This is a genomic window from Aggregatibacter actinomycetemcomitans DSM 8324, from assembly GCF_000372365.1.
Classification (GTDB): domain Bacteria; phylum Pseudomonadota; class Gammaproteobacteria; order Enterobacterales; family Pasteurellaceae; genus Aggregatibacter; species Aggregatibacter actinomycetemcomitans.
In genome coordinates this window covers 55,898-112,051 of sequence record NZ_AQUU01000002.1, presented here as the reverse complement: position 1 = coordinate 112,051, position 56,154 = coordinate 55,898, and the positions used below count along the sequence as shown (strand labels likewise).

Annotated in this window: 61 protein-coding genes and 1 pseudogene (2 of these 62 only partly in view); 38 read left to right on the top strand and 24 right to left on the bottom strand. The window is 45.4% G+C overall.

Going from position 1 to position 56,154, the window contains the following annotated elements; genetic code table 11:
- The 4 genes from A3CS_RS0101725 to A3CS_RS0101715 form a co-directional block, all read left to right on the top strand.
- Positions 1-186 carry the end of a glycosyltransferase family 25 protein gene (locus A3CS_RS0101725; RefSeq protein ID WP_005544941.1) on the top strand. Its footprint begins 507 nt before the window's first position, so the window shows 186 of its 693 coding nt (coding positions 508-693); its start codon lies off the left edge, out of view; its stop codon occupies positions 184-186.
- Entirely contained in the window at positions 187-681 is a 495-nt protein-coding gene (locus tag A3CS_RS1000000112165) for a glycosyltransferase family 9 protein (RefSeq protein WP_019518177.1), read from the top strand. It begins immediately after the preceding gene.
- Positions 682-849: 168 nt separating this feature from the next.
- Entirely contained in the window at positions 850-1,209 is a 360-nt protein-coding gene (locus A3CS_RS1000000112160) for a glycosyltransferase family 9 protein (protein ID WP_019518176.1), read from the top strand.
- A gap of 9 nt (positions 1,210-1,218) precedes the next feature.
- Positions 1,219-2,271 (top strand): glycosyltransferase family 9 protein, encoded by a 1,053-nt coding sequence (locus A3CS_RS0101715; RefSeq protein WP_005544945.1) that lies wholly within the window; start codon positions 1,219-1,221, stop codon positions 2,269-2,271.
- 2 nt (positions 2,272-2,273) lie between these two features.
- Here A3CS_RS0101715 and mutM read toward each other — a convergent pair whose 3' ends face one another.
- From mutM to radC, 4 genes are all read right to left on the bottom strand, one after another.
- A complete protein-coding gene (gene mutM, locus A3CS_RS0101710; RefSeq protein ID WP_005544946.1) occupies positions 2,274-3,089 on the bottom strand; it encodes a bifunctional DNA-formamidopyrimidine glycosylase/DNA-(apurinic or apyrimidinic site) lyase in 816 nt (271 codons plus the stop codon).
- Between the two features lie 81 nt (positions 3,090-3,170).
- The gene (gene rpmG / locus A3CS_RS0101705) at positions 3,171-3,341 is read right to left on the bottom strand and encodes a 50S ribosomal protein L33 (protein ID WP_005544948.1); all 171 of its coding nucleotides are present in this window, start codon (positions 3,339-3,341) and stop codon (positions 3,171-3,173) included.
- Between the two features lie 11 nt (positions 3,342-3,352).
- Entirely contained in the window at positions 3,353-3,589 is a 237-nt protein-coding gene (gene rpmB / locus A3CS_RS0101700) for a 50S ribosomal protein L28 (protein ID WP_012820861.1), read from the bottom strand.
- A gap of 208 nt (positions 3,590-3,797) precedes the next feature.
- A complete protein-coding gene (gene radC, locus A3CS_RS0101695) occupies positions 3,798-4,457 on the bottom strand; it encodes a RadC family protein (RefSeq protein WP_005544952.1) in 660 nt (219 codons plus the stop codon).
- A 177-nt stretch (positions 4,458-4,634) separates the two neighbouring features.
- Here radC and coaBC point away from each other — a divergent pair, with 177 nt between their 5' ends.
- The 5 genes from coaBC to crp all read left to right on the top strand — a co-directional run bounded on the left by coaBC (position 4,635) and on the right by crp (position 7,877).
- Positions 4,635-5,834: a bifunctional phosphopantothenoylcysteine decarboxylase/phosphopantothenate--cysteine ligase CoaBC gene (coaBC, locus tag A3CS_RS0101690; protein ID WP_005544954.1), complete on the top strand. Its 1,200-nt coding sequence runs from the start codon at positions 4,635-4,637 to the stop codon at positions 5,832-5,834.
- A gap of 68 nt (positions 5,835-5,902) precedes the next feature.
- Complete coding sequence (dut, locus tag A3CS_RS0101685) at positions 5,903-6,358, top strand: dUTP diphosphatase (protein WP_005544956.1); 456 nt, start codon at positions 5,903-5,905, stop codon at positions 6,356-6,358.
- Positions 6,358-6,957 (top strand): nucleoid occlusion factor SlmA, encoded by a 600-nt coding sequence (gene slmA, locus A3CS_RS0101680; RefSeq protein WP_005540234.1) that lies wholly within the window; start codon positions 6,358-6,360, stop codon positions 6,955-6,957. The genes dut and slmA overlap by 1 nt, the downstream gene beginning before the upstream one ends.
- A gap of 19 nt (positions 6,958-6,976) precedes the next feature.
- On the top strand, positions 6,977-7,195 hold the full coding sequence (locus A3CS_RS0101675) for a YheU family protein (protein ID WP_005544960.1): 219 nt from the start codon (positions 6,977-6,979) through the stop codon (positions 7,193-7,195).
- Between the two features lie 37 nt (positions 7,196-7,232).
- Entirely contained in the window at positions 7,233-7,877 is a 645-nt protein-coding gene (crp, locus tag A3CS_RS0101670; protein ID WP_005544961.1) for a cAMP-activated global transcriptional regulator CRP, read from the top strand.
- A 132-nt stretch (positions 7,878-8,009) separates the two neighbouring features.
- Here crp and gorA read toward each other — a convergent pair whose 3' ends face one another.
- The 3 genes from gorA to A3CS_RS0101655 all read right to left on the bottom strand — a co-directional run bounded on the left by gorA (position 8,010) and on the right by A3CS_RS0101655 (position 12,982).
- On the bottom strand, positions 8,010-9,380 hold the full coding sequence (gorA, locus tag A3CS_RS0101665) for a glutathione-disulfide reductase (RefSeq protein WP_005544964.1): 1,371 nt from the start codon (positions 9,378-9,380) through the stop codon (positions 8,010-8,012).
- 94 nt (positions 9,381-9,474) lie between these two features.
- Positions 9,475-10,320 carry a 23S rRNA (adenine(2030)-N(6))-methyltransferase RlmJ gene (locus A3CS_RS0101660; RefSeq protein ID WP_005544967.1) on the bottom strand — a complete coding sequence of 282 codons (846 nt, stop codon included), beginning with the start codon at positions 10,318-10,320 and terminating at the stop codon, positions 9,475-9,477.
- 94 nt (positions 10,321-10,414) lie between these two features.
- Positions 10,415-12,982 carry a penicillin-binding protein 1A gene (locus A3CS_RS0101655; protein WP_019518175.1) on the bottom strand — a complete coding sequence of 856 codons (2,568 nt, stop codon included), beginning with the start codon at positions 12,980-12,982 and terminating at the stop codon, positions 10,415-10,417.
- Between the two features lie 133 nt (positions 12,983-13,115).
- On the opposite strand from A3CS_RS0101655, the gene A3CS_RS0101650 reads away from it, so the two are divergent.
- From A3CS_RS0101650 to A3CS_RS0101615, 8 genes are all read left to right on the top strand, one after another.
- Complete coding sequence (locus tag A3CS_RS0101650; protein ID WP_005544971.1) at positions 13,116-13,925, top strand: type IV pilus biogenesis protein PilM; 810 nt, start codon at positions 13,116-13,118, stop codon at positions 13,923-13,925.
- Positions 13,926-13,935: 10 nt separating this feature from the next.
- Positions 13,936-14,454, top strand: coding sequence for a PilN domain-containing protein (locus A3CS_RS0101645; RefSeq protein ID WP_005544973.1), 519 nt, complete (start codon positions 13,936-13,938; stop codon positions 14,452-14,454).
- Positions 14,451-14,975, top strand: a complete 525-nt coding sequence (locus tag A3CS_RS0101640; protein WP_019518174.1) for a hypothetical protein — start codon at positions 14,451-14,453, stop codon at positions 14,973-14,975. The genes A3CS_RS0101645 and A3CS_RS0101640 overlap by 4 nt, the downstream gene beginning before the upstream one ends.
- Complete coding sequence (locus A3CS_RS0101635; RefSeq protein WP_005544975.1) at positions 14,975-15,367, top strand: hypothetical protein; 393 nt, start codon at positions 14,975-14,977, stop codon at positions 15,365-15,367. Before A3CS_RS0101640 ends, A3CS_RS0101635 begins: the two co-directional genes overlap by 1 nt.
- Positions 15,368-15,386: 19 nt before the next feature.
- Entirely contained in the window at positions 15,387-16,796 is a 1,410-nt protein-coding gene (locus A3CS_RS0101630; RefSeq protein WP_019518173.1) for a type IV pilus secretin PilQ, read from the top strand.
- A gap of 213 nt (positions 16,797-17,009) precedes the next feature.
- Positions 17,010-17,537, top strand: a complete 528-nt coding sequence (gene aroK / locus A3CS_RS0101625) for a shikimate kinase AroK (RefSeq protein WP_005555432.1) — start codon at positions 17,010-17,012, stop codon at positions 17,535-17,537.
- A gap of 23 nt (positions 17,538-17,560) precedes the next feature.
- On the top strand, positions 17,561-18,649 hold the full coding sequence (gene aroB, locus A3CS_RS0101620; RefSeq protein WP_005544982.1) for a 3-dehydroquinate synthase: 1,089 nt from the start codon (positions 17,561-17,563) through the stop codon (positions 18,647-18,649).
- A gap of 2 nt (positions 18,650-18,651) precedes the next feature.
- Positions 18,652-19,506 (top strand): Dam family site-specific DNA-(adenine-N6)-methyltransferase, encoded by an 855-nt coding sequence (locus A3CS_RS0101615; RefSeq protein WP_005544984.1) that lies wholly within the window; start codon positions 18,652-18,654, stop codon positions 19,504-19,506.
- A gap of 105 nt (positions 19,507-19,611) precedes the next feature.
- Here the strand turns inward: A3CS_RS0101615 and A3CS_RS0101610 are convergent, their stop codons facing one another.
- The gene (locus tag A3CS_RS0101610; RefSeq protein WP_005544986.1) at positions 19,612-20,091 is read right to left on the bottom strand and encodes a single-stranded DNA-binding protein; all 480 of its coding nucleotides are present in this window, start codon (positions 20,089-20,091) and stop codon (positions 19,612-19,614) included.
- Positions 20,092-20,261: 170 nt separating this feature from the next.
- Here A3CS_RS0101610 and uvrA point away from each other — a divergent pair, with 170 nt between their 5' ends.
- Complete coding sequence (uvrA, locus tag A3CS_RS0101605; protein ID WP_005544988.1) at positions 20,262-23,093, top strand: excinuclease ABC subunit UvrA; 2,832 nt, start codon at positions 20,262-20,264, stop codon at positions 23,091-23,093.
- 68 nt (positions 23,094-23,161) lie between these two features.
- Here uvrA and A3CS_RS0101600 read toward each other — a convergent pair whose 3' ends face one another.
- Positions 23,162-23,572, bottom strand: a complete 411-nt coding sequence (locus A3CS_RS0101600) for a MerR family transcriptional regulator (protein ID WP_005544990.1) — start codon at positions 23,570-23,572, stop codon at positions 23,162-23,164.
- Between the two features lie 108 nt (positions 23,573-23,680).
- On the bottom strand, positions 23,681-23,992 hold the full coding sequence (locus A3CS_RS0101595; RefSeq protein WP_005544992.1) for a DciA family protein: 312 nt from the start codon (positions 23,990-23,992) through the stop codon (positions 23,681-23,683).
- Between the two features lie 91 nt (positions 23,993-24,083).
- Between A3CS_RS0101595 and secM the strand changes: the two genes are divergently transcribed.
- The 3 genes from secM to mutT all read left to right on the top strand — a co-directional run bounded on the left by secM (position 24,084) and on the right by mutT (position 27,654).
- A complete protein-coding gene (gene secM, locus A3CS_RS0101590; RefSeq protein WP_005544997.1) occupies positions 24,084-24,401 on the top strand; it encodes a secA translation cis-regulator SecM in 318 nt (105 codons plus the stop codon).
- 72 nt (positions 24,402-24,473) lie between these two features.
- Positions 24,474-27,173, top strand: coding sequence for a preprotein translocase subunit SecA (gene secA, locus A3CS_RS0101585; RefSeq protein ID WP_005544999.1), 2,700 nt, complete (start codon positions 24,474-24,476; stop codon positions 27,171-27,173).
- 76 nt (positions 27,174-27,249) lie between these two features.
- The gene (mutT, locus tag A3CS_RS0101580) at positions 27,250-27,654 is read left to right on the top strand and encodes an 8-oxo-dGTP diphosphatase MutT (protein WP_005545001.1); all 405 of its coding nucleotides are present in this window, start codon (positions 27,250-27,252) and stop codon (positions 27,652-27,654) included.
- 491 nt (positions 27,655-28,145) lie between these two features.
- Here mutT and holA read toward each other — a convergent pair whose 3' ends face one another.
- The 11 genes from holA to A3CS_RS0101525 all read right to left on the bottom strand — a co-directional run bounded on the left by holA (position 28,146) and on the right by A3CS_RS0101525 (position 37,838).
- Positions 28,146-29,180, bottom strand: a complete 1,035-nt coding sequence (gene holA / locus A3CS_RS0101575; RefSeq protein ID WP_005545003.1) for a DNA polymerase III subunit delta — start codon at positions 29,178-29,180, stop codon at positions 28,146-28,148.
- The gene (lptE, locus tag A3CS_RS0101570) at positions 29,180-29,683 is read right to left on the bottom strand and encodes an LPS assembly lipoprotein LptE (protein WP_005545005.1); all 504 of its coding nucleotides are present in this window, start codon (positions 29,681-29,683) and stop codon (positions 29,180-29,182) included. The genes holA and lptE overlap by 1 nt, the downstream gene beginning before the upstream one ends.
- Positions 29,684-29,824: 141 nt before the next feature.
- Positions 29,825-32,413, bottom strand: a complete 2,589-nt coding sequence (leuS, locus tag A3CS_RS0101565) for a leucine--tRNA ligase (protein ID WP_019518172.1) — start codon at positions 32,411-32,413, stop codon at positions 29,825-29,827.
- A gap of 120 nt (positions 32,414-32,533) precedes the next feature.
- Entirely contained in the window at positions 32,534-33,175 is a 642-nt protein-coding gene (locus A3CS_RS0101560) for an HI_0552 family protein (protein WP_005545009.1), read from the bottom strand.
- 18 nt (positions 33,176-33,193) lie between these two features.
- Positions 33,194-33,487, bottom strand: a complete 294-nt coding sequence (locus tag A3CS_RS0101555) for a nucleotidyltransferase family protein (protein WP_005545011.1) — start codon at positions 33,485-33,487, stop codon at positions 33,194-33,196.
- A complete protein-coding gene (locus A3CS_RS0101550; RefSeq protein ID WP_005545013.1) occupies positions 33,471-33,878 on the bottom strand; it encodes a nucleotidyltransferase substrate binding protein in 408 nt (135 codons plus the stop codon). Before A3CS_RS0101550 ends, A3CS_RS0101555 begins: the two co-directional genes overlap by 17 nt.
- Positions 33,879-33,968: 90 nt before the next feature.
- A complete protein-coding gene (apaH, locus tag A3CS_RS0101545; RefSeq protein ID WP_005545015.1) occupies positions 33,969-34,796 on the bottom strand; it encodes a bis(5'-nucleosyl)-tetraphosphatase (symmetrical) ApaH in 828 nt (275 codons plus the stop codon).
- Positions 34,797-34,811: 15 nt separating this feature from the next.
- A complete protein-coding gene (rsmA, locus tag A3CS_RS0101540; protein ID WP_019518171.1) occupies positions 34,812-35,675 on the bottom strand; it encodes a 16S rRNA (adenine(1518)-N(6)/adenine(1519)-N(6))-dimethyltransferase RsmA in 864 nt (287 codons plus the stop codon).
- A gap of 78 nt (positions 35,676-35,753) precedes the next feature.
- Positions 35,754-36,680, bottom strand: coding sequence for a peptidylprolyl isomerase (locus tag A3CS_RS0101535; protein WP_005545018.1), 927 nt, complete (start codon positions 36,678-36,680; stop codon positions 35,754-35,756).
- A 72-nt stretch (positions 36,681-36,752) separates the two neighbouring features.
- The gene (gene pyrR, locus A3CS_RS0101530) at positions 36,753-37,289 is read right to left on the bottom strand and encodes a bifunctional pyr operon transcriptional regulator/uracil phosphoribosyltransferase PyrR (protein ID WP_005539986.1); all 537 of its coding nucleotides are present in this window, start codon (positions 37,287-37,289) and stop codon (positions 36,753-36,755) included.
- Positions 37,290-37,427: 138 nt separating this feature from the next.
- Entirely contained in the window at positions 37,428-37,838 is a 411-nt protein-coding gene (locus tag A3CS_RS0101525; RefSeq protein WP_005545022.1) for a copper chaperone PCu(A)C, read from the bottom strand.
- Between the two features lie 112 nt (positions 37,839-37,950).
- On the opposite strand from A3CS_RS0101525, the gene hflD reads away from it, so the two are divergent.
- Genes hflD through A3CS_RS0101510 form a run of 4 tightly spaced genes read left to right on the top strand, consistent with a single transcriptional unit; the run spans position 37,951 to position 40,924 of the window.
- On the top strand, positions 37,951-38,562 hold the full coding sequence (gene hflD, locus A3CS_RS0101520) for a high frequency lysogenization protein HflD (protein ID WP_019518170.1): 612 nt from the start codon (positions 37,951-37,953) through the stop codon (positions 38,560-38,562).
- Positions 38,563-38,585: 23 nt separating this feature from the next.
- Positions 38,586-39,953, top strand: coding sequence for an adenylosuccinate lyase (gene purB, locus A3CS_RS0101515; RefSeq protein WP_005545025.1), 1,368 nt, complete (start codon positions 38,586-38,588; stop codon positions 39,951-39,953).
- Positions 39,922-40,194, top strand: coding sequence for a hypothetical protein (locus tag A3CS_RS1000000111275; RefSeq protein WP_080630340.1), 273 nt, complete (start codon positions 39,922-39,924; stop codon positions 40,192-40,194). The genes purB and A3CS_RS1000000111275 overlap by 32 nt, the downstream gene beginning before the upstream one ends.
- The gene (locus tag A3CS_RS0101510; RefSeq protein WP_005545027.1) at positions 40,175-40,924 is read left to right on the top strand and encodes an SDR family oxidoreductase; all 750 of its coding nucleotides are present in this window, start codon (positions 40,175-40,177) and stop codon (positions 40,922-40,924) included. The genes A3CS_RS1000000111275 and A3CS_RS0101510 overlap by 20 nt, the downstream gene beginning before the upstream one ends.
- A 113-nt stretch (positions 40,925-41,037) precedes the next feature.
- Here the strand turns inward: A3CS_RS0101510 and A3CS_RS0101505 are convergent, their stop codons facing one another.
- Positions 41,038-41,445 (bottom strand): MerR family transcriptional regulator, encoded by a 408-nt coding sequence (locus A3CS_RS0101505; protein ID WP_005545029.1) that lies wholly within the window; start codon positions 41,443-41,445, stop codon positions 41,038-41,040.
- A 138-nt stretch (positions 41,446-41,583) separates the two neighbouring features.
- Here A3CS_RS0101505 and A3CS_RS0101500 point away from each other — a divergent pair, with 138 nt between their 5' ends.
- From A3CS_RS0101500 to A3CS_RS01000000110770, 3 genes are all read left to right on the top strand, one after another.
- Positions 41,584-42,708 (top strand): S-(hydroxymethyl)glutathione dehydrogenase/class III alcohol dehydrogenase, encoded by a 1,125-nt coding sequence (locus tag A3CS_RS0101500; protein ID WP_005545031.1) that lies wholly within the window; start codon positions 41,584-41,586, stop codon positions 42,706-42,708.
- Positions 42,709-42,722: 14 nt separating this feature from the next.
- Positions 42,723-43,553 carry an S-formylglutathione hydrolase gene (gene fghA / locus A3CS_RS0101495; protein ID WP_005545034.1) on the top strand — a complete coding sequence of 277 codons (831 nt, stop codon included), beginning with the start codon at positions 42,723-42,725 and terminating at the stop codon, positions 43,551-43,553.
- 236 nt (positions 43,554-43,789) lie between these two features.
- Positions 43,790-44,023, top strand: coding sequence for a hypothetical protein (locus tag A3CS_RS01000000110770; protein ID WP_005575064.1), 234 nt, complete (start codon positions 43,790-43,792; stop codon positions 44,021-44,023).
- A 150-nt stretch (positions 44,024-44,173) separates the two neighbouring features.
- Here the strand turns inward: A3CS_RS01000000110770 and ffh are convergent, their stop codons facing one another.
- Positions 44,174-45,553: a signal recognition particle protein gene (gene ffh, locus A3CS_RS0101485; RefSeq protein ID WP_005545039.1), complete on the bottom strand. Its 1,380-nt coding sequence runs from the start codon at positions 45,551-45,553 to the stop codon at positions 44,174-44,176.
- A 153-nt stretch (positions 45,554-45,706) separates the two neighbouring features.
- Between ffh and A3CS_RS0101480 the strand changes: the two genes are divergently transcribed.
- The 7 genes from A3CS_RS0101480 (at position 45,707) to A3CS_RS0101445 (ending at position 51,381) form a co-directional block, all read left to right on the top strand.
- Positions 45,707-46,501, top strand: a complete 795-nt coding sequence (locus tag A3CS_RS0101480) for a cytochrome C assembly family protein (protein WP_005545041.1) — start codon at positions 45,707-45,709, stop codon at positions 46,499-46,501.
- A 74-nt stretch (positions 46,502-46,575) separates the two neighbouring features.
- A complete protein-coding gene (locus tag A3CS_RS0101475) occupies positions 46,576-47,838 on the top strand; it encodes an HlyC/CorC family transporter (protein ID WP_005545044.1) in 1,263 nt (420 codons plus the stop codon).
- Between the two features lie 174 nt (positions 47,839-48,012).
- Positions 48,013-48,483 (top strand): TonB-system energizer ExbB, encoded by a 471-nt coding sequence (exbB, locus tag A3CS_RS0101470; RefSeq protein ID WP_005538526.1) that lies wholly within the window; start codon positions 48,013-48,015, stop codon positions 48,481-48,483.
- 3 nt (positions 48,484-48,486) lie between these two features.
- Entirely contained in the window at positions 48,487-48,933 is a 447-nt protein-coding gene (gene exbD / locus A3CS_RS0101465; protein ID WP_005545047.1) for a TonB system transport protein ExbD, read from the top strand.
- 9 nt (positions 48,934-48,942) lie between these two features.
- Positions 48,943-49,701, top strand: a complete 759-nt coding sequence (locus A3CS_RS0101460; RefSeq protein WP_019518169.1) for an energy transducer TonB — start codon at positions 48,943-48,945, stop codon at positions 49,699-49,701.
- 1,253 nt (positions 49,702-50,954) lie between these two features.
- Positions 50,955-51,209 carry a hypothetical protein gene (locus A3CS_RS0101450; RefSeq protein ID WP_005566968.1) on the top strand — a complete coding sequence of 85 codons (255 nt, stop codon included), beginning with the start codon at positions 50,955-50,957 and terminating at the stop codon, positions 51,207-51,209.
- Complete coding sequence (locus A3CS_RS0101445; RefSeq protein WP_019518167.1) at positions 51,202-51,381, top strand: hypothetical protein; 180 nt, start codon at positions 51,202-51,204, stop codon at positions 51,379-51,381. Before A3CS_RS0101450 ends, A3CS_RS0101445 begins: the two co-directional genes overlap by 8 nt.
- An 89-nt stretch (positions 51,382-51,470) precedes the next feature.
- On the opposite strand, the gene A3CS_RS1000000111270 is transcribed toward A3CS_RS0101445, so the two are convergent.
- Positions 51,471-51,680, bottom strand: coding sequence for a recombinase family protein (locus A3CS_RS1000000111270; protein WP_080630339.1), 210 nt, complete (start codon positions 51,678-51,680; stop codon positions 51,471-51,473).
- 611 nt (positions 51,681-52,291) lie between these two features.
- Between A3CS_RS1000000111270 and A3CS_RS01000000110765 the strand changes: the two are divergent.
- The 3 genes and pseudogenes from A3CS_RS01000000110765 to A3CS_RS0101430 form a co-directional block, all read left to right on the top strand.
- Positions 52,292-54,712 (top strand): annotated as a pseudogene (locus A3CS_RS01000000110765) (DMSO/selenate family reductase complex A subunit).
- Between the two features lie 10 nt (positions 54,713-54,722).
- A complete protein-coding gene (locus A3CS_RS0101435; protein WP_005545058.1) occupies positions 54,723-55,346 on the top strand; it encodes a DMSO/selenate family reductase complex B subunit in 624 nt (207 codons plus the stop codon).
- 1 nt (position 55,347) lies between these two features.
- A protein-coding gene (locus A3CS_RS0101430; protein ID WP_005545061.1) for a DmsC/YnfH family molybdoenzyme membrane anchor subunit crosses the window boundary here: on the top strand, positions 55,348-56,154 show its 5' portion. Its footprint extends 33 nt past the window's final position; only the first 807 of its 840 coding nucleotides appear in the window; the start codon lies at positions 55,348-55,350; its stop codon lies beyond the right edge, outside the window.

Below are 56,154 nucleotides of genomic sequence, written 5' to 3'. Positions count from 1 at the left end.
AATCTGGCGGGTGTAGAAAAACTCTTAAAATACGCTTATCCTTTGCGTATGCCGGCGGACTTCGTTACGGGTTTTATTCAAAAAACACGTATTCACGCGTATGGCGTTGAGCCCTCCTGTGTCTTTGAGGGCTTAGCGGTTGAAAGCGAAATTAATTCTATTGAAGATCGATACAAGAAAGCATAAATGAAAGCATTACTCCGAAAAATCCGTTTAGCCTTAGGCAAAATGTTGCTAGACAAAAATGTTCAGGGGCAGGCTTTGCCGGCAAATCCGAAAATTATTGTGTTACAACAAGACGGAAAAATCGGAGATTATATTGTCAGTTCATTTATTTTCAGAGAATTAAAACGACATAACCCTAAAATGCAGGTTGATGTTGTATGTTCACCTAAAAATGTCAATTTATTTGAACAAAATCCATCTATTGATCATTGTTTTATTTTAAATAGAAAAGAACATTGCGCTTACAGCAGAATGGGAAAACAACTTTCACATGAACATTATGATGTATTAATTAATTTACCGGTATTATTACGGAATCGTGATTTGTGGCTAACCCGATTAATTCATGCAAAAAATAATATCGGCTATAAAAAACAAAACTACAAACTATTTAATTTGAATGTTACTCAAGATCAATTACATTTTTCCAAAGTTTATGCAGAAGCCATTAAATGATGTGGTGTAAAAGATATTAATCTTGAATATGACATTCCAAATCACAGTGATAAAAAAGAAGATATTGCAAATTTCATACAAAAAAATCATCTTGTCGATTGCATCGCTATAAACTTTTTTGGTGCAGCCGGCACCAGAAAATTTACGGAACAAAACATTTATCGGTTTATGGAAAAATTTAAAGCCGAAAATAAAAAAGCGCTGTTACTAACTTACCCCGAAGTAACCCCTTTGTTAAAAACGATAGCAGAAAAATATACCAATGCTTTTATCTATGAAAATACTGAAAATATCTTTGATACGATAACATTACTTCATTATACTAGCCTCGTTATTTCTCCTGATACCTCTATTATTCATATTGCAGCAGGATTAAATAAAAAAATTATTGGATTTTATAAGCTCGCTGATAAAGAAAACTTTACGCATTGGAATCCAAACTGTAAAAATAAAACATATATCCTTAATTTTATTGAAAATGTCAATGAAATCTCTCCCGATGAAATTAAATCAGAATGGTTAAAATAAATTAATTTTATGTCAATAACAAAAAAACTCGTTGCTAAATTAGCCGGAAAACGAAAAGCAGAAAACATAGATTTAATAATGATTAAATCGGTGTTGTTAAAACCCATTGGCGATGCTATTGGCGATGCTGTTGCCCATACCGCGCATTTAAAACAATTAAAACTTGCCAGCCCAGAACTGGTGATTGGCGTGATCGTTACAGAAAGGAATCGGGACATTTTTGCTTATTCCGATTTAGTTGATGTTCTCCTGGAGGACAAACCTTTAACCTATATTTCTCAATGCCGTAAATGGGATCTCTATTTGGATTTTCAGCCAACTTACACCACCAAGTCTATTATTTTAGAGAAGCTGTTATCACCGAGGTACATTATTGTGTTTAATAAAAAACATAAGGAAAATTATAATTTAGATACAATCAAAAATTATAATTTCGCTTGTCCACAAAATGACACAACACATATTTCTGAATATTTGAATGATTCTGCCATTTCTGCTTATTTAGATCCAAAGGCTGTGGAATATGCTTTAATAAATCAGGAAACCATTAGATTTGAAGTGCTTTGGGGCGATAAAGTGAGAATTTTATTGGCACCTGAAGGCAGTACCAGAAAAATTCCGGCAAGCGAATTTGCCGAATTATTAAATTCACTTTCCCCAACGATTGTAGAAAATGTACTTTTTGTGCTAACAAATACGAAAGAAAGTGCCACTTATTTCGAAGAATTAATTTCATTATGTGATAACAAAATTCAGATAAAATTATCACCTAAAACCACAATTCAGGAATATATCCAGCTTGTTTCTTCTGCGGATTTAATTATTAGTGTTGATAGCGGAACGGTTCATCTTGCTACAGCCCTGCAGAAAAAAGTCTTGGCATTTTATGCGCGGAATATCGCCAATTTTTGCCGCTGGCAACCTAAAGGCAAAGCAGAAGTGCCTTATAAAGCGATTATGAGCAAAACCGAAAGCGATTCCAACAATCACACCTGCGATTTCCCCATGGACGAAGCGGCAGATTGGGTAAATCACTTATTTCAAACACTGCCGAAACACTAAGGTTATCCCTTCTTCTGGCACGTCGGGCAATAAAAACTATTCCGTTGCCCGATGACTAAACTCTCGATTTTTGTACCGCACTTCGGACATGGTTTGCCTTTGTTGCCGTAAACCAGCAATTCTTGTGCAAAATACCCCGGTCTGCCGTCGGGCTGGAGAAAATCTTTTAGCGTGGTGCCGCCTTGTTCAATGGCTTTGGCAAGCACCGATTTAATGGTATCCACCAAGCGTTCGCATTGTTTTCGAGTTAGATTAGCGGCGAGCTTCAAAGGATGTAACCCGCACAGAAATAGACTTTCATTGGCATAAATGTTGCCAATACCAACCACCACGGTGTTATCCATTAATACGGTTTTAAGTGCGGTTGTTTTTTTGTGTAATTTTTTAAACAAGTACTCTGCATTGAATTCCTCTGATAGCGGCTCAGGTCCCAGTTTTAAGAATAAATGGAATTCATCCAATTTTTCCGTCCAGAGCCAGGCACCGAAACGGCGGGGATCGTTATAACGCAGTAATTTGCCGTTATTCACCACAATATCAAGATGATCGTGTTTATCAATCGGGCTGCCATGAAACACAATACGCACCGTTCCCGACATCCCCAAATGTCCGATGATGTAACCCTGTTCGGTGTGAATAACCAGATATTTGGCGCGACGGGTTAAATCCAAAATTTTTACATGATGCAACTCTGCCAATTCAGGCGATACAGCCCAGCGCAGTTTCGGCTGGCGGACTACGATTTTTTCAATAACATAATCTTTCAGATAAGGACTCACACCGCGTACGGCGGTTTCCACTTCAGGCAGTTCGGGCATTTCTTTCTCCAAAATCCGTGGGGCGGGAAAATATTGATACAAAAAAACCCGAACAAGATCGGGTTTTTCAATTCGTACAAATTATTTGATTTTTGCTTCTTTATAAACAACGTGTTTACGCACTACAGGATCAAATTTTTTGATTTCCATTTTCTCAGGCATATTACGTTTGTTTTTTGTTGTTGTGTAGAAATGACCTGTTTCAGCAGTAGAAACTAAACGGATTTTCTCACGAGCACCTTTTGCTGCCATTTGTTAGCTCCTTAGATTTTCTCGCCACGAGCACGGATTTCAGCTAAAACTGCATCAATGCCTTTTTTATCAATAATACGCATACCTTTTGCAGTTAAGCGTAATGTTACGAAACGGTTTTCACTGTCAACCCAGAAACGGTGTGTGTGAAGGTTAGGAAGAAAACGACGACGAGTCGCATTCATTGCATGTGAGCGGTTGTTCCCCACTGCCGGACGCTTGCCTGTTACTTGACAGACTCTAGACATATTAATCTCCAATAATGAAATATAAGCTCGAGCTTACGGTTCGGAATACTTCAAAAATAACTTTTGAGAGTGACCTCGTCAGGTCGCAACCCGACCCGCGTACTATATTAAAGGTCGTGCATTATACTCACTTTATCTTGTATTCTCAAGCCTAAATCCTGAATTTGCTTACATTAAAGCTAAAATTTATCTAAAAGTGCGGTGGATTTTAAAGAAGATTTTGTTCCGCAAAGGAAAAATAACGTCCATTGCCGATCACGAAATGATCCAGCACGCGAATATCCACCAAATCCGCCGCCTGTCTGATGGTGTCGGTAATTTGTTTATCGGAAATGCTCGGTTCCGCCACGCCGGAAGGGTGATTATGCGCCAAAATAATCGCCGCCGCATTACAAGCCAAGGCTTCTTTAATGATTTCACGCGGGTACACCATCGCTTTATTAATGGTGCCGAGAAACAGGCGTTCCTGCTTAATCAGGCGATGTTGGTTATCCAGAAAAAGCACCATAAAAATTTCCCGCTCGATATTTGCCAGCTCCGTCTGTAAGTACATTTTCACAATGTCGGTTGAAGTAAAACAGTGGGTCTCTTTTAATTCTGCAAACAAATAACGGCGGGTCATTTCAGTACAGGCTTGCAGCTGAATAAACTGCGTAACGCCAATGCCTTTCACAGCGCAAAACTGCTTTTGGTCGGCACGAATTAACTCGCGTAAAGAACCAAAATGTTGCAATACATTTTTCGATAACTGCATCACCGGGCAGTCCTTAATTCCCGTACGCAAAAAGATCGCCAATAGTTCATCGTCCGTCAAAGCGGCAGCACCGTATTTTAATAGCTTTTCCCTTGGCATTAATGCTTCATTCATTTGCCGAACCTCTCTAAAAACAAAAGATTCGCAATTAATTCATAATGTTATCAAAAATTGGAAAAGCCCGTGCAAAAGATGGAACCGGGATCGCAAAAATAAGATTTTTGATTGAATAATAATTCAAGTAGAATAGGCAAACTCATTTTCCAGCCGGGCAAACCATGGGGTTTAAGCATGATAAATATAGAAAATAAACGCATTGTCGTGGGCATTACGGGCGGAATTGCCGCTTACAAAACCATTGAATTAATTCGTTTATTACGCAAAGCCAATGCGCAGGTTCGAGTAGTATTAACCCCCGCCGCGGCAGAGTTTGTCACACCGCTCACCTTGCAGGCAATTTCCGGCAACGCTGTGGCACAATCCTTATTGGATCCGCAAGCGGAGCTGGCAATGGGTCACATTGAATTGGCAAAATGGGCGGACGCGGTGCTGATCGCCCCTGCCAGTGCAGATTTTATTGCCCGTCTCACCGTGGGCATGGCGAACGATTTATTATCCACCCTTTGTCTTGCCACCAACACACCGATTTTGCTGGCACCGGCAATGAATCAGCAAATGTACCGCCAGGCAATAACGCAGCAAAATCTGACCGCACTTTTAAGCCGAGGCGTGCAACTTATCGGACCGAATAGCGGCGAACAAGCCTGCGGTGATGTCGGTGCCGGGCGAATGTCCGAACCGTCGGAAATTTTCACCGCACTTTGTGACCATTTTGCCATACAACAGGATTTGGCGGGCATAAATGTTGCCATTACCGCCGGTCCGACCCGCGAAGCCATCGATCCCGTGCGTTATATTTCCAATCACAGCTCCGGCAAAATGGGCTTTGCCATTGCCGAAGCCTTCGCCAAACGTGGGGCGAATGTCACCTTAATCGCAGGTCCTGTTAATCTTGCTACGCCGAAAAACGCTTCCCGCATTGATGTGACGTCCGCGCAGCAAATGTGGCAAACCGCCCTTGAGTGCGCTGTGAAAAGCCACATCTTCATTGGCTGCGCCGCCGTTTCGGATTATCGCGTTGCCGACATTGCCGAGCAGAAAATTAAAAAATCCGGCGAGGAAATGACGTTAAAACTCATTAAAAATCCCGACATTATTGCCGACGTCGCCTATCTTGCCGAAAATCGTCCGTTTGTGGTGGGCTTCGCTGCCGAAACGCAACATGTCGCCGATTACGCCAAAGACAAATTACAACGCAAAAATCTCGATATGATTTGCGCCAATGACGTGTCCGGCGGGCAGGTTTTCGGCGCGGATCAAAATGCGTTGCAACTATTTTGGAAGGGTGGAGAAAAAGTCTTACCGTTGGCGGATAAAAATAAATTAGCTGAAATATTGGTCGATGAAATTGTAACGCGTTATGGGAAATAAAAAACTCCGTAAAAAATGACCGCACTTTATGATAAAAATCACCGATTTCTTTAAAGGTAAACATCACAATGAAAAAAATTGACGTAAAAATTTTAGATCAACGCATTGGTAAAGAATTTCCTCTGCCGACTTATGCTACGGAAGGTTCCGCCGGTTTGGATTTACGTGCCTTAATTGACGAATCTATTGCGATTCAACCGGGCGAAACCACACTTATCCCGACGGGATTATCTATTTATATTGCCGATCCGAATTTGGCGGCGGTGATTTTGCCGCGTTCCGGTTTGGGACATAAGCACGGTATCGTGTTAGGAAATTTGGTGGGGTTAATCGACTCCGATTATCAAGGCCCGTTAATGGTTTCCGTGTGGAATCGTGGCGCCGAACCGTTCAAAATTGAAGTAGGCGATCGCATTGCCCAATTGGTTTTCGTGCCGGTGGTGCAGGCCGAATTTAATATCGTCAGCGAATTTAATGCCACGGAGCGTGGTGAGGGCGGCTTTGGGCATTCGGGTAAACACTGATGGAACAGGCGAATAAACGTAGTATCAAAGAACGCCGCCAGCAAGTGCTAACGGTGCTTACCCATATGCTCCATTCCGAACGTGGTATGGAACGCATGACCACCGCCCGTTTGGCGGCGGAAGTGGGCGTGTCGGAAGCGGCGTTATACCGTTATTACCCGAGTAAAACCAAGATTTTTGAAGCCCTTATTGAGAACATCGAAAGCACGTTGCTTAATCGGATTTCGCAGTCCATCAAACACGAAACCAACACCATGCAACGGGTAAAAGACATTATGCAGATGATCTTGGATTTTGCCCGCAAAAACCCCGGTTTAACCCGCGTGTTAACCGGTCACGCGTTGATGTTTGAAGACGCCAAATTACAAGCCCGCGTCGCCACCTTTTTTGACCGCTTGGAATTGCAATTTGTGAACATTCTGCAAATGCGAAAATTGCGTGAAGGACGTGGCTTTAACGTGGATGAACGGATTATCGCCGCCCACTTGGTGACCCTCTGCGAAGGGCAGTTTATGCGTTATGTGCGTTCCAACTTTCGCCATATGCCGAATCAGGGTTTTAACCAGCAATGGCAACTGATGGAAAGCTTATTTGCATAATTTATTTAGGTAATATGTCGTGATTATTCCTTGGCAAGAGTTAGCCGAAGAAACATTGGTCAATATCGTGGAAAGCGTTATTTTGCGCGAAGGGACCGGTTATGGTTCACATGAACAGACTTTCGAACAAAAAAAGAAAGCATTGCTGAACAGGATCCGCCAGGGAAGCGCGGTGATTGTTTGGTCTGAATTACATGAATCTATCGACATAAAAGATAAAACGGAATTTTTTAGATAAACTGCTTAGTTTTTCATAATTTAGATGGAGGTTTAACGTGCAGGAACAAAACGCACAAGCTACGCAATCAATGGATCCGACACTTGAGTGGTTTTTATCCCACTGCCACATCCATAAATATCCGTCTAAAAGCACATTAATCAACGCCGGCGAAAAAGCCGAGACACTTTATTATTTAATTCAAGGCTCCGTGTCCGTTTTGGTCAAAGATGAAGACGGCAAAGAAATGATCCTCACCTATTTAAGCCAAGGGGATTTTTTCGGCGAAGCGGGCTTATTTGAAGAAGGACAACGCCGTTCTGCGTGGATTAAAGCAAAATCCTCCTGCGAAGTGGCGGAAATTTCTTATCGTAAATTTCGCCAGCTGATTCAAGTCAACCCTGAAATCCTGATGTATCTTACTGCCCAATTAGCGTATCGGTTACAAAACACTTCGCGCCAAGTAAGTAATTTAGCCTTTTTAGATGTCACCGGTCGCATTGCGCAAACCTTGCTCAATCTGGCAAAAATGCCGGAAGCGATGACTCACCCGGACGGTATGCAAATTAAAATCACCCGCCAGGAAATCGGACAAATGGTCGGTTGTTCGCGGGAAACCGTCGGGCGTATTCTGAAAATGCTGGAAGATCAACACCTCATCTCGGCACACGGCAAAACCATCGTAGTTTACGGCACCCGCTAAAAACATCTTTAAAAGAAACCGCACTTTATGTTGATCGACTCAAGTGCGGTTTTTTTCTTAGGCGTTTTTCTGCCTAATGGCTAAATAAAAGGTCTGAACACTTTCAGACCTTTTGTTTAATCAAGCCATCGTTTAACGCATCGTTACAAACTCTTCCGAACCTGTCGGGTGGATTGCCACGGTGTTGTCGAAATCGGCTTTGGTGGCACCCATTTTGATGGCGACAGCAAAGCCTTGGATCATTTCGTCCACACCGAAGCCGATGCCGTGCAAGCCGACGATTTTCTCTTCTTTACCCGCGCAAACCAATTTCATGCGACAAGGTTGGCGGCGTTGGGTCACTGCGCTGTACATCGGGGTGAAGCTGGATTTATACACTTTCACGTTTTCCGCGCCGTATTGTTCAATAGCTTGCGGTTCCGTTAAACCTACGGTGCCGATTGGCGGGTGGCTGAATACCACTGTCGGCACAAGGTTGTAATCCAAATACTCGTTTGGTTTATTATTGAACAAACGCTCGGATAAACGACGCCCGGCGGCAACGGCAACCGGTGTTAATTCGATACCGCCGTCAATAATATCGCCCACTGCGTAAATGCCGGGTACATTGGTATTTTGATATTTATCCACTTTAATGAAACCGCGATCGTTGGTTTCCACGCCGATGTTTTCCAAACCGATTTTATCCGTTGCCGGATCACGCCCGATTGTCCAAACCAAACAATCTACGATAATTTCTCTATCGTGATCGAATTTCACGGTTAAAGATCCATCTGCATTTTTGATGACTTCTTGCACCGTGGTGTGTTTATGCAAATGAATGCCGTCTTGCTCCAACACTTCCACCAGCGTTTCAACGATCAACGGATCCTGATTACGCATCGGCGCGTGACGACGCACTACCAAGTGAGTGTCGGAACCTAAACTATTGAATACGCCGGCAAGTTCCACCGCGATATAACCCGCCCCGATAATGGCAACGCGTTTTGGTAGCGCATTCAAAGCAAATACCCTATCAGAATCAATGCCGTATTCCACGCCTTTTACCGGCGGATGGCTCGGACGACCACCGGTCGCGATTAAAATATGGTCAGCGGTCACTTGTTCGGTGGAACCGTCTGCAAGGGTCACTTCAACGGTGTTTTTATTCACAAATTTAGCGAAGCCGTGAATCACATCGACGTTATTTTTCGCCAATACATTGTTATAAGAAGTATGAATACGATCAATGTAGGCTTGACGGCTTTCCACCAACTTGGCGAAATCAAATTTTTTTACCTCCACATCAAAACCGTAATCTAGTGCATAATGATTAATCGCTTCCGCAATTTGTGCGCCGTAAAACATCACTTTTTTCGGTACACAACCCACATTTACACAGGTTCCGCCCAAATGTTTCGCCTCAATAATGGCACATTTTTTGCCATAACTCGCCGCGCGGTTAATGGAGGCAATACCGCCGCTACCACCGCCGATAGCAAGGTAATCATAATGTCTGCTCATAGTCTTTTCCTTAATGAATCAATTGGGCGCTATTCTGCCCAAAGGGTGTTCACAAATCAAACAAATAGGATAAATCGGTCCAATCGGTATTTTCTTATTCCGGCGTAATCCAATTTACCGACCAACTACCGGTACCTTGCGGTATAAGTGCGGTGGTTAAATAAGGTAAAATGGATTTCATTTGTTGCTCCAGCGTCCAAGGCGGATTCACCACAATCATCCCGCTCGCCGTCATCCCGCGTTGATCGGAATCCGGGCGCACTGCCAGTTCGATTTGCAGGATTTTACGAATCCCCGTGGCTTCCAAACCTTTCACTATCCGCTTGGTTTGCTGACGCAGCACCACCGGATACCAAATAACATAAATGCCCGTAGCAAAGCGCTTATAGCCCTCTTCAACGGCTTTCACCACCAAATCGTAATCTTCTTTTAACTCATATGGCGGATCAATCAACACCAGCCCTCGCCGCTCTTTTGGCGGCAGGGTGACTTTGACCTGCTGAAAACCGTCACCGATTTTTACCGTCACATTATCAAATTCTTTAAAATTATTGCGTAACAGCGGAAACTCGCTCGGATGAAGTTCCACCAGCAACGCACGATCCTGCGGACGCAATAAATTCGCCGCCAACAACGGCGAACCCGCATAATAGCGCAATTCCTTGCCGCCATAATTGAGCTTTTTAATTAACGCCACATAACGTGCCACTTCTGCGGGCAAGTCCTCACGCGCCCACAAACGACCAATGCCGTCCACATATTCCGCCGTTTTCTCCGCTTCCGCACTAAGCAAGCGATAACGCCCCGCACCGGAATGCGTATCTAAATAATAAAACCCTTTTTCTTTTTGTTGCAGGCTTTCGATAATCAGCATTAACACAATGTGCTTCAACACATCCGCATGATTGCCCGCATGAAAACTATGACGATAACTGAGCATAATCCCTACTTAAAAAACATTTGAAAAGCTGACCGCACTTTTCCCGAAAGACAAAGCCCGACAATTGCCGGGCTTCATTTGAGCGAATGGCGGTTTAGAACAATTCTTCCGGTTGACCGCCCGGTGAACTGTCGCCATCGAGAAGTTCGCTTGGTACATAGTAGCCGTGTTCTTCCACATAAGCACGGGTTGGTTCCGTTCCTTTAATGAAATATTCCACGCGCCCATCGTTAGCCAGTAAGCCGGAGCGTAAATCAATGTGTTTTTCTACGATATTGGCAGGCATCGGCAATGCACGTTCCGGAATATCCTGCAAGATCGGCTTCATATAAGCAATCCACGCCGGCATCGCACTTTTCGCACCGGCTTCACCGCGACCTAAATTAAAGCGATTATCGTCAAAACCGATATACACCGCCGTAGTCAGATTTGCCCCGAAGCCGGCATACCACGCCACTTTGGAGTTATTCGTCGTACCGGTTTTGCCGCCGATGTCTTTACGTTTAATGTCATTTGCCATGCGCCAGCTGGTACCTTTCCAGCCAAGCCCCTGTTCGCCGTAAATTGCGGTACTTAACGCACTACGAATTAAGAACGCTAATTCACCGCTAATCACACGTGGTGCATATTGCACTTCGGAACCATTGGTTTTTGCATCCGCCATGAGGTTCAGATTTTCCTCTTTCACCAAATCGACACGCGGTTGCAATTCCGGAATATCCGGCACGCTTTCGCCTTGGTCTACTTCTTCGCCGTTAGTAGATTCATCGGTGCGGGCAAATTCGTCAGCCGGCGTTAAGTCGGTATTTTTAAAGCCGTCCAATTTTTCCGTTTCGCCGTAAATCACCGGAATATTGTCGCAGGTCGGGCACGCTACTTTCGGGTTCGCCACGAAAATTTCTTTACCGCTATTATCTAAAATTTTATTGATAATATAAGGATCGACCAAATAACCGCCGTTATCAAACACCGCATAACCGCGTGCCATTTCTAACGGCGTGAAGGATGCCGCGCCCAAAGCAAGGGCTTCGCTGGCAAAATATTGATCCCGTTTGAAACCGAAACGTTGTAAGAAATCTGCCACGAAATCAATGCCCGCCATTTGCATGGAGCGAATGGCAATCATATTTTTAGACTGACCTAATCCCACGCGCAAACGCAACGGACCGTCATAACGATCCGGCGAGTTTTTCGGACGCCATTCTTTCTGTCCCGGTTTTTTCAGCACAATCGGCATATCCTGCAACACGCTGGATAAGGTTAACCCTTTTTCCAATGCTGCCGCATAAATAAACGGTTTAATGGAAGAACCCACTTGCACCAAAGATTGAGTGGCGCGGTTAAATTTGCTTTGTTCAAAACTGAAACCGCCCACAATGGCTTCAATAGCGCCGTTGTCGCTGTTTAAGGAAACCAAAGCGGAGTTGGCCTGCGGGATTTGCCCCAGCATCCAGCCACCTTTGTCATTTTTACGAATCCAGATTTGATCACCCACTTTCACCGGATTAGCTTGCCCTGTCCAACGCATTGCGCTGCTCGGCAGCGTAATTTTATCACCGGAAGCCAGTAGGAGCTCCGCGCCGGATTTGGCAACGCCGACTGCCGCCGCCGGAATGAAGGGTTCGGAATTCGGTAATTTTTTCAGGAAACCGATAATGGTGTCGTTGTCCCAAGGCGCTTCGTCTTTTTTCCATAAAGGCGCGCCGCCACGATAACCATGGCGCATATCATAAGCGATTAAGTTATCACGTACCGCTTTTTGTGCGGTTTCCTGATCTTTGGAAAGCACAGTGGTGTAAACTTTGTAACCTTTGGTATAGGCATTTTCCTCACCAAAGCGTCTCACCATTTCCTGACGCACCATTTCCGTCACATAATCCGCACGGAAATCCATTTGCGCCCCGTGATAACTGGCGACAATCGGCGCTTTTAATGCCGCATCATATTCTTCTTTGGAAATGTATTTTTGGTCCAACATACGCCCCAACACCACATTACGGCGCTCCAGCGCACGTTTCGGCGAAAACAGCGGATTCATTGTGGAAGGCGCTTTCGGCAAGCCCGCAATCACCGCCATTTCGGATAGGGTTAATTGATTCAATTCTTTACCAAAATAGGTTTTTGCCGCCGCCGCGACACCATAAGAACGGTAGCCCAAGTAAATTTTATTTAAATACAGTTCGAGAATTTCGTTTTTATCCAACGCATTTTCAATATCAATTGCCAAAATCGCTTCTTTGGCTTTACGGATCAGGCTTTTTTCCGGCGTTAAGAAGAAGTTACGCGCCAACTGTTGGGTGATGGTACTTGCCCCTTGAGACGCGCCGCCTTTGGTCACGGCAACCATTAACGCACGCCCGATGCCGATCGGATCCAGCCCGTGGTGTTCATAGAAACGGCTGTCTTCCGTTGCCAACACGGCTTGAATGAGTTTTTCCGGAATATCCGCCAGTTTCACCGGAACTCGGCGTTGCTCCCCTACTTCCCCGATAAGTTTGCCGTCGGAAGTGTAAATTTGCATCGGCTGTTGCAGCTCAACGGTTTTCAGCGTTTCCACATCCGGTAAATCGGATTTGAGCTGGATATAGAACATACCCGCCACAATGCCGCCAAGAATAAATAAAGTTAATAAGGAACTTAATATTAATTTTGCGATCCGCATCGAAAATTTCTCACTTATTTCATTGTCGTTAAGTTAAAAGGATTAAAAATATAGTTGATTGCTAAGTATAAAGATTACGCCACAAAAGCAAAAGCGAAAACTCACTTAAATCGTGTAAATAAGGATGAATCCAATGTTTATTAGACACATTCCCACACTGCAAGTCGGTCTTTGGTGCCGTGGAGAAACCATCGACGCAGCGTGGATCGACCCGCAAAATCAACCGCACTTTTTGCGCCTCGGCGAACTGGAATTAATGGAACTGACAAGCCATTTAAACCGTCGTTTTAACCATCCGCGCAAAAAATTAGCCTACAAATTTATTACCGCCATCATGCCCCATCAAATCTGGCAGAAAACCTTGATTTTGCCCCATAACCTGAACCTTCAGGAATGTGAGCAACAGTGCCATTTCAGCTTAACCAACGAGCTGCCGATTCCCACCGAAGAGGTGTGGTATGACTACGCAGCCACACCGTTAAAACAGGGCTTTCGGTTAGATATTTTTGCCATTAGACAACAAATCGCCACAGAATATTTGCAACAACTTATGCCTTTACAAATTGACGTGTTAGACAACGCGGCAAAAGCGATGTTACGCGCGGCGGAATATTTTTTGGGGCACGCCTTGCCAAATAACGCCGTGTTTTTATATCAGGACGAAACGGGCTTGCTGGCGGTACAACACAAATTACAGCAAACCCAAACGCTGTTCCAAACGCAGGGAAACCTGACCGCACTTTTGGCGCAATATTGCCAACGTTATGCAGAAGAACCGATGCAGGTGTTCTATTATCAAACCGAAAAAGACGCACAGGCGATACCGCAAAGCTGGCACGCCATTGAAACCGAGCTACCGTTCATCGCGTTAGGTAACGCCTTGTGGCAACGGGAAACGCCGTTGAAATCCACCGCACTTTTTGACGCCGACCACAACATTTGAGACGATTACCATGAAAAAAGACATCAATCTCCTGCCGTGGCGCATTCAATTGCAACGTCAACAGAATAAAGCGTTACTTCATCAACTTATCCTTTGCGCGTTGATATGCACAAGCGGCTGGTTAATTCTGGGGTCTTTGGCGGAAAGCCACGCGGAAACCGCAGAAACAATACAAACCGAACTGACCAAAATCCAACCTGAGCAACAGCTTACACAACGACACATTCAACAACTCCGAAGTACACAGACAGATTCGGAGGAATTACACCCCGTTTCAAAAGAAACCGTTTTTTCGCTGTTAAATCAATTAACAGAGTTACCGCTCACACAAGGTGAATTAACGGAATTGTCTCTTAAAACAGCGCAACTAACCTTAACCGGCTACAGCCACAGTCAAGAAGAATTCAGCCGGTTGAATCAATTTCTCACGCAACAACCACTTTTCGCCGAAGTCACACTAGCGGAGTTCAAACCGAATGCCGACGAACTGCAGTTTCAATTTAACTTAACCTTGCGGGACACGCCATGAAATTCAACGGCATAAATGGTTTTCTGCAACATTGGCACCGCTTGACGAGTTGGCAACAAAGGGCATTGCTGATTTTTGTATGTTTATTGGCGCTCTATTTTCCCACATGGGATTATTGGCAACAGCGTTCCCAGGCGGAAGCGATTTCACAACAATTGCAAATCCAACAGGAAAAGCTTGCTCATCAGCAAAAAATCTTAGCCGCGCTGAAAGAAAAAGCGGCGAAGCAATTACTCACACCGGAATTAGCGGGCAAACTCCCGCCGATAAATCAGCAGATTCAACAAGTTGCATCGAAATTGCACATTGCGCACAGCCAATGGGATTTTCATCAAAAACCGTTGCTCAAATTGCAACTGCACGGACAGTTTACCGATTTACGGGAATTTTTGACCGCACTTTTCAGTGCTAATGACGAGCTGGAATTACTGGAATGGCACATTATTAAAAACGCCGATACCAATGACGGGCATTCTATTCACAGCGAACTTTTATTTCAATTACATACCAAGGAAAAATAATGTTACACCCTCTTTTCGTTTTCTTTATCGGCGTGTTGTTCAGCTTGTCTGTCACCGCTAATGATCCTTTTGACAAAACCCAACGCGGAACCACCGCCTCGAACGCATCACTCAAAGACACCACAAGCGTAATCCAGTGCTATAAAGGGACGGAGGCGATTTTTCCGTCCACCGCATTTAATCAAATCCGCATAGTGGGCGTGCTGCAGCACCAAAAAGATTGGCAATTACTCTTGCTTGCCGACAACCAAGTGAACCTCGCCCAACAAGGGGATTTTGTTGCGGCGGAAAATCTGAAAATTGAACACATCGGTAAACAGGAAATTCGTTTTTTACGTTGGGATAACCCGCAAAATTGCGAGCTTTCCACTACATTGAACATAAAATTTTAGGCATTTTGAAGGAAATAACATGAAATCGATCCTTTCCCGACGACTAAAGTGCGGTCTGTTTTTCGGGTGTTTTTTAAGTCTTGCGGTGCAGGCGGAACAAAATCCGGTGTTTTCCATTCGGCTGAAACAGGCACCACTGGTTCCGACTTTGCAGCAGTTGGCATTAGCCCACAATACCAATTTGATTATTGACGATGAACTGCAAGGCACGGTGTCGTTACAGTTGGAAAACGTGGATTTGGATCAGCTGTTTCGTTCTGTGGCAAAAATTAAACAACTGGATTTATGGCAGGAAAACGGCATTTATTATTTCACTAAAGGCGACACCAACACGAAATTTGCCGGCAAAATGGAAGAGCCTTTCCCTCTTTCTCTGCCCATGGCGGAAGAACCGGCACAGCTGACCACGGCGACCATTAAATTACACTTTGCCAAAGCGTCGGAAGTGATGAAATCCCTCACCGGGGGGAGTGGTTCCCTGTTGTCGCCTAACGGCAGTATCACTTTCGACGATCGTAGCAATTTGTTGCTGATTCAGGATGAACCGCGCTCCGTCCGCAACATAAAAAAGCTGATTAAGGAACTGGATAAACCCATTGAGCAAATCGCCATTGAAGCGCGCATTGTCACCATTAACGATGAAAACCTGAAAGAACTGGGCGTGCGCTGGGGCATTTTCAGCCCGACGGACAACGCCCATCGTATCGGTGGCAGTTTGGCGGGCAACGGCTTTGATAACCTTGTCAATCAGTTAAACGTAAATTTTCCCACGACCACGAAACCGGCAGGCTCTGTGGCGTTACAGGTTGCGAAAATCAACGGGCGACTTTTAGACTTAGAATTGACCGCACTTGAACGGGAAAATAATGTGGAAATCATCGCAAGCCCACGCCTGCTAACGACAAACAAAAAAAGCGCCAGCATCAAACAGGGGACGGAATTGCCCTATATTCTGGTGAACGAAAAAAGCGGTTCGCAAAGCGTGGAATTTCGTGAGGCGGTACTAGGTTTGGAAGTCACGCCGCACATTTCGCAGGATAAACAAATTCTGTTAGATCTTATCGTCAGCCAAAACTCGCCGGGCAGCCGTGTGGCGTACGGTTTGGGCGAAGTGGTTTCTATTGATAAACAGGAGATTAATACACAAGTCTTCGCCAAGGACGGCGAAACCATTGTGCTGGGCGGTGTATTTAGCGATACCATCACCAAAGGCACCGATAAAGTGCCAGTGCTGGGTGACATTCCGGGTATTAAACATTTATTCAGCAAGGAAAGTGAACGCCATCAAAAACGCGAGCTGGTGATTTTTGTCACACCACATATTTTGCGTAAAGGCGAAACCCCGGACGCTTTCAAACAAAAGCGAATCGGGGTAAATGAGCAAATCATGGCAAAAGGGGAGAATAAAAAGGACCTAAATAGGAAATAATTTTGCTTTTCCTCACAATAGATAAAATAATTGTCCTGTTTAGGTTGAAAACGGTAGCGGTTTATTGCGATAATTCCCCCTAATTTTGGGGGTGATCTTTTCAACTCTATATTCAAAAAGCTTTCACACGACCACATATGAGTATGTTACGGTCGTTTCTTATTTTCTAAAAGATCACATTCTTTTCGACGACATAAATTTAAGATTATAACAATGGCAGAAAAACGTAATATTTTTTTAGTGGGGCCAATGGGGGCAGGCAAAAGCACCATTGGTCGCCAACTTGCTCAATTGCTCAACATGGATTTTGTAGATACCGACGCAGAAATTGAAGAACGCGCCGGCGCAGATATTGGCTGGATTTTTGATGTTGAGGGCGAAGCCGGTTTCCGTAAAAGAGAAGAACGTATTATTAACGAATTAACGCAACGCCAAGGCATCGTGTTATCTACCGGCGGCGGTGCAGTGTTATCTAAGGACAATCGAAACCAGCTTGCCGCGCGCGGTATTGTGATTTATCTGGAAACCACTGTTGAAAAGCAATATCAACGCACCCAGCGGGATAAAAAGCGCCCGCTTTTGCAAGATGTTGCCGATCCGCGTCAGGTGTTGGAAGATTTGGCGAAAATCCGCAATCCGCTGTATGAAGACGTAGCAGACATTACCCTCCCTACTGATGACCAAAGTGCCAAGGTAATGGCAACGCAGATTATCGACTTGATTGATAACTATAACGGTTAAATAATGACCAAAAAGCAAAATAAATGTTGTGTGTAAGTGTTGAATTGAAAGAAAGAAGCTACCCGATTCATATCGGCGCCGGATTATTGACGGATCCCCATTGTTATCCGCTGAAACCGGGCAACAAAGTCATGATCGTGACCAATCCGACCGTTGCACAATATTACCTTGCCATCGTCACCGACATGCTGGAAAAAATCGGTTGTCTCGTTGAGCGCGTATTATTGCCGGACGGCGAACAATACAAAACCCTTGACTCTTTAAACCTGATTTTCACCGCACTTTTACAAGCCAATCACGGTCGTGACACTACCATCGTGGCATTGGGCGGCGGAGTAATCGGCGATGTTGCCGGCTATGCGGCGGCGAGCTATCAACGAGGTGTGCGCTTTATTCAAATTCCGACCACCTTATTGGCGCAAGTAGATTCTTCCGTTGGCGGCAAAACTGCCGTGAACCACCCATTAGGGAAAAACATGATCGGCGCTTTTTATCAGCCGAATGCCGTCATCGTGGACACCTTGACCCTAAACACTTTGCCGAAACGCGAAGTGAATGCCGGCTTGGCGGAAGTCATTAAATACGGTGTGATTTTAGATTTCCCTTTCTTTGAATGGCTGGAGCAGCATATTGACGAAGTGGTCGCCCTAGATCAATCTGCGCTCCGGCAATGTATCGCCCGCTGCTGCCAATTAAAAGCGGACATTGTGGCACGGGACGAAACGGAAAAAGGCGATCGTGCGCTGTTAAATCTCGGTCATACTTTTGGTCATGCCATTGAAGCCCATTTGGGTTACGGCAACTGGCTACACGGCGAGTCGATAGCGGCAGGTTGCATGATGGCGGCGGTGTTATCGGAGCGATTAGGCGATTTAACCAAAGCCGATGTGGCACGCTTGGAGAAACTCCTGGCAAGCGCCAATTTACCAACTGTTTCACCGGACGGCATGACGGCGCAGGATTACTTACCGTTGATGATGCGCGATAAAAAAGTGCTGAACGGTAAATTGCGTTTAGTACTGCTCAAATCTCTCGGTCGGGCTTATGTAGCAACAGATATTAATCAAGATTTAGTGATTGATGCCATCCATCGTTGCTCTCAATTCGATTAATTATGCCTGAACCCGCTAAACCCGCTACGCCAGCCAAAAGCCGCCCGTTTCTCAAATGGGCGGGCGGTAAATATCGCCTTATGGACGAAATCAATCGCCTACTACCAAAACGTAAGCAATGCTTGGTCGAACCCTTTGTGGGCGCCGGCGCGGTGTTTCTTAACAGCAATTTCAAACGCTACATTCTGGCGGACATCAACCCCGATTTAATCAACCTCTTTAATATCGTCAAATTGGATGTAGAACGCTATATTCAGGCGTGTAAACCGATTTTTTTCCACCCGGAAGCGAATACTGAAATTTACTACTACGGCAAACGCAAGGAATTTAACCAAAGCACTGACGTTTTCCAGCGCGCCGTGTTATTTCTCTATTTAAACCGCTTCGGTTTCAACGGATTATGCCGTTACAACTCCAAAAACGAATTCAACGTTCCTTTCGGCGATTACAAAACCCACTATTTCCCGGAAGAAGAACTGCGTTTTTTCGCCGCCAAAGCACAAAGTGCGGTCTTTATTTGCGCCGATTTTCAACAAACCTTTGAAATGGCGGACGAAAACTCCGTAATTTACTGCGACCCGCCCTACGCCCCGCTTTCACAAGACAGCAACTTCACCAATTACGCCGGCAATGAGTTCTCCATCGCCCACCAGCGTGATCTCGCCAACCTCGCCAAACACACCATGGAACAACGCAACATTCAAGTGCTGATCTCCAACCACGACACCCCTTTCACCCGCGAAATCTACCAAGGCGCCAAAATCCGTCGCCTAAAAGTACAACGTTCCATCAGCCAAGCACCGCATAAACGCATTAAGGTGAGGGAATTGATTGCGATGTTTAAGCAGGGAAAATGACTTAGAAAATGACCGCACTTTTAGTGCCACTAAAACACTGTTAATTTTTCATAGAAAAAAGGCCTGACATTACATCAGACCTTTTCATCATTTATGCTGCGTTCATTAAAAAGGAATATCATCATCAAAATTATCCATCGGCGCTTCGGCGGCAGGTTTACTTGCCGGCGCACTGCGTGGGGCGCTTTGTTGTTGGTTTGGATAACTTGGTTGGGATGTCGGTGTGTAGTTTCCGCCGGATTGGCGATCGGCGCGGCTGTCTAACATTTGTAAAACGTCGCCCTGGATTTCGGTGGTGTAGCGATCTTGACCGTTTTGATCCTGCCATTTACGGGTTCTTAAGCGTCCTTCGACATAGACTTTAGACCCTTTACGCAGGTATTCCCCCGCCACTTCCGCCTGGCGGCGATAAAATACGATGCGGTGCCATTCGGTGACTTCGCGGCGTTCACCGGTGTTTTTGTCATTCCAGCTTTCACTGGTGGCAACGGTGATATTGGCGACGGCTTCGCCGTTCGGCATGGTGCGGACTTCAGGATCGTTACCTAAATTACCGACAATAATCACTTTATTTACTCCAGCCATAATATCCTCTTCTTTTATTCGATTTTGCTGTAAAAAAATTTGCCTTATTCTGCCTGAAAATCAGAAAGAAATCCACGCTTTCAACAAAATTAACTGGATATTTGCACAGTTATTTAAGAATATGCGATAATTATCGCAAATTTACACTTCTTTCATTTATAAAATCTATTATGGATACCATCGACATTCGTGGGGCGCGAACCCACAATCTGAAAAATATTAACTTAACCATTCCACGCGACAAACTTATCGTTATCACCGGTTTATCCGGTTCGGGCAAGTCTTCGCTGGCGTTTGATACCCTGTATGCGGAAGGACAACGCCGTTATGTGGAATCCCTTTCCGCCTATGCGCGCCAGTTTCTTTCATTAATGGAAAAGCCCGATGTTGACCACATTGAAGGGCTTTCACCGGCGATTTCCATTGAGCAAAAATCCACCTCCCATAACCCGCGTTCAACGGTGGGGACGATTACCGAAATTCATGATTACCTGCGTTTATTGTTTGCCCGCGTGGGCGAACCGCGCTGCCCGCATCATCATGTGCCGCTCACCGCGCAAACCATCAGCCAAATGGTGGATAAAGTACTTTCCCTGCCGCAAGACAGCAAAATGATGCTGTTGGCACCGGTGGTGAAAGAACGCAAGGGCGAACACGTTAAGCTGTTGCAACAAATTTCCGCACAAGGTTACATTCGCGCCCGTATCGATGGCGAAATTTGTGATTTATCCGATCCGCCGAAACTGGAATTACAGAAAAAACACACTATCGAAGTGGTGGTGGATCGCTTTAAAGTGCGGTCGGATTTAGCTACAAGATTGGCGGAATCCTTTGAAACCACGTTGGAATTATCGGGCGGCACGGCAATGGTTGCCTACATGGACGATCCGAAAGCGGAAGAGTTGGTGTTCTCCGCCAACTTTGCCTGCCCCCATTGCGGCTACTCCGTGCCGGAACTGGAACCGCGTCTGTTTTCCTTCAATAACCCGGCAGGGGCGTGTCCGACCTGCGACGGTTTAGGCGTGCAGCAATATTTTGATGAAAAACGCGTGGTGCAAAATCCGAACATTTCCCTTGCCAACGGCGCTATTAAAGGCTGGGATCGCCGTAATTTTTATTATTATCAAATGCTCACTTCCCTCTCGAAACACTACCATTTCGACATAGAAACCCCGTTTGAAGCATTACCGAAAAAAATCCAACAGATTATTTTGAATGGTTCCGGCAAGGAAGAAATCGAGTTTCAATACATGAACGATCGCGGCGATGTGGTGCTGCGTCGCCACGCCTTTGAAGGGATTTTGAACAACATGGCGCGCCGTTATAAAGAAACGGAATCCATGTCGGTGCGCGAAGAACTCGCCAAACACATCAGCAACCGATCATGCGCCGATTGCGGCGGTTCCCGTTTACGCCCGGAAGCGCGCAATGTATATATTGAACAAACCAATCTGCCTGAGGTGTCGGAAAAAAGCATCGGCGAAGCGTTAGATTTCTTTGGCAATTTACAACTCAGCGGACAAAAAGCCCAAATCGCCGAAAAAATCCTGAAAGAGATAAAAGAGCGGTTACAATTTCTAGTGAATGTGGGCTTGAATTATCTTTCCCTTTCCCGCTCTGCCGAAACCCTTTCTGGCGGTGAAGCACAACGGATTCGCCTCGCCAGCCAAATCGGCGCAGGATTAGTGGGTGTGATGTACGTGCTGGATGAACCCTCCATCGGCTTGCACCAACGGGACAATGAACGCCTGCTTAACACGCTGATTCATTTGCGTAATTTAGGCAATACAGTAATCGTGGTGGAACATGACGAAGACGCCATTTTGAGCGCCGACCACATTATCGACATCGGACCGGGCGCCGGCGTGCACGGCGGTAGCGTCATCGCCGAAGGCACCGCACAACAAATCATGCAAAATCCGAATTCCCTCACAGGTAAATTTTTATCGGGCACGGAAAAGATCGAAATACCGAAAAAACGTACCGCACTTGATAAGAAAAAAATGCTCAAATTGTTCGGCGCTTCTGGTAACAACCTGAAAAACGTCAATTTAGACATTCCCGTGGGCTTATTTACCTGCATCACCGGCGTGTCCGGTTCAGGTAAATCTACACTGATTAACGACACTCTGTTCCCTATTGCACAAAACGCCTTGAATCGTGCAGAAAATGCCGAGGTATCGCCGTACAAGTCCATTAAAGGTTTGGAATTTTTCGATAAAGTTATTGATATTAACCAAAGCCCGATCGGACGTACACCGCGTTCTAACCCGGCGACTTACACGGGCGTATTCACGCCGATTCGCGAACTGTTTGCCGGCGTACCGGAAGCCCGTGCGCGCGGTTACAACCCGGGGCGTTTCAGTTTTAACGTGCGCGGTGGGCGCTGTGAAGCCTGCCAGGGCGACGGCGTAATCAAAGTGGAAATGCACTTCCTGCCCGATGTGTACGTGCCTTGCGACCAATGTAAAGGCAAGCGTTACAATCGCGAAACCCTGGAAATCCGCTACAAAGGTAAAACCATTCATCAGGTGCTGGACATGACGGTGGAAGATGCGCGCGAGTTTTTCGATGCCATTCCAATGATTGCGCGTAAATTGCAAACCCTGATTGACGTGGGCTTGTCTTATATTCGCTTGGGGCAATCCTCTACCACCTTGTCCGGCGGGGAAGCGCAACGGGTGAAACTGGCGACGGAACTCTCCAAACGGGATACGGGCAAAACCCTGTATATTCTGGACGAACCGACCACAGGGCTGCATTTTGCCGACATCAAACAATTGCTTTCCGTGTTACACCGTTTACGCGATCAAGGCAACACCATCGTGGTCATTGAGCATAATTTAGACGTGATTAAAACCGCCGACTGGATTGTGGATTTGGGACCTGAAGGCGGTAGCGGCGGCGGACAAATTATCGCGACCGGCACACCGGAACAGGTTGCCAAAATGGAGGGCTCGCACACCGCCCGCTTCCTCAAAGACATCCTGGCAAAAGGCTAAAAACGCTGCATTTTCCGACCGCACTTTTTGCAGCAAGACAAAAGTGCGGTAGGTTCTTACCGTGTTTTTTACTTCAACGGTCTAAACTTTACCTGACTGTATTGCAGGATTCGCAGCAAGTTTTGTTGCTGATTCACTTCTCCGCATTGTTGTTTCAGTTGGATGAGATTCATGCGTAAATGTTGTAGGCGGTGGATGTGTTTGGCAATGTCTTGAATATGTCGATCGAGCAATTGATTGATTTCCGCTTTTTGTTGTTCGGAAGCACTTTCCAGGCTCAACAGCAATTTGATTTCTTTAAGAGACATATCCAAGGAGCGGCAATAACAAATAAACGACAGGCGTTGCAAATGTTCGTCCGTGTATAAACGAAAACCGCCGGCGGAACGGGGCGGGCGAGGCATCAAGCCTTTTTGTTCGTAAAATCGAATGGCTTCCACGCTACACCCTACAGCTTTGGCTAACTTCCCTATTTTCATGTTATCTCCGTAAAAACGTCCGTGAAAACGACCGCACAAAAAGCAACGCCTTTTGAACGTCGTCTATGTCGGACCCTGCAATCAAACCAGCCTTGATTGTGAATACTTTTAGGCACCGCGGCGAAATTCGGGGTTGATGTAAAAGGTTAATTGCGTGATTTCCGGCAAATGTTGCTGAATTAAACGTAATAATTCCTGCTGACGAAACAAAAAACTTTGCCGCACCATGGCATTCGCCACTTCAATGCGCAAACTGTTTTGTTCTATATTGGCAATGCGATACAAATCCTTGAACTCGGGCGGGAAAAATCCGTTAACCTGTTGGTTTAGTTCATTTAAGCGAATGCCTTTTTGCACGATTTTTGCCAACGGAGAATCCTGTAATAATGTTTGAATATTTACCGGTTTTTGATAACGCATCGCCTTGTTTTCCGCCTTTTCGCCCTAATATTTATGACATTGTAGCGAATTTCCGCTACAATACCGACAATTTTTTGATATTGAGATCCTTATGATAATTTCTCACAAAAGCAAACATCATTTTTGGTCGCAACTGCTGCTTGGCATGCTTGCGATTTTTGTTTTGCCTGTCGGTCAGGAACTGAATTATTCCTCTTCCGTCGGCAGTGAAAATTATCAAAACGCCCAGCAACAAAACGCGCCGCAGATTTTAACCACCGTTGCGTTGCTGCAACAAACCAGTCAGCAGCAACACCAACCGCAACATGCGCCGTTGGAAGCTGAAAATCTTCCGCAAAATGAACCGCACTTTGCGCGTTCGCCTTTCGTTCCCAATGCACCGATTCGTGCCGGACCTCAATTTATTTAACTTCGATCTTTGTATATTCCGTCGTTTAATTCGTTAAACGATCTCATTTATCTATTTTTAAAAGAAAAAATTATGCTTAGAACTATTGCAACTAAAATCTTCGGCAGCCGTAATGATCGTATCTTACGCCGCCTCAATAAAATCGTCGTTAAAATTAATAAATTAGAACCGGAATTTGAAGCCTTAAGCGATGAACAGCTGAAAGCCAAAACCGCCGAATTCCGTGAGCGTTTAGGCAAAGGTGAAACCTTGGAAAGCCTGATGCCGGAAGCCTTTGCTACCGTGCGTGAAGCCAGTAAACGTGTGCTGGGCATGCGTCACTTCGACGTGCAACTTATCGGCGGCATGGTGCTTAACGATCGTTGTATCGCGGAAATGCGTACCGGTGAAGGGAAAACCTTAACCGCCACCTTGTCTTGCTACCTTAACGCCTTACCGGGCAAAGCGGTACACGTGGTGACCGTGAATGACTACTTGGCGCGCCGCGATGCGGAAACCAATCGTCCGTTATTTGAATTTTTGGGCATGACCGTAGGCGTAAACATTCCGGGCTTGTCACCGGAAGAAAAACGCGCAGCATACGCAGCGGACATTACCTACGCCACCAACAGTGAATTAGGTTTCGACTATTTACGTGACAACCTGGCGCACTCGCCGCAGGAACGCTTCCAAAAAGATTTATATTATGCGCTGGTGGATGAAGTGGACTCCATCTTAATTGATGAAGCACGGACCCCATTGATTATTTCCGGTCAGGCAGAAGACAGCTCCGAGCTTTACATCGCCATTGATAAATTGATCCCAAACCTGATTAAACAAGACAAAGAAGACACGGAAGAATATCAAGGCACCGGCGACTACACCTTAGATTTGAAAACCAAACAGGCACACTTAACCGAGCGCGGTCAGGAAAAATGTGAACAATGGTTGATTCAACAAGGCTTCATGAAAGACACCGAATCTCTTTATTCACCGTCAAAAATCACTTTACTCCATCATGTCATGGCGGCATTGCGCGCTCACACGCTGTTTGAGCGCGATGTGGATTACATCGTCAAAGACGGAGAGATCGTTATCGTGGACGAACACACCGGTCGTACCATGGCGGGTCGTCGCTGGTCCGATGGCTTACACCAAGCCATTGAGGCCAAAGAGGGCGTGCGCATTCAAAGCGAAAACCAAACCGTCGCCTCCATCACTTACCAAAACTATTTCCGTTTATACGAAAAATTGGCGGGTATGACCGGTACGGCAGATACGGAAGCCTTTGAATTCCAAAAAATTTATGGTTTGGAAACGGTGGTCATTCCAACTAACCGTCCGATGATTCGTGACGACCGCACCGACGTCATGTTTGAAACGGAAGAATATAAATTCAACGCCATTATTGACGACATCAAAGATTGCGTAGCGCGTCAACAACCGGTATTGGTGGGAACAATTTCCATCGAAAAATCCGAATTGCTTTCCAACGCATTGGATAAAGCGGGAATCAAACACAATGTGCTGAACGCCAAATTCCACGCGCAGGAAGCAGAAATCGTAGCGAACGCCGGCTATCCGGGTGCTGTGACCATTGCCACCAATATGGCGGGGCGTGGTACCGACATCGTGTTGGGTGGTAACTGGAAAGCAGAAGTGGATAAACTGGAGAATCCGACAGCGGAACAAATCGAAGCCATTAAAGCAGCATGGCAGGAACGCCATGACATCGTGAAAAATGCCGGTGGGTTACACATTATCGGCACCGAACGCCACGAATCCCGTCGTATCGACAACCAGCTACGCGGTCGTTCCGGCCGTCAGGGCGACCCGGGTTCCTCCCGTTTCTACCTGTCCTTGGAAGATGCGTTAATGCGCATTTACCTCAATGAAGGCAAGCTCAACATGATGCGTAAAGCCTTCAGTAATACAGCTGAAGCCATGGAATCCAAGCTGCTGGCGAAAGTAATTGCTTCCGCACAAGCGAAAGTGGAAGCGCATAACTTCGACGGACGTAAAAACCTGCTTGAATTTGACGATGTGGCAAACGATCAACGCCACGCCATTTACGAGCAGCGTAACGAATTACTGGAAAATGACGATATTTCAGAAACTATTGATGTGATTCGCCGGGATGTGTTCAACAGCGTGATCGATCAATATATCCCGCCGCAATCTTTGGAAGAGCAATGGGATATTCCTGCCTTGGAACAGCGCTTGAAACAAGATTTTGCCTTGGATTTGCCAATCAGAAAATGGCTGGATGAAGACAATCATCTGCACGAAGAAACCCTGCGTGAGCGCATTATTCAATCCGCTGTGGATGAATACAAACGCAAAGAAGAATTGGCGGGCGAACAAACTATGCGCAACTTTGAAAAAGGCGTGATGTTGCAAACCTTAGATGAGCTTTGGAAAGAACATTTATCCGCCATGGATCATTTGCGTCGCGGTATTCATTTACGCGGTTATGCGCAAAAAGATCCGAAACAGGAATACAAAAAAGAGTCCTTTCAAATGTTTACGGAAATGTTGGATGCCCTGAAATTAAGCGTGGTCACCACCTTAAGTCGCGTTCAGGTTCGGACTTCGGAAGAAATGGAAGAAGCGGAACGTTTGCGTCAGGAGCTGGCACAACGTGAAGCCGCCGCCATGCAGTATAACAACGACGAATCGCAAGGGGCGCAACAGGGTACGGAAGAACACCATAAAATTGGTCGTAACGAGCCGTGCCCGTGCGGTTCCGGCAAGAAATACAAACATTGCCACGGCAGCCGGGCCAGACATTAATGGCGTGAGATAAAGTGCGGTAAAAAACGCTGGCATTTTTGACCGCACTTTTCGCTTTCAATTTAAAGGAAACCACATGAGCAAACAGCTTGTACAGGTTGCAGCCGGGATTATTCGCAACGAATTCGGACAAATTTATTTAACTCAACGTCTGGAAGGACAGGATTTCGCGCAAGCCCTGGAATTCCCCGGCGGGAAAGTGGATAAAGGGGAAACGCCGGAACAGGCGCTTAAACGCGAGCTGGAAGAAGAAATCGGCATCGTGGTGCTAAATGCTCAATTGTTAGAACGCTTTGAATTTGAATATCCCACTAAAGTCATTACATTCTTTTTTTATCTGGCGGAAGAATGGGTCGGTGAACCGTTCGGGCGGGAAGGACAAGACGGTTTCTGGTTAGCACAAAACGAACTGGATGCCGGACAATTTCCGCCGGCAAATGCCAAATTAATTCAACGACTGTTGGCGGAAAGTGGAGATTAACTATCCGTAGAAGATCAGGCCAAATCTGACAAACCACAATAAAAAGTGAGAATTTCCCGTTTAGAAACAGCCGCAACTATTTTTACTGGAGAACTACCAAAAACTAAAGATAAATTATCAATTTCGCTCTCTCTCATTTTTTCCTCGTATTTTACTAAATAAACTATTTATTCTTTCTTTAAATGAATATAAAACCAGTATTCCCAAATAGATATAAAATATTTGCAAGTCAAATATATCTGATAGAATTCTTGCTATAAAATATATTAACAGGCAAAAAAGAGTAAATTGTATGAAATTTTTCACTTGTTTTCCTCAATATAAGTAATATTGTATTTAATAATCGTCTATATTCTAATTCAAGATATTCCATCTGAGCTTTATTGATGCCAAATTAATTCGACGACTGTTGGCTGAAACCACAAAAGCAAACATCGCAAATGCGGATAATAAAGTAGCTAATAACACAATGAAATCCCTATCAATTATGGCTAACCGGTGAATCTCACCGATAAATCTTCCAGTTGTTGCCAAATATCATCGCTAAATTCCTGTTTCGCACAGCGCTCCACATCGGCGAGTTGCTGAAAAAAAAGATAGAGTTTACGGTAGGTTAAACGTTGCACCGCTTGAGTAAACAATGAACGGCGGTTTTGCCATACTTTCAGGCGATCAAACTGTTCACGCAGTTGATCGGTGGGTAAAGGCGAGTCAAGGGATTGGGGTTGTTCCGGTTTACTGATCTCCAGTAAAGTCATTAAATCGCGCTGCAACGTGCGCAGGAGAATAATCGGCTGAACATCTTCATCTTTTAAACCGGTGAGAATTCGGCGGGCGCGATTCCCTTTTCCGCCTAAAATCGCATCAACCCATTGGAACGGGGTAAATACTGAGGACTGTTCCACCACGCTATTCACGCGGGCAAAAGTGAGTTTACGATCAGGATAAAGCAAATCCAGTAATTGCAGTGTTTGCTTGAGTGCCAACAGGTTGTTTTCGTAGCTGTAACACAACAACTGCACCGCTTCTTGTTCAATGCTTAACCCCAACATCTTCGCCCGATTCGCCACCCAGCGGGGCAATTGTTCGGCATTGGGGGTTTGACAGTTGACCAATACCGCCTGCGGTTCATACTGATTCGCCGCCATAAACCACGCCTGCTTTTCAGCGGCTTTAGTGAGTTTGGCTAAACGGAAAATCGCTAGCACATCGGGCTGAAGCAACGAAATGAATTCGGATAAGTTTTTCTGTAAAAGTGCGGTCGCATTTTCAGGTAAATCTAAAATAATGAGCTGTTTATTGAAAAATAAGCCCATGGATTGCACCCGCTCGAATAAATCATTCCAGTCGGTGGAGGCATTAATGTCCAGTTCAACTTTTTCATCGAATCCCTGCTGAAGCGCCGCTTGGTAAATTCCCTCAGCGCTTTCATTGAGCAACAACGGATCTTCACCCACCAGAAAATACACGCGGGCTAAATGCCGTTCCAGTGACGAAGCAAGCTGTTCAGGAAATAGCCGATTCATTATTTATCTTTAATTTGATGCTGTAAGGCAACCATTTTGTTAATTAACTGGCGTGCCGCCTGCTCGCGCATATCCTGCCAAATCACGTCTTTTTCCGCCGATTTCGCCAACGCCGCACGGGAGTTATCAAAGAACGTACGATTCACGCGGGTGGAAATCGGGAAACTGTCCTGATTCGGCAATTTTACGCTGGCGTCTACTTCCAGAATCAGTTGTTTTTCCGCTTCTCGCCCCTGTTTGAAAATGGACACCACTTGGTCTTTGGTAAAAATGCCGTTTAAGCGCAACACCGGCACGTTTGTCTGATCTTCTACCAGCGTCACGTTATTTAGCTGCAACTGACGGCGCATGACGCGTGCCATATCACTGTAAGGATCGCTGCTTTCTAGACGCAGGGTTTGTAATTCTTTCGGAATCAATTCGCCGTTTTGGAAATGAAATCCGCAAGCGGAAAGCCCAAAAACGGCAGCGGCCAGAAGTAAGGTTTTGACGTGTTTAAGCATAAAATCACCTTAAAGATTATTCATAAGCGCATTAGTTCGCTTATTCACCCCTTCGGGGAGGTTGACAGAACCGATGTTCAAAAAAACGTTGTTTTTGCCAACCGCACTTTGATGTAAAGTGCGGTCATTTTTTCGATTAGATTATTGTGGTTTCACCACCACGTTGAGTAATTTGCCGGCAACGTAAATCACTTTCACAATTTGCATTCCGTCGGTAAAGCGTTTGACATTTTCATCGGCAAAGGCAACCGCTTTCACCCTGTCTTCATCGGTATCCCCCGCCACGGTTACTTTGCCGCGCACTTTACCGTTCACTTGCACTACGATGAGTTTTTCATCTTCAATCATCGCTTCGGCATCGGCTTCCACCCAAGGGGCGAAATCAATAATGTCCTGATTGCCGAGTTCTTGCCATAAATGGAAGCAAATGTGCGGGGTAATCGGGTAAAGCATACGAACCACCGCGCTCAAGGCCTCCGCCATCATGGCGCGATCTTGTTCGTCGTCCAACGGCGCGCGGGTGAGTTTGTTCATCAACTCCATAATCGCCGCAATAGCGGTATTGAAGGTTTGACGACGACCGATGTCATCGCTCACTTTCGCGATGGTTTTGTGTACGTCACGACGCAGAGCCTTTTGGGCGGCGGAAAGTGCGGTCGGATTTAACGGCGTTTTTGCCGGATTTTTGTTGTATTCAAACACCAAATTCCACAAACGCGCCAAGAAACGTTTCGCGCCTTCCACGCCGGACTCCTGCCATTCTAAAGTCATTTCTGCCGGGGAGGCGAACATCATGAACAAACGCACGGTGTCCGCGCCGTATTTTTCCACCATTTCCTGCGGGTCGATACCGTTGTTTTTGGATTTCGACATTTTGGTCATACCGGCATGTACCAGTTCATGTCCTTCGTCATCCGTCGCTTTGACAATACGCCCTTTGTCATCACGTTCTAATGTAACGTTGGTCGGTGAAACCCAGATACGCTCATTGGTCGGGCTGGTGTAATAGAACGCGTCCGCCAACACCATGCCTTGACACAACAACTTGTTCGCCGGTTCATCGCTGGTGACAAAGCCGGCATCACGCAGCAATTTATGGAAGAACCGGAAATATAATAAGTGCATGGTGGCATGTTCGATACCGCCGATATATTGATCTACCGGCAACCAGTAATTAGCTTCTTCGCTATTCAGCATACCTTGTTGATATTCCGGGCAGGTGTAACGGGCGTAATACCAGGAAGATTCCATGAAGGTGTCAAAGGTGTCCGTTTCTTTCAACGCCAGTTTGCCCTGATAGGTGGTTTTCGCCCATTCGGGATCCGCTTTAATCGGGCTGTTCACACCGTTCATCACTACATCTTCCGGTAGGATAATCGGCAAATCTTTCATTGGTGCCGGCACCACATCGCCATTTTCCAAGGTCAGCATCGGAATCGGTGCGCCCCAATAACGCTGACGGGACACGCCCCAGTCGCGCAGGCGGTAGTTCACTTGGCGTTTACCCATGCCTAACTGTTCCAATTTATCGGCAATGCCGCTGAACGCCGCGCCAAATTCCAAACCGTCAAATTCGGCGGAACGAATGAGTTTGCCGTGTTCGGTAAAGGCTTGTTTGGTTAAATCGATTTCTTCGCCATGAATCGGTTCAATAACCTGTTTAATCGGTAAACCGTATTTTTGTGCGAATTCATAGTCGCGCTGATCGTGCGCCGGCACCGCCATGACCGCGCCGGTACCATAGTGCATTAAGACAAAATTCGCCACCCACACCGGCAACAATTCGCCGGTTAGCGGGTGCACCGCATACAAACCGGTCGCCATGCCTTTTTTCTCCATAGTGGCAATGTCTGCCTCGGCAACTTTGGTATTTTTCGCTTCCTGAATGAATTGCGCCAATGCCGGATTATTCTGCGCCGCCAGCGTGGCTAACGGATGGGCCGCTGCCACCGCCACATAGCTGACGCCATAGAAAGTGTCAGGGCGGGTGGTATAAACCGCGAGCTTCTCGTTGGTATCTTTAATGTCAAAGGTGATTTCCACCCCCTCGGAACGCCCGATCCAGTTGCGTTGCATGGTTTTCACCGTTTCCGGCCATTGTGGTAACTCATCTAAGCAATTAAGCAACTGCTCGGCGTAATCGGTGATTTTGATAAACCATTGCGGAATCTCTTTTTGCTCCACCGGCGTATCACAACGCCAGCAACAACCTTCATGCACCTGCTCGTTCGCCAACACGGTTTTATCGTTCGGACACCAGTTCACGGTAGAGGTTTTTTTATACACCAAGCCTTTTTTATATAGCTCGGTAAAGAACCATTGCTCCCATTTGTAATATTCCGGGCGGCACGTGGTTACTTCGCGATCCCAATCGTAACTGAAACCCAACAGTTGCAACTGGTTTTTCATGTAGGCAATATTTTCGTAAGTCCATTTCGCCGGAGCGGTATTATTCTTCACCGCCGCGCCTTCCGCCGGCAAACCGAAGGCATCCCAGCCCATCGGCTGCAACACGTTCTTGCCAATCATACGTTGATAACGGGACACCACATCGCCGATGGTGTAATTGCGTACATGCCCCATGTGCAAACGACCGGACGGATACGGCAGCATGGAAAGACAGTAATATTTTTCTTTGTTGTTATCTTGTACTGCTTTGAAAGTTTTATTGTCCTGCCAGAATTTTTGCACTTCCGGTTCAAGCAAATCAGGACGATATTGCTCTTGCATAGAAAATCACCTTAAAAATAGACCGCACTTTTCGGCGGGTTTTAACTTGGAAAATACGGCATAGAATAGCCTAAAACGGGGAAAAATAACAGAAAGTGCGGTGGGAATTTTGGATATTTTTCACGGCTTAAGCTGATGACAAGCCTCATACAACGGCAATAAATCACGAATGCTTTCAACGATAAATTGCGTTGCGTCCAATTTATCCAAATCGGCTTTTTCCGCATTGTGTCCGATGCACCAAAAATCCTTGTCGGAACGCAAGGTTAGATCCTGCTGCGTGAATTGATTCACTTGGCGAACATCATCGTATTCGCTTTCATCGCCACGCCAAATATCGAAATCGGCAAAACGGGCAAAATCAAAATTTTCCAGCCATTGATTATATTGCTGCACATTAATTTGCGAACGATCGGCGCAATAACAATGCCAGTCCAGACTGACCGATAAACGACGTCTGTTTAGCAACACCGACAAAATCGCCGCGGAATTGAGGTGATATTCATATTTAAAATAGGCGAAAAAATGCCCGCGCACCTGCCAGCCGTTCGTCCAGCTTTCAATATGCGGTTTGGCAAAGGGCGAACCAAGCGCCGCGGAAACCTGCAAAATCGTCGCTTTCCAGTTGTCCCAATGGGCTTTGTAATCCGCCTTAATGCGCGGAATCTCTTCCGGACAAAATTTTTTCATTTGGGCGAATTGGAAGAAGGGAATGTTGAAAAGATCGCAGGCGTTGGCGTTAATTAGATTCACTAAGATCATCCTTTTTTATTTAATTGCTTACTGAATAACCTCAAAGCACTGCAAAATAACCTGTTTAAAGGCATCATTCGTTACCGCCCAATCCACAATATCCACTTTCCACGGCAAATCCGATTCGGAGAAAGCCTCCGTTAAATTTGCCAAAGTTTCCAGCGAAAGTGGCGATTCGCCAATAATTGCCAAATCCAAATCGGAATACGTTTTGGCATTTCCTTTCACGCGCGAACCGAACGCCCAAGCCGAATGATTCGGGATATGTTGTTGTAAAATCGCTTTAACGATTTGCAGTTCTTGTTCAGTGATGGTGAGCATGTAAGCGTTTTTGTAAAAATTGCGCTTCCCGCAAAAAATCCGGAATGCCGGATACCACGAGAATTGCCGTTTCTTCATCATAAGTATGACTGGTGCGACTACGCATTTCACGATATTGCTTCCAGTTTTGCCAATTTCCCAGCAACAAACCTCTTTCATTACCCGTACGAATCAGATCTTGAAACGTCATAGTGTCAATTTGCTCGGGATTCGCTTCGGTGTATTCCAGAAAGCGCTTAAGCATTTTATGGCTGATTTCATAGGTAAATTCAAAACGTTGAATCAAACCGTCGCGAATTTGTATATCTGTGATATCCGATTGATAACGCACTAATCCTTCAGCTAAACGGTTAATCGCATTAGTCAATGGTGTCAAGTCCAGTTCTGTCATCATACTTTCCTAAAAAACACGATAATTTTTATTCATAAGCTCACCTGTTCGCTTCTTCACCCCTGAAGGGGCCGTTGGCTGAGCCAACGTTTAAAAAGCGTTGCTTTTTTTCACCGCACTTTGAGTGAAATATTGCTTGTCTTCCCAACGTAGCATGGTTAAGCGATTGCCCCAGACGCAGCCGGTATCGAGGGCGTAAATGTTCGGCGGAGTGGTTTCATCCACTAAACTTGCCCAATGACCAAAAACAATATTTCCCGTTTGATACAGCGGATTATCCAAGGCAAACCAAGGTGCAAGCGCTTTCGGCGCGTCCTTAATTGACAGCTTGCAGGCGAAATCCAACCGATGATCGAGATAGCAAAAACGCATACGGGTGAGCACGTTGATGCTGTAACGCAGGCGGTCCAGCCCCTGTAAATGCGGCGACCAACGATCGGGCTGTTCGGCATACATATTTTCCACCAGATAGCGATAATTGCCGTGGCGTAACACATTTTCCACTTCATTGGCGCAGACTTTGGCGGCGGTCAAATCCCAATCGGGCGAAATCCCTGCATGCACAAGCACGAAATTCTGCGCGGGGTTGTGAATCAACAAAGGCTGGCAACGCAGCCAGTTCACCAGTTCAAAGAAATCTTCGGCAGCAAAAATGGCATCTACGCGATCGCGCGGTTTAATTTTTTTCACCCCAAGTGCGGTGGAAATAAAATGTAAATCGTGGTTGCCTAACACGGTACGCGCCGCATTTCCCAAGGATTTCACCAGACGCAGGCATGCCAAAGAGTTATCTCCGCGCGCCAGCAAATCGCCCGTTAAATACAGCGTATCCTGCGCGGGATCAAAGCGTACCCTTTCCAACAGCATTTGAAATTCATCATAGCAACCGTGCAAATCGCCGATTAAATATGTCGCCATTTTTGACCGCTCTTTTTACTCGTCCGAATCCGTCACATCCTCTTTATTCACATCCGCCGGCGGATTGTCCGCCAACCAGTTCGCCAACCGCGCATAATCGGCGATGCTGAGATTTTCCGCGCGGGCATTCAAATCGATCCCAAGTGCGGTCAGATTTCCCGCTGAAAATAACCCCGAAAAAGCATTGCGTAAGGTTTTACGGCGCTGATTGAACGCTTGTGAACACACACGATTGAGCCAATATAAGTCTTTCACCGGGTGCGGCAATGTGGCGTGCGGAATCAAACGCACCACCGCCGAATCCACTTTCGGCACCGGTTTAAACGCACTCGGCGGCACTTCCAGCACCGGCATAACCTGACAGAAATATTGCGCCATAATAGTCAGTCGTCCGTAAGCTTTGCTGTTCGGTGCGGCACACAGGCGTTTCACCACTTCTTTCTGCAACATGAAATGCATATCTTGAATAATGTGGTGATAGTGAAACAAATGGAACATTAACGGCGTGGAAATGTTGTAAGGCAGGTTACCGAACACGCGCAGTTTTTGTCCCTTCTCCGCCAGCTGTTCCTGTTCATAAAGAGCGGAAAAATCGAACTGCATGGCGTCGGTTTCGATAACTGTAAACTTTTGATTTAAAAACGGATGGTGGCGCAAACGCTCCGCCAAATCACGGTCAAACTCCAGCACGGTCAGATGCTCCACCTGTTCCGCCACAGGCTCCGTCAACGCGCCCAAACCGGGACCGATTTCCACTAAAAACTGATTCGGCTGCGGATAAATTGCCGCCACGATATTTTGAATAACGTTGTTGTCATGCAAAAAATTCTGCCCGAACCGCTTACGCGCCGTATGGCCTAAATGCTTTTTTGAATTCATTGAATAGGATCTTATAAAAATAACGAAAAGTGCGGTGTATTATAAAGCAAAATCCCGACCTTAGGGTCGGGATTTCGGTTAATTTATGTATTTAATATCTGCTCGTTTACGCAGTGCCTGCACCCAGTCGAGTGCGGAATCCTGTAATTGTTGATTGACAATTTGCTCGTAGGCTTTTTGGCGATAGGCATCTTCCGTACGATCCGCCTGACGGGTGTTGGTCACTTCCAGAATGTGCCAACCGAATTCGGTTTTAAACGGCGCGCTGATGACGCCCGGTTTGGTGGTGCGCACCGCTTGGTTAAACGGACCGACGTACATTTCCGGAAAGGCATAACCCAAGCTACCGCCGTTGGCGCCGGACAAATAATCTTTGGAATATTTCAACGCGGCATCGGCAAAGGTGGTTTTACCGACAATGATGTCCGCTCGGATTTGTTCAAGTTGCGCCTTGGCTTGTGCATCATTTAATAACGGGTTCAGTTTCAGTAAGATATGACGTACTTCATATTGCGTGTCGGAGATCTGAGCTACGCTGCCCTTGGCTTTCGCTTCATCCAACATTTTCTTGGCAAGCACTTCAACCTGTTCGCGGGACACATCCACACTTTGGCTGATAGCGTGGTTACGCACTTCGGACATCATCACCTGCTGTGCAATTTGCTGACGATAAGCGCGATAGCTAATGCCCTGATAATCCAATGCATCCAATAATTGACCGAAAGTTAAGCCGTTTTGCGCTGCAATGCCTTCAATAATTTGATCGATTTGCGCGTTATTTACTTTCACGTCGGATTCTTTCACCGCCTGGTCCACCAGAATATCATCGATGACTTTATTTAGTGCCGCCTGACGATCATTGGTTTTCTTATTGATCGCACTCTGCACCTGACTTTCCAATATGGGAATGCCATTAACGGTAGCGACCACTTTTTCCTCGGCGTGAACATGGGCAGCTAACACAAAAAAGCCGATTGCGGCAAACAAAACAGATTTTAAATTCATCTTCATTAATATTCCGTTATAGGGTTTAAAATTATTGGTTAGATTATTAATTTAGCTAAAGGTTCACAAACTTTATTTGGACAGCAGCGCTACTTCATAGCATTGGTCGAACTTCATGGTGCGCACCTGAATATTTTCGCTTCGACTGGTCGGCACGTTTTTTCCCACATAGTCGGCGCGAATCGGCAATTCACGATGACCACGGTCCACAAAGATCACCAATTCCACTTTCGCCGCCCGCCCGAAATCAACCAAGGCATCCAATGCCGCGCGAATCGTGCGACCGGTAAACAGTACATCATCCACTAAAATCACTTCTTTGTGTTGAATATTAATAAAATCCGACGCGCCACTGTAAACCGGCACTTGATCTTCCTGTACATGTTCAAGATCATCGCGATAAAAGGTAATATCCAAGTCAAAAGCGGGAATGTCGGTTTGCGTTAACAATTTAATTTTATTCTTAATCAGTTCCGCAATTTCCGCTCCCCGCCGTTTAATTCCGACAATAACTAAATTATCTAAATATTGGTGTTTTTCAATGATTTCATGAGAAATACGGGAAATGGTTCGAAGGAACTGATTTTCGTCAATAATGATTTTTTCCATAAGGTTTGCGAATGTGTTGTGTTGAAGACTAAGATGCAGGCTACAATATCACAAATACGGTGAGTTTTCTTTACTTGTATCAAGCAAACCACCAAAAGAAACGCAATAAAAACCGACCGCACTTTTCCAAAGAAAAAATCAGTGTCCCACCACATTCGCCTCAACCACAACCCGCTCGCCGTTATCAAACATCAATTCCAATGGAAACTTTTCTCCCGCCTGTAACGTTTTCGCGGCTTCAAACACCATAATATGCAAGCCGCCGCGTTTTAATTGCACGTTGCCGTTGGCAGGAATTTCAATGCCGGACAAGGTGAGCATTTTGCCATGTTGCGTACCGTGCAATTCAAGACGCGCCGCCCGGGGGCTTTGTGCGAAAGCAAGATTAACCGGTTCCCTGCCGTCATTGTGTAAATTCATGAAAATTGCCGAAGGTTCATCAGGGCTTTGGGTGGCGAAGACAGTGGCGTTTTCTACGCTGATTTTTGCGCTCACACAGAAGGGCAAAAGTGCGGTTAAAATTAACGGCGTTTTTAAAATAGCTTGCATGGTTTTCTCCTTTTTCATGTTGGTCGGCGGTGCCGATTACCTTTAAACTATAACAGAAAAATGCTATATTAGCGCCCGATTTCCCGATGACTCAATTCAATTTAAAACCCCAATGGCAAATTATTACGACATTACCCTCGCCCTTGCCGGCGTATGCCAGGCGGCAAAATTAGCTCAACAACTGGCGTTAAACGGCGAAGCCGATCAACAGGCGCTGGAAATTTCCCTGAACAGCTTATTGCAAACTGCACCGCAAACCACGTTAGATGTATTCGGTGGCGCTGAGAACCATCTGAAACCGGGCTTAACCACCCTGTGTGAGCAACTCAACGGTAGCGAACCGGAACTTGGGCGTTATTGGTTGAGTTTGTTGGCATTGGCAGGAAAATTGAATAAAACCCCGGAGGCCAAGCAGGAACTGGCGCGTCGCGTGCAATATTTACCGACACAACTGGAACACTATCATTTGCTGGATGAACAAATGTTATCCAACTTCGCCGGCATTTATGTGGATGTGATCAGCCCGCTGGGTCGTCGTATTCAAATCACCGGCGTCACTCAATATTTGCAACAAGTGGGCACGCAAAATCGCATTCGTGCCGCCTTGTTAGCCGGCATTCGCGCGGCGATTTTATGGCAACAGGTGGGCGGCACCAAATGGCAGTTGTTGTTCTTTCGGGGCAAAATCGCCGCCACCGCACAACAAATTCTCTCTTCTCTTTAATTTAACTCATGGAGCTTCACGCTATGCAACTCAGCGCATTAACCGCACTCTCCCCCATTGACGGACGTTATCAGGATAAAACCGCCGAATTACGCAGCATTTTCAGCGAATTCGGTTTATTAAAATTCCGTGTAACGGTAGAAGTTCGTTGGCTGCAAAAACTGGCGGCGACCGCACAAATCACGGAAGTGCCTTCTTTGTCGCAGGAAGCAAACGATTACCTTGACAGCATCGTAGAAAATTTCAGCATAATTGATGCACAACGCATTAAAGACATCGAAAAAACCACCAATCACGACGTAAAAGCGGTGGAATATTTCCTCAAAGAAAAAAGCGCAGCGTTGCCGGAATTGGCGGCAATCAGTGAATTTATCCATTTTGCCTGCACATCCGAAGACATTAATAACCTGTCCCACGCCCTGATGTTAAGCACCGCGCGGGATAATGTGCTGTTACCGGCATGGTTAAATTTAATCGAAAAAATCACCGCACTTGCCGAGCAATATAAACGCATTCCGCTGCTTTCCCGCACACACGGACAGCCTGCCTCACCGACCACTGTGGGCAAAGAAATGGCAAATGTGGTATATCGTTTAAGACGCCAATATAAACAATTACAAACGCTTGAAATTTTGGGCAAAATTAACGGCGCGGTAGGCAACTATAACGCCCATTTATCCGCCTATCCAAACATTGACTGGCATAAATTAAGCGAAGAATTCGTTACCTCTTTGGGGGTGACCTGGAACCCGTACACCACCCAAATCGAACCCCATGATTACATTGCCGAGCTGTTTGATTGCGTGGCACGCTTCAACACCATCATTATTGATTTCGACCGCGACCTGTGGGGCTACATCGCCTTAAATCACTTTAAACAACGCACCCTCGCGGGCGAAATCGGCTCCTCCACCATGCCGCACAAAGTCAACCCGATTGACTTTGAAAACTCCGAAGGCAACCTTGGCTTGGCAAATGCCGTGATGGCGCACTTAGGCAGCAAACTGCCGATTTCCCGCTGGCAGCGCGATCTTACAGATTCTACCGTGTTACGTAACCTCGGCGTGGGCTTGGGCTATTGTTTAATCGCCTATGCGGCGACACAGAAAGGCATCAGCAAACTGGAAGTGAATGAAGCCCATTTACGCGAAGAATTGGATCAAAACTGGGAAGTGCTTGCCGAACCGATTCAAACCGTGATGCGTCGTTATGGCATTGAAAAACCATACGAAAAACTGAAAGAATTGACTCGTGGCAAACGCGTGGATGCCCAAGCCATGTTTGATTTCATTGAGAAATTAGCCATCCCAGCGGAAGAAAAAGCCCGCCTGCAACAACTTACCCCTGCCGGCTACATCGGTGCCGCTGTGGAGCTGGTGGAAAAACTGTAAACAACAAAAAGGACGTATTCAATGCGCTCTTAAAAACACCGCAGAAAATAACCGCACTTTATGGCATGAAGAACGGATAATAGATGGTTTTAGAAGAAAAGTACGTGAAATTAAAATGGGTGCGGTTGTTTTTTCCGGCGTTTTTGCAATGATTTATCCATGTGATATGAGGTTATTTAATCCAAGCCACTTTGTGGCTTTTACAAGAGAGGAGAAACAATATGAACAATATCAAAGGTAAAGTCGTGATTATCACCGGCGCCTCTTCAGGCATTGGTGAAGCCACCGCATACAAATTAGCTGAAAACGGCGCGAAATTGGTGTTAGGCGCGCGTCGTGAAGCGAAGCTGCAAGCCATTGTGGACAACATCACGGCAAAAGGCGGCGAAGCGATTTATCGTGTCACCGACGTGGTGAAAGCGGAAGATAACGCTGCACTGGTTGAACTCGCAAAAGCAACCTTCGGCAAAGTGGACGCGATTTTCTTGAACGCGGGCTTAATGCCGAACTCACCGCTTTCTGCGCTGGAAACCAACAATTGGAATGCCATGGTGGACGTAAACATCAAAGGCGTGTTAAACGGCAGCGCGGCGGTATTACCAACCTTTGAAGCACAAAAATCAGGGCATATCTTGGCGGTGTCTTCCGTGGCCGGCTTGAAAGTGTACCCGGGTGCAAGCGTTTACTGCGGTACCAAATGGGCGGTGAAAGCGATTATGGAAGGTTTGCGTATGGAATCGGCGCAAGCAGGCACCAACGTTCGCACGGCAACTATTTATCCTGCGGCAGTGCAATCCGAATTGGTGGATCACATCACCAACGAAGATACTTCAAAGGGTTACCGAGAGCTTTACGATACCTTTGAAATTCCTGCCGAACGCGTGGCAAATGTAGTGGCATTTGCACTTTCACAACCGGCAGATACCAATATTAGTGAATTTACCTTAGGGCCGACCACGCAGCCTTGGTAATCGCTTAAAATATCGAAAAAATTAACCGCACTTTAGTAACTTTCATAATGAAAACTCAAAGTGCGGTTTGTTTTTGGAGAGTTTTTAACATCGCTTTAACTCCCGCCGCACTGTTATTTTGGAATCTCCGGCATCATTTTTGCCACAGCCTGTACAGAACCTAAGGCTTTTGCTTGTTGGTAAAAGGCAACTTTATATTCCAATAAGCTCAAATAACGTTTCAATTCTGAAATTTGTTGCTTCACGTTTTGGGTTTGATTTTCAAAAAGGGCAAGGCGTTCTTCAATAGTGCTATTGCCAATAGTTGTGCATTTGGCAAAGCGTTTAATGTCTTTTAAACTCATGCCTGTGTTTTTTAAACATTGCAGCAGGCTAAGCCATTGTAAATCGTTGTCGGTGAAGCGGCGATTGCCGTGTTCATCACGCCCCACATTCGGCAGTAAGCCTTCTTTATCGTAAAAGCGTAATGTATGGGCGGAAATGCCCATTTTTTGGGCGGCTTGTGCGGTGGTGTAGCTCATTTTTTCTCCTTTAAGACTAAAAATGTGAAAAAAATGCTTGCATTAGAGTAAACTCTAAGGTGTAAACTGCCTGTCATCTTGATGAATCAAGCAGATTGCGTCAAGTTCATTTTATCAATTAGTTATGAAGGAATAGCGATGGAAATTAAAAGCATTAAATCTCGCGCTGCGGTGGCATTTGCGCCGAATCAACCGTTACAAATTGTTGAAATTGACGTAGAAATGCCGCGCAAAGGCGAAGTGTTAATTCGCAACACCCACACGGGCGTTTGCCATACCGACGCGTTCACCCTTTCAGGGCAAGATCCTGAAGGCGTATTCCCTGTGGTGCTCGGTCACGAAGGCGCGGGCGTGGTGGTGGCTGTGGGCGAAGGCGTAACCAGCGTGAAAGAAGGCGATCACGTGATTCCACTTTACACCGCAGAATGTGGCGAATGCGAATTTTGCCGTTCAGGAAAAACTAATTTATGCGTGGCGGTTCGCGATACCCAAGGCAGAGGCTTCATGCCTGATGGTACCACGCGTTTTTCTTACCAAGGTCAGCCAATTTATCACTACATGGGCTGCTCAACTTTCAGTGAATATTCGGTGGTGGCCGAAGTGTCTTTAGCAAAAATCAATCCTGAAGCCAACCACGAACACGTTTGTTTGCTCGGCTGTGGCGTGACCACGGGGATTGGCGCGGTACACAACACCGCAAAAGTGCAGGAAGGCGATTCTGTAGCGGTGTTTGGTTTAGGCGCGATTGGTTTGGCGGTGGTGCAAGGCGCCAGTCAAGCGAAAGCAGGTCGTATTATTGCCATTGATACTAATCCCGCTAAATTTGAATTGGCAAAACAATTCGGCGCGACCGATTGTTTAAACCCGAACGATTACGATAAACCGATTAAAGATGTGTTGTTAGACATCAACAAATGGGGCATCGACCATACCTTTGAATGTATCGGCAACGTAAACGTGATGCGCCAAGCCTTAGAAAGCTCACACCGCGGCTGGGGGCAATCGATCATTATTGGTGTGGCCGGTGCGGGACAGGAAATTTCAACCCGTCCATTCCAATTAGTGACTGGGCGTGTATGGAAAGGTTCGGCATTTGGTGGCGTGAAAGGTCGCACCCAATTGCCAAAAATGGTGGATGATTCGATGAAAGGCGAAATTGATTTAAAACCGTTCGTGACTCATACCATGACATTAGATCAAATCAACAAAGCCTTTGATTTGATGCACGAAGGTAAATCCATTCGTACCGTGATTCACTATTAAAAAACGGCTTGATTATGGAAAAAATTGAACAACACCAAAGTTTTGGTGGCGAGCAACAAGTTTGGACGCATTTTGCCCAAACTTTACAATGCGAGATGAAGGTGGCGGTTTATTTGCCACCTAATCCGGAAAATCGACCGCTTGGTGTGATTTATTGGCTTTCTGGCTTAACCTGCACCGAGCAAAATTTCATCACCAAATCAGGTTTTCAGCGTTATGCCGCAGAACATCAAGTGATTGTGGTCGCGCCAGATACCAGCCCGCGTGGTAAAGAAGTGCCGAACGATGCAGCGTATGATTTAGGGCAAGGTGCTGGGTTCTATTTGAACGCAACCCAATCGACTTGGCAGACGCATTATCATATGTATGATTACATTTTAAATGAATTACCAAGCTTGATTGAGCAACATTTCCCGACCAATGGCAAGCAAGCCATTATGGGACATTCCATGGGCGGACATGGGTCATTGGTGTTGGCATTACGCAATCCTGAGCGTTATCAAAGCGTATCGGCGTTTTCCCCGATTCTTGCGCCGAGCCTCGTGCCTTGGGGAGAAAAAGCGTTTTCGGCATATTTAGGCGAAGATCGTAAAAAATGGCAGCAATATGATGCCAACTCGCTCATCAAACAAGGTTTTAAACTCAAAGAGATGCGGATTGATCAGGGGCTAGACGACGAGTTTTTAGCGACACAATTACGCACCGAAGAGTTTATCGAAACCTGCCGTAAAGCCAATCAACCTGTGGACGTACGTTTCCACAAAGGCTACGACCATAGCTATTATTTCATCGCCAGTTTTATTGGGGAACATATTGCGTATCATGCGCAGTGTTTAGCTGATTAACAGCTCTAGCGAGGCTAAATTTTCCATCAAAGTGCAGTGAAATGAAGCGTTCATATCCCTTATTATTTAAGGAATTTTAATGAGTCTATTCATGAAAATCATCAAATGACTCATGATTTTGGCGCAGCGGGCTAGGTGTTTTTAAACTATCACCCTGTTTGGGGCAGCACACCTGATGCTGCAAGCCTTGCTAAAATGTAGGCGGCACGAAATTTAACAATCCGAAAGTACTCCCTGTGCGTACTGCCACAAAAGAAGAGCAAACCTCATTGCTCGGTTGGGCATGGAAAATGATCAACCCCTCCCACGGGCAAATTCGACCTAGACAATCACTCGTGAAAAAACCGATTGTTCGATTCACCAAATCCACTAACGAAGCAGGCTTTAATATTTCTACCCCACGCATCGGGCAGATTTTCCAAATCAACGCCGAGCTGCGAAAAGAAGCTTGGTGGGAAAGCGTGAAATAATCCCCCTCTGAAAGCAAAGCCCCATACGCGGTGTATGAGGTTCTTTTTATAGCCAGACGTTGTCTGGCTATAACAAAAGTGCGGTCATTCTAAAAAACGTTTTTTAAAATGACCGCACTTTTTTGTTTTCATGATGGTTGAGGGTGATAGCTAACGTCTGAACATTCCGCCTAACCCGCCAAGTCCGCCGCCCATTAAGCCTTGCATACCACGCATCATTTTCGCCATGCCGCCTTTGCGCATTTTCTTCATCATGCGTTGCATTTCGTCGAATTGTTTGAGCAATTTGTTGACATCTTGTACCTGCGTGCCGGAGCCGAGGGCAATACGGCGACGACGGGAGCCTTTGATAATGTCGGGATTAGCACGTTCTTTTAAGGTCATGGAATTGATGATGGCTTCCAATTTGTTGAACATTTTGTCATCCACTTGATTTTTCACATGATCCGGCAGGTTTTTCGCGCCCGGTAATTTTTCCAGCATGGACATCATGCCACCCATTTTTTTCATTTCGCGTAACTGTTCGCGGAAATCTTCCAGGGTAAAATCGTCGCCTTTCTTAAATTTTTGCGCCATTTTTTCCGCTTTTTCGCGGTCAACGGAGCGTTCCAAATCTTCAATTAAGGAAAGCACGTCCCCCATGCCGAGAATACGTGATGCTACGCGATCGGGATGGAAAGGCTCCAACGCATCGGTTTTTTCGCCCACCCCAAGGAATTTAATCGGTTTGCCGGTAATTTGACGAATGGATAACGCCGCCCCGCCGCGCGCATCACCATCCACTTTAGTGAGGATCACGCCGGTGAGCGGGAGCGCTTCGTTAAAGGCTTTCGCCGTATTCGCCGCGTCCTGACCGGTCATGGCGTCCACGGTGAACAGGGTTTCGACAGGGTTTAACGCCGCGTGAACCTGTTTGATTTCGTCCATCATTTCGCCGTCAACGTGCAAACGACCCGCCGTATCCACGATCAGCACATCGTAGAATTTCAGTTTGGCTTCCGCCAATGCCGCTTTGGCAATCTCCACCGGATTTTGTTTCACATCGGACGGGAAGAAATCGGCATTTACCGCTTGGGCAAGGGTTTCCAATTGCTTGATCGCCGCCGGGCGATACACGTCGGCAGAGACGACCAACACTTTTTTCTTGTGGCGTTCACGCAAAAATTTTGCCAGTTTCCCTACGCTGGTGGTTTTCCCTGCCCCTTGTAAGCCCGCCATTAAAATCACTGCCGGCGGTTGCGCGGCTAAATTCAGGCTTTCGTTGGCTTCGCCCATCGCCGCTTCCAGTTCGGCTTGGACGATTTTGACGAACTCCTGCCCCGGCGTGAGGCTTTTGTTCACTTCCACACCGATGGCGCGTTCTTTCACTTTATTAATAAAATCACGTACCACCGGGAGCGCCACATCGGCTTCCAGTAACGCCATGCGCACTTCGCGCAGCGTGTCTTTAATGTTATCTTCGGTTAAACGCCCGCGTCCGCTAATGTTGCGCAGGGTTTTGGAAAGACGATCGGATAAATTTTCAAACATAATATTGCCTGTGGTTAAATCGGAAAGAGGTTATCGGTAAAATGCCGTTCATTATACTGAAATTCGGCGCGTTTTCACCCTTGAAATAAAGTGATAGCGATTTTAACCCGATATCGCTAGAATAAAACGCCAACGAAACATGGGATAATATTTATGTGGATTGCTGTTTTATCAATTATTTTTTACTTAATCAGCGTGTTGTTTATCACGCCGATGTTATTAACGTCGCAGGTCAATGGCGGGCAAACCCAACCTAAAAAAACGCCGTTTTTTCTGACCGCACTTTTCGCCATTATTTGCCATGTTTTCACTACATTCCCGCTGCTTAACGATCTGGCAAACGGACAAGCCTTCACCCTGATGGAAGTGGCGTCATTGATGAGCGTGATTATCGCCTCTTTAGCCACACTTGCCATGTTGCGGGTGAACAGCATGTGGTTTGTGTTGCCAATTGTGTATTGCTTTTCCATGGTTAATTTGGTTTGTGCCACTTTTATTCCAAGCCATATTATTCAGCTGTTGAATCAAAACGGTTCCATGTTATTTCATATCGGCTTGTCCATTTTTGCCTACGCGGTATGCTGCATCGCCACGTTATACGCCATTCAACTGGGCTGGATTGACCGTCGCTTAAAAGCCAAAAAAATGCACTTTTCGCCGATGGTGCCGCCGCTGATGACGGTGGAACGCCATTTTTTCCGTTTATTGGTAAGCGGTGAAATATTGCTGACGCTGACCTTGATTTCCGGCTCCTACCATTTGATGCACGCTATGACGCCCGACAATCTTCATAAAGGAGGATTTTCATTGCTCGGTTGGATCGTGTTCGGCATTGCGATTCTGGGGCATAAGAAATACCGCTGGCGTGGAAAAAAGATGATTATTTATGCGATTTCGGGTATGATTTTGCTCACGATTGCTTACTTTGGTAGTCGATTGATTGTGTAAAATCAAAGGATGAGAGAAAAGTGCGGTGAGTTTTTCCCGCATTTTTTATTTTCAATTAATGCAAGGATTTCCCATTGGACAGTATTCCCCTTAGTACGTTATTTATCATTTTAATTGTGTGTTTGGTGCTTTCCGCCTATTTTTCCGGTTCCGAAACCGGGCTACTTTCCTTAAATAAATACCGCCTGCGCTTCTTATCCGAGCAAGGGAATAAAGGCGCGAAAAAAGCGGAAAAACTGTTGGCCAAACCGGATAACCTATTAAGTTTTATCCTTATTTTCAATAATCTTGTTAATGTCAGTGCTTCCGCCATCGCTACCGTGATCGGAATGCGTTTATACGGCGATGCAGGTGTGGCGATTGCCACCGGGCTATTGACCTTCGTCATGCTGATTTTCTCCGAAATTTTTCCAAAAACTGTAGCGGCGATGCACCCGGAAAAAGTGGGCTTGACCACCAGCCATTTATTAATCCCGCTGATCAAAATCTTTTCTCCGTTAGCTTGGGTCATGAATCTGTTCACTAAAACCTTAATGCGTTTGGTGGGCTTAAAACCGGCGCTGAAAAAACAGGTTATCAGCCGTGAAGAATTACGCAGTATCGTCAGCGAAGCGGGCGAAGCCACGCCGGATGAGCAACATCCGCAAATGTTGTTGTCTATTTTGGATATGGATACCGTCACCGTGGACGACATTATGGTACCGCGCAATGAAATCGGCAGTATTGATATTGATGATGATTGGAAGGCGATTATGCGCCAGCTCAACCATGCGGCGCATAACCGCGTGGTGTTATACAAAGGCAGCATGGATGAAAATGTGCTCGGTATATTGCGGGTGCGCGAAGCCTTCCGTTTGTTATTGGAAAAAAATGAGTTTACCAAAGAAACGCTGATTCGTGCCGCCGACAAAGTGTATTTTATTCCGGAAGGGACGCCATTAAAAGCACAGTTGGCGAATTTCCGCCAACGGAAAGAACGTATCGGTTTAGTGGTAGATGAATACGGTGATATTAAAGGTTTGGTGACACTGGAAGACATTTTGGAAGAAATCGTGGGCGAATTTACCACTTCCAACGCACCGACTATTGATGAAGAAGTTACTCAACAATCAGACGGTTCCATTATTATTGATGGCTCTGCTAATTTACGCGACTTAAATAAAATGTTTCACTGGAATTTGGATACGGATGAGGCTCGTACATTTAACGGTTTGATTTTAGAGCATTTGGAAGAAATCCCACACGAAGGCACAGTCTGTGAACTTAATGGCTTGCAGGTTACCGTGTTGGAAGTGAGTGAGAATATGATTAAGCGGGCGAGGGTCATTAAATTATAAGAATTTGTGTTTACGTAATCAGAAACGATCAAGTGTTTTTATCGCTTTTTTTAAAAAAAGAAGCGCAGATTTTTTTACAATAAATGAGATTGATTATCAGTTATGGAAGGGGTATGATCTGCCCCCTCTTTCTACTATTTATTTAAACAGATCACATTTAAAAAGGAAAAGCAAATGCCACAAATTTTTGAATTCTTACAAAATTATAGTGACTACATTATTATCGGTTTATTACTGTTTATGAGCGTATTAATGCTCACCATGGTCATCGAACGTTTCTTCTTTTTATCCCGTGTTAAAGTGAGTCAATATTCCACCATTTATGCACTTGAAATTGATTTAAACCGTAATCTCACCATAGTTTCTACTGTGGGAGCAAACGCGCCCTATGTGGGTCTCTTAGGCACAGTTATCGGGATTTTGCTGACCTTCTACCAAATCGGTCAATCCGGTGGTGAAGTAGATGCCGGTGAAATCATGCTGCACTTATCTTTGGCCTTAAAAGCCACCGCACTGGGTATTCTGGTGGCGATTCCTTCCATGATTTTCTATAACGCCTTGGGACGCAAAGTCGAAGTGAACCGTCTGAAGTGGAAAGTACTAAATTCTCAACAACATAAAAAAGAAGAACAGGATAAGGAATAACCCGTGAAAAAGTTTGATGAAATCAACATTATCCCGTTCATTGATATTATGTTGGTGCTACTTGCGATTGTGCTGATTACGGCATCTTTCATTTCCCAGGGGAAAATCCAAGTGAATGTACCGAAAGCCAGTTCTTCCGTCGCATTCAAATCCAATGAGTTGGCAAAATTGTTAACGGTAACGGCAAAAGGTGAATTATATTTCAACGATAAACCTACCAATCTTGAAAGCTTGGAGAGTGAAATCGCCGGTTGGGATAAAAAGCAAAAAGTGACGCTAAAAATTGATTCCGAGGCCTCTTTCCAGGATTTCGTTTCCGTCACCGATTTATTGGCAAAAAATGAAATTAAAGATGTAGCGATTGTGGCAACCAAAGACAATGGTGCGGACAAACCGAAACCTGCCTATGAACAATCCACCAAACCTGCAGAGCAGCCGGTCAGCAACTAGGAGAATGTTATGCAAACAGCAAAGCGTTCACTCTTAAGTTTGCTTTTGTCTCTGCTGATTCATGCTGTGATTGTTTATTTGTTGTTTTGGAGTCACGTGAAGAAATCAGATTTCAGTGCCAATAGCGTTGTCGGGGAATTGTCCACCAGCATCTCCATGGAAATGCTGATGGCGCAAGTGGAAGCTGAACCGCCACCGGTAGAAGAAAAAGCGCCGGAACCTGAAAAGCAGGAAACGGTGGATGACCCGACGGTAAAGCCGGAACCGCCGAAAGTTGAAAAACCGAAAGAGCCGGAAAAACCAAAAGAGAAGCCGAAAGAAAACCCAAAGGAAAAACCGAAAGAGAAGCCGAAGCAAAAACCGAGAACAGATGTGCCTGTGGGTGACAAAACGGTAGATTCCAATGCTTCGGTGAATTCTAAAGCCACATCAACCGGTCCGGTGACAACCAATAATCCGAATTTGGCAGGCAGTGGCGCCAGCAGCGATGAAAGAAATGCCTATTTATCGGCAATTCGACGTGAAATTGAGAAACATAAACGCTACCCAACACGTGCCAAAATGATGCGTAAGCAAGGCATTGTGACCGTTTCTTTCTCCATCGGTGCAGATGGTTCCATTAGTGGGGCGAGCATCGTAAAAAGTTCAGGCGCGGAAGATTTGGATAATGCGGCGTTAAGTGCGGTCAATAGCGCCCGCTCTATTGGTCCGCGCCCGGCGGGGATTTCATCTTCAATCAGCGTGCCGATCAGTTTCAAAATTAACTAAGCATCGGCTAATAAAAAGTGCGGTTACTTTTTCAGGTGAATTCGGTATTATGTAGCAGTTGCACAAAGATTTAGTTTATTAAAAATTCTAAAATCCCTATTAAAATTACATTTGATAGGGGTTTTTTATTGTGATACAAAAGTTCTTGAAGTACGAACCGATTGAGCAATTACTGCTGTTAAAGGCAAAGCAAGAAATACTTGCAAGATAGGTCAATATGTTAACACAGGAAATCAATGAACTCATATCATTCATGCCTGAAGTCCCTCAACCTCCATCGTTGATAACTGCCCTTGCATTGCAAAGGTTTTACAAGAGCATAATGACTACTAGTTGCCTTATTTTGAAATTGCAGAGCCTGATTAGCCTTACGTAGTCATCCACAACTTGTTGAGGTTCATGATAACTATTACCGGGCAATCAAGCGAATTTTATTGCGATTAGAGAAAAAGGACTAGTTGAACGTGAAGGGTTTTATCGGCTTGAGGTTGCTACTTTAATTAGTAATGAGTTTCCATTTGACATCTTTCGGGCTAATTTCATGGTGTTTTATGTAGAAAAAAAGATTAATGCTCCGCGCACGGAATCTTTATGCTCTTTGGTGACTGTGATGTCTTGGTTATCGTGTTTAACAGTAAGCTCAGAGATTTCTCACAAGGTGAAAGTGCGGTAAGAGCATTGATGTAGAATACTTAATAGCATTTTACGGAGCTTATCTTTGAAGCATTGCAGGTGCGGCAGATGAACAGGTCAGTATTAAATTCTACCATACTTGCTATTCTTGCGTAATCTTAATGGTCTCATTTAAGGTTGCCATCTTGCCTTTAAAAATCGCCAATTGGCGTAAAATTTGTTTACGTTCAAGTTTTAAACTATTTAACTTTTGCTGAATTTGATTGGTGTAGATTTTTTGTATGCTACTAGTGTAATACTATCTCTTGGGGAATGTGTTTACGTTGCTAGGGAATGCGCCATTCATTTTGTTGATTAGTTGTATTCAGGCATTTATTCAATGCATTAACTGCCAGCTGCCAGATTGTCAGCGATTATCTTCACGCAACAAACGCCGCCACTTTTATCTCACAGGCTTCAAGCGGCGAAATTAAACAAGAGAAACCGAAAAAAATAAGCACTAAATTTATCTACGGTAAGATTTACAGAAGCTCAATATAGATTGATTGATAAACTTTTAGAAGTTACTAATCTTAATAAAAAAGCAGCGTTATTTAATACTGTGGCAGAATTTATGTGTATTGATTTTAACTATCTTTGATTATGTTGATTATCTTGATTTTGTTACAGGTTCAAATGTACAAAAATCAGGGCGTACTTATGCTATACAGAAAAATCGCACCTATGAATTTTTCTATGAACTTTACGAAGATTATCAGGTAAATTGGATCAATGTTCGTGTTAGAGGTGTGATTATTCTTGCCTTGTTGCATTATGCAAAATGTAAGTTAAATTTGAATTTGGACGAACTTTTAAAAGGACTAAATGATGAGTAGAGAGCTTTTAACAATTTCAATGGCAATGCTTAAACCTCGAAATGATATTGAGCATTCTCTATCTTATGGTTCCGAACCAGTTATTTATACTATGCCGACAATTTGGACGGCTATGACAATAGAAGTTTATGAGGGGCAATATAAGCAAGCTGCTGTTGCATCTATGGGGTAACCGTAGGAAAGCGGTAGTTATTTTGCTCGTTTTTTATTTTTTTCTATAAATAATATGTAAAAGATTTATAAAAGGCTTGTGAAAGACTTTTAAAAAAATTCTTTATGGTGTATAAAATACCTACTATTTATAATAGGTATAGCCATAGGATCCTTGCGTTTTGTAGTGCCTATCGCTTGATTTAATGTAATGAAACCGATTTTGTTTTCTAATAAAAAATCTGCCATTTTTAAGCATTGGCTTAGGCTACTCCCTAGTCTATCGAATTTTGTAACGACAAGTGCATCGTCCTCTCGAATATAATTAAGTAGCTCATTGAGCTGCTCTTCGTTTTTTTTCGGCTTTGCCTGAAAAAAGTTTTATATGACCGAATTTTTGCATTGCCGCTTGCTGTGGACCTCTTTAGCGTTATTTAATGGGATATATGTTGTAAGATTTCAGCAGGAGGGGAAATTGGCATGTTATCTGCTAGAAAGGTCGGCACGCCCAGTACGTTTCCAACAACAAGCAAGATCCGCAGGTTTACCGCTTCGCTGCATTAAGGCTTATAGCCTTAATAATTCACCCTTTTAAAGTGCTCAAGAAACAAACAGTGAAAAGCAAATTTTCAACCAAAGCCCATAGGGGATTTAATTGTGAACAACGAAAAAATTTCAAATATCTCTCAACAAGTAATTACTATTTTAGATATTAAACTTCACGAAACTGAAAACGATCAATTCCTTTTACATTTTGAGGGAAAAGTAAGAGGCATTGTAGTTTATTTTAACTATTGATTTTGATCATGTTTTTGTCAGTTTTTGGGATGCTCGGTTATCTTTTGTGATCGATTTCAAATTCTTTGACTCACCATAAATGGTTAAATGATCACTCCTTGATATTACTAGTAATGTGTATGAGGGGGATAGTTATGAATAATTTTAACCAACTTAGTCGCCGAGATTTTATTAAGTCATCATTGGCAGGTGCTGCCATTATAGCGGCGGATATTGTCCTGCCGTTTAATGTGATGGCGACGAACACATTAAAAAAAGAACAAGAAAGTGTGGAAAAGGTGGTATGGAGCGCCTGTACTGTCAATTGCGGAAGTCGTTGCCCGTTACGTATGCATGTTAAGGATAATCGCATTACCTATGTGGAAACCGATAATACAGGCACGGAAACTTATAATGTGGATCACCAGGTGCGCGCCTGTTTACGTGGGCGTTCTATGCGTCGTCGTGTTTATAATCCCGATCGTTTGAAATATCCGATGAAACGCGTAGGAAAACGTGGTGAAGGCAAGTTCAAACGCATCAGTTGGGATGAAGCTTTAACAGAAATTGCCGATGCCTTGAAACGTAATATTGCAAAATACGGCAATGAATCTATTTATTTGAACTACGGCACCGGTACACTGGGCGGCACCATGACCAAATCCTGGCCACCGGCTTCTACTATGGTGGCGCGTTTTATGAACTGTATCGGTGGGTATTTAAACCACTACGGCGATTACAGCACCGCGCAAATTGCTGTGGGGTTAGATTATACCTACGGAGGCGGATGGGCGCTCGGAAACGGGATGGCGGACATCGAAAACACCAAGCTTATCGTACTGTTTGGTAACAATCCCGCCGAGACACGCATGAGCGGCGGTGGCTTGACCTACTGTATCGAACAGGCAAAGCAACGCTCCAACGCCAAAATGATTTTAATTGACCCACGCTATACCGACACAGGCGTCGGGCGTGAAGACGAATGGATTCCGATTCGTCCCGGCACTGATGCGGCACTGGTTTCTGCGCTGGCGTATGTGATGATTACCGAAGATTTGGTGGATCAGCCCTTCCTTGATAAATACTGTGTCGGCTACGATGAAAAAACCTTACCGGAGGGCGCACCGCAAAACGGACATTACAAAGCCTATATTTTGGGGCAGGGCGATGATGGTATAGCCAAAACTCCGGAGTGGGCATCGAAAATCACCGGTATTCCGGTGGATCGTATTATTAAATTAGCCCGTGAAATCGGTAGCACCAAACCGGCATTTATTTCCCAAGGTTGGGGACCACAACGACGCAGTAACGGTGAACTCATTTCCCGCGCCATTGCCATGCTGCCGATTTTAACCGGTAATGTCGGCATTCATGGCGGCAACACCGGCGCACGGGAAAGTGCGTACAGCATTCCGTTTGTGCGAATGCCAACGTTAAAAAATCCGGTGAAAGCCAGTATTCCGATGTTCATGTGGACTGACGCCATTATTCGGGGACCGGAAATGACCGCACTTACCGACGGCATTCGCGGCGTAGATAAACTGTCCGCGCCGATTAAAGTAATCTGGAACTATTCAAGTAACTGCCTTATCAATCAGCACGCGCAAATTAACCGCACTCATGACATTTTGCAGGACGACAGCCAATGCGAAATGGTCATCACCATTGATAATCACATGACTTCCACCGCGAAATACAGCGATATTTTGTTGCCGGATTGCACCACTTCGGAACAAATGGATTTTGCACTGGACGCTTTCGTCTCCAATATGGCGTATGTGATTTTTGCCGACCAAGTGGTTAAACCGTCTTTTGAATGTCGCACGATTTACGATATGTTGAGCGACTTGGCGGACAAAATGGGGGTAAAAGACAAATTCACCGAAGGTCGCACACAGGAAGAATGGCTACGCTATATTTATGCACAATCCCGCGAAAAACTGCCTGAATTACCGACCTTTGAGGAATTCAGACAACAAGGGATTTTCAAAAAGGTGGATCCGAACGGTTTCAAAGTGGCATATAAAGATTTCCGCGACGACCCGGAAGCTCACCCGCTGAAAACACCATCCGGCAAAATTGAAATTTATTCCTCCCGTCTAGCGGAAATCGCCAAAACCTAGAAGCTGGCAGAAGATGAAGTGATTCATCCGTTACCGGTTCATGCGCAAAGCTTCGAGCATTATGGCGATCCGCTCATGGAAAAATACCCGCTACAACTCAGCGGTTTCCATTACAAAGCCCGCACGCACTCCACCTATGGTAATGTGGATGTGTTAAAAGCCGCCAATCCGCAGGAAGTGTGGATGAACCCCATTGATGCGCAACCGCGTGGTATTCAAAACGGCGATCTGATTCGTATTTTTAATGATCGTGGTGAAGTGCGTATTAACGTCAAGGTGACTCCGCGTATTATTCCGGGGGTCGTCGCATTAAGCGAAGGAGCGTGGTATGCACCGGATAAGGATCGCATCGACCATTCCGGTTGTATTAATGTGCTGACCACCCAACGCCCGTCACCACTGGCGAAAGGCAATCCGCAACATTCTAATTTGGTTCAAGTGGAACGCTTGTAGGGGGTGAATTATGGAACAATATGGTTTTTATTTTGATTCGGATCGCTGTACAGGCTGTAAAACTTGTGAATTAGCCTGTAAAGATTACAAAGATTTAGGCACGGAGGTAAATTTCCGTCGTATTTATGAATACACCGGTGGCAACTGGAGCCAACAGCCGGACGGTTGTTGGCTCCAAAACGTGTTTGCTTATTATATGTCCATTTCATGCAATCATTGCGCCGATCCGGCTTGTACCAAGGTTTGCCCGACAGGCGCCATGCAAAAAAATGCAGACGGTTTTGTGATTGTGAATGAAGAAATCTGCATTGGCTGTCGCTATTGCCACATGGCGTGTCCGTATGACGCGCCGCAATTCGACGCGGAAAAAGGTCACATGACCAAATGTGACGGTTGCTATTCGCGTATTAAAGCAGGGCAAAAACCGATTTGCGTGGATGCCTGTCCATTGCGCGCTCTTGATTTTGCACCCATTAAAGAATTGCGTGCTAGGTATGGTGAACAGGTCTCTATTGCACCCTTGCCTCCGGCAGAAGTGACCCATCCGAATTTGGTCGTGAAACCAAACAAAAACGCCCGTCTACGTCTAAGCGGCGATACCAACGGGTTCTTAGGTAACCCGGGAGAGGTGTAAAATGAACATAGTGATACATGAATTACCGTTGGTGGTATTCACCGTGTTGGCACAAAGTGCGGTCGGTTCCTGGCTTGTTTTTAGCTTCGTGCTTTGCACCAATTTAAATGCGCAGAGCCGTCGTTATGTGCATAAAGTCATGTTTGTGATTCTCGCTTTACTCGGCATCGGCTTTACTGCCTCCGTGTTGCACTTAGGTACACCGATCCGCGCGTTTAATTCGCTGAACCGCGTGGGCGAATCTATGATGAGTAATGAAATCGCGTCGGGGGCGTTGTTCTTTGCTATGGCGGGTATGTATTGGTTGCTTGCCATCATGCGCAAAATGCCTCTTGCACTCGACAAACTGTGGCTGGTGATAAGCTCCCTTATCGGTTTGGTTTTTATGGTGATCATGGATCAGGTTTACCACATTCCAAGCGTGCCGACCTGGAACACGCCGATGACCTCCTGCTTGTTCTTTGGCACGGTAGCATTGGGTGGCATCGCGTTAAGTTCCGCGTTGATTATGGCAAACCCGCAACGGACTTATCAACTTAGCGCCCTGCCTTGGTTATTTGCTCTGGCGGTGTTATTCGCCGCCATTGTCGCAGTTTACCAAGGTTTCTCCTTACCACAAATTCACAGCGCTATACAAAATGCCGCCGCCCTCGTGCCGGATTACGCCGCCTTCAGCGCACTACGCTTTTGTTGCTTAGCCCTCGCTGCACTCTTTATTTTCCGCAGTAAAAACATCGGTGTACTCGCATTGGCTGCCATTTTGACGCTGTTTGCCGAAATGTTGGGACGCAATTTGTTTTATGCTGCG

Excerpts from the sequence above, each read along its gene's own strand:
- A3CS_RS1000000112165 (WP_019518177.1), top strand. The coding sequence starts at position 187 with ATGAAAGCATTACTCCGAAAAATCCGTTTAGCCTTAGGCAAAATGTTG.
- A3CS_RS1000000112160 (WP_019518176.1), top strand. The coding sequence starts at position 850 with ATGGAAAAATTTAAAGCCGAAAATAAAAAAGCGCTGTTACTAACTTAC.
- A3CS_RS0101715 (WP_005544945.1), top strand. The coding sequence starts at position 1,219 with ATGTCAATAACAAAAAAACTCGTTGCTAAATTAGCCGGAAAACGAAAA.
- mutM (WP_005544946.1), bottom strand. The coding sequence starts at position 3,089 with ATGCCCGAACTGCCTGAAGTGGAAACCGCCGTACGCGGTGTGAGTCCT.
- rpmG (WP_005544948.1), bottom strand. The coding sequence starts at position 3,341 with ATGGCAGCAAAAGGTGCTCGTGAGAAAATCCGTTTAGTTTCTACTGCT.
- rpmB (WP_012820861.1), bottom strand. The coding sequence starts at position 3,589 with ATGTCTAGAGTCTGTCAAGTAACAGGCAAGCGTCCGGCAGTGGGGAAC.
- radC (WP_005544952.1), bottom strand. The coding sequence starts at position 4,457 with ATGAATGAAGCATTAATGCCAAGGGAAAAGCTATTAAAATACGGTGCT.
- coaBC (WP_005544954.1), top strand. The coding sequence starts at position 4,635 with ATGATAAATATAGAAAATAAACGCATTGTCGTGGGCATTACGGGCGGA.
- dut (WP_005544956.1), top strand. The coding sequence starts at position 5,903 with ATGAAAAAAATTGACGTAAAAATTTTAGATCAACGCATTGGTAAAGAA.
- slmA (WP_005540234.1), top strand. The coding sequence starts at position 6,358 with ATGGAACAGGCGAATAAACGTAGTATCAAAGAACGCCGCCAGCAAGTG.
- gorA (WP_005544964.1), bottom strand. The coding sequence starts at position 9,380 with ATGAGCAGACATTATGATTACCTTGCTATCGGCGGTGGTAGCGGCGGT.
- A3CS_RS0101660 (WP_005544967.1), bottom strand. The coding sequence starts at position 10,320 with ATGCTCAGTTATCGTCATAGTTTTCATGCGGGCAATCATGCGGATGTG.
- A3CS_RS0101655 (WP_019518175.1), bottom strand. The coding sequence starts at position 12,982 with ATGCGGATCGCAAAATTAATATTAAGTTCCTTATTAACTTTATTTATT.
- A3CS_RS0101650 (WP_005544971.1), top strand. The coding sequence starts at position 13,116 with ATGTTTATTAGACACATTCCCACACTGCAAGTCGGTCTTTGGTGCCGT.
- A3CS_RS0101645 (WP_005544973.1), top strand. The coding sequence starts at position 13,936 with ATGAAAAAAGACATCAATCTCCTGCCGTGGCGCATTCAATTGCAACGT.
- A3CS_RS0101640 (WP_019518174.1), top strand. The coding sequence starts at position 14,451 with ATGAAATTCAACGGCATAAATGGTTTTCTGCAACATTGGCACCGCTTG.
- A3CS_RS0101635 (WP_005544975.1), top strand. The coding sequence starts at position 14,975 with ATGTTACACCCTCTTTTCGTTTTCTTTATCGGCGTGTTGTTCAGCTTG.
- A3CS_RS0101630 (WP_019518173.1), top strand. The coding sequence starts at position 15,387 with ATGAAATCGATCCTTTCCCGACGACTAAAGTGCGGTCTGTTTTTCGGG.
- aroK (WP_005555432.1), top strand. The coding sequence starts at position 17,010 with ATGGCAGAAAAACGTAATATTTTTTTAGTGGGGCCAATGGGGGCAGGC.
- aroB (WP_005544982.1), top strand. The coding sequence starts at position 17,561 with ATGTTGTGTGTAAGTGTTGAATTGAAAGAAAGAAGCTACCCGATTCAT.
- A3CS_RS0101615 (WP_005544984.1), top strand. The coding sequence starts at position 18,652 with ATGCCTGAACCCGCTAAACCCGCTACGCCAGCCAAAAGCCGCCCGTTT.
- A3CS_RS0101610 (WP_005544986.1), bottom strand. The coding sequence starts at position 20,091 with ATGGCTGGAGTAAATAAAGTGATTATTGTCGGTAATTTAGGTAACGAT.
- uvrA (WP_005544988.1), top strand. The coding sequence starts at position 20,262 with ATGGATACCATCGACATTCGTGGGGCGCGAACCCACAATCTGAAAAAT.
- A3CS_RS0101600 (WP_005544990.1), bottom strand. The coding sequence starts at position 23,572 with ATGAAAATAGGGAAGTTAGCCAAAGCTGTAGGGTGTAGCGTGGAAGCC.
- A3CS_RS0101595 (WP_005544992.1), bottom strand. The coding sequence starts at position 23,992 with ATGCGTTATCAAAAACCGGTAAATATTCAAACATTATTACAGGATTCT.
- secM (WP_005544997.1), top strand. The coding sequence starts at position 24,084 with ATGATAATTTCTCACAAAAGCAAACATCATTTTTGGTCGCAACTGCTG.
- secA (WP_005544999.1), top strand. The coding sequence starts at position 24,474 with ATGCTTAGAACTATTGCAACTAAAATCTTCGGCAGCCGTAATGATCGT.
- mutT (WP_005545001.1), top strand. The coding sequence starts at position 27,250 with ATGAGCAAACAGCTTGTACAGGTTGCAGCCGGGATTATTCGCAACGAA.
- holA (WP_005545003.1), bottom strand. The coding sequence starts at position 29,180 with ATGAATCGGCTATTTCCTGAACAGCTTGCTTCGTCACTGGAACGGCAT.
- lptE (WP_005545005.1), bottom strand. The coding sequence starts at position 29,683 with ATGCTTAAACACGTCAAAACCTTACTTCTGGCCGCTGCCGTTTTTGGG.
- leuS (WP_019518172.1), bottom strand. The coding sequence starts at position 32,413 with ATGCAAGAGCAATATCGTCCTGATTTGCTTGAACCGGAAGTGCAAAAA.
- A3CS_RS0101560 (WP_005545009.1), bottom strand. The coding sequence starts at position 33,175 with ATGATCTTAGTGAATCTAATTAACGCCAACGCCTGCGATCTTTTCAAC.
- A3CS_RS0101555 (WP_005545011.1), bottom strand. The coding sequence starts at position 33,487 with ATGCTCACCATCACTGAACAAGAACTGCAAATCGTTAAAGCGATTTTA.
- A3CS_RS0101550 (WP_005545013.1), bottom strand. The coding sequence starts at position 33,878 with ATGACAGAACTGGACTTGACACCATTGACTAATGCGATTAACCGTTTA.
- apaH (WP_005545015.1), bottom strand. The coding sequence starts at position 34,796 with ATGGCGACATATTTAATCGGCGATTTGCACGGTTGCTATGATGAATTT.
- rsmA (WP_019518171.1), bottom strand. The coding sequence starts at position 35,675 with ATGAATTCAAAAAAGCATTTAGGCCATACGGCGCGTAAGCGGTTCGGG.
- A3CS_RS0101535 (WP_005545018.1), bottom strand. The coding sequence starts at position 36,680 with ATGAATTTAAAATCTGTTTTGTTTGCCGCAATCGGCTTTTTTGTGTTA.
- pyrR (WP_005539986.1), bottom strand. The coding sequence starts at position 37,289 with ATGGAAAAAATCATTATTGACGAAAATCAGTTCCTTCGAACCATTTCC.
- A3CS_RS0101525 (WP_005545022.1), bottom strand. The coding sequence starts at position 37,838 with ATGCAAGCTATTTTAAAAACGCCGTTAATTTTAACCGCACTTTTGCCC.
- hflD (WP_019518170.1), top strand. The coding sequence starts at position 37,951 with ATGGCAAATTATTACGACATTACCCTCGCCCTTGCCGGCGTATGCCAG.
- purB (WP_005545025.1), top strand. The coding sequence starts at position 38,586 with ATGCAACTCAGCGCATTAACCGCACTCTCCCCCATTGACGGACGTTAT.
- A3CS_RS0101510 (WP_005545027.1), top strand. The coding sequence starts at position 40,175 with ATGAACAATATCAAAGGTAAAGTCGTGATTATCACCGGCGCCTCTTCA.
- A3CS_RS0101505 (WP_005545029.1), bottom strand. The coding sequence starts at position 41,445 with ATGAGCTACACCACCGCACAAGCCGCCCAAAAAATGGGCATTTCCGCC.
- A3CS_RS0101500 (WP_005545031.1), top strand. The coding sequence starts at position 41,584 with ATGGAAATTAAAAGCATTAAATCTCGCGCTGCGGTGGCATTTGCGCCG.
- fghA (WP_005545034.1), top strand. The coding sequence starts at position 42,723 with ATGGAAAAAATTGAACAACACCAAAGTTTTGGTGGCGAGCAACAAGTT.
- ffh (WP_005545039.1), bottom strand. The coding sequence starts at position 45,553 with ATGTTTGAAAATTTATCCGATCGTCTTTCCAAAACCCTGCGCAACATT.
- A3CS_RS0101480 (WP_005545041.1), top strand. The coding sequence starts at position 45,707 with ATGTGGATTGCTGTTTTATCAATTATTTTTTACTTAATCAGCGTGTTG.
- exbB (WP_005538526.1), top strand. The coding sequence starts at position 48,013 with ATGCCACAAATTTTTGAATTCTTACAAAATTATAGTGACTACATTATT.
- A3CS_RS0101460 (WP_019518169.1), top strand. The coding sequence starts at position 48,943 with ATGCAAACAGCAAAGCGTTCACTCTTAAGTTTGCTTTTGTCTCTGCTG.
- A3CS_RS0101445 (WP_019518167.1), top strand. The coding sequence starts at position 51,202 with ATGAGTAGAGAGCTTTTAACAATTTCAATGGCAATGCTTAAACCTCGA.
- A3CS_RS0101435 (WP_005545058.1), top strand. The coding sequence starts at position 54,723 with ATGGAACAATATGGTTTTTATTTTGATTCGGATCGCTGTACAGGCTGT.